Below are 57,215 nucleotides of genomic sequence, written 5' to 3'. Positions count from 1 at the left end.
TAAAATAAACTTACATATTCAAAAAACATACAAAATAATATTGACACGTTACATTTAATGATTTGCAAACTTTTAAAAACACGCTAAATTAGTTATATCTAATCAGTTTTTAGATTAGTCCTCACTTTTACTTTGTTAACGGATTAACAAGGAGGTTTATATGTTGACACATCTTTTAAGACGTTTGAAGCATGATGCCAAAGAGGAATTATATGCTCCACTTTCGCATTCAATTGAGGAACACACGGATCAAGCAACCCGTAATACGATGTGGTTTTACTTACGAGAAGCACTTCGTGGCGATCAAGAAGCTCAATATCAAATAGGTCGAAGCTATTTAAATGGTGAACTTGGACTAGACCGTAGTTTTTCGCATGCGGAAAAATGGCTTGATCAAGCTGCTCATCAAGGACACATTGCTGCAAAACATGAGCTAGAGAAAGCCTACAATAGTCTAGTATTTTCATAACCCCATCCTATTCTAAACATATTGAATTTATTTATTTTAAAACCTGTCTATAGACAGGTTTTATTTGATTGACAGCTTATTTTTTATTCGATATCTTGCTTTAAATGAATAAGTTAATACAAAAACAATATGACAAGTATCACACTTCTGAAAGGAATACAGAACTATGAACTTTTTCAGAACCATTATTCAAATGAAAATAAAGTTTCTTTCATCCTTTATTCATCAATATTCGTCTGAACACTCTTCTCAGTCTGATGCTTACCTAGACTATTTAAAAGCACGGCGCTTTGAGTTTAGAGCCATGTATCAAGCCCGAGATACTATAGATCCTTTTTATAATTTGAATGAACGCAATGCAATGTGGTATTTCTTACATTCAGCATCCGAGGGCTATAGCTCTGCGCAGTTTAAACTTGGGCAATGCTATTTAACAGGGCAGTTAGGACTTCAAAGCAATCCACAAAAAGCGCAACAATGGCTTGTACTTGCAGCTGATCAAGGGCATTTAGAAGCTAAAAACACTTTATTACGCATCGCTATTACCTCTTAACCAGAGAATTAATGACTAAAGTTATATTTTTCAATCAGCTATAAAAAAACCAGCCCGAAAGCTGGTTTTTTGTTTTTAAAATTAGGGATTAACCACCAATTTTACGATATTTTTGACGCTTAGCTACAAGATCATCACCATCGCGTTTACGACGGTATTCTTCGAACTCAGTATAGTTACCGTCGAAGAATTCTGGTGTTTGGCCTTCAAATGACAATATATGCGTTGCAATACGGTCTAGGAACCAACGGTCATGCGAGATCACCATTACAGTACCTGGGAATACTAAAATTGCATCCTCAAGTGCACGTAAAGTTTCGATGTCCAAGTCATTCGATGGTTCATCGAGTAAGATCACGTTTGCACCCAATTGTAGGATTTTCGCAAGTTGTAAACGGTTACGCTCACCACCTGACAATTGACCTACGCGTTTTTGCTGATCTTGACCTTTAAAGTTAAAGCGACCGATATATGCACGAGATGCAATTTCATATTCGCCAATCTTTAAGATGTCTAAACCTCCAGAAACTTCTTCCCAAACAGTTTTATCATTATCCAATGTGTCACGAATCTGACCCACATACGCAACTTTAACCGATTCACCAAGTACTACCGTACCTGTATCTGGTTGTAGCTCGCCTGTCATCATACGGAATAAGGTAGTTTTACCTGCACCGTTCTCACCTACAATACCGACAATCGCTGTTGGTGGTACTGTGAAGGTCAAATCTTTATACAACGTACGGCCATCAAATGATTTACTGATGCCTTGAACTTCTACAACCTTGTTGCCTAGACGTGGGCCAGGTGGAATGTAGATTTCAGAGGTTTCATTACGTTGTTGGAACTCACGTGAGTTAAGTTCTTCAAAACGCTCCATACGCGCTTTGTTTTTCTTTTGCTGACCTTTCGCATTTGAACGAACCCATTCAAGTTCTTTTTTCAATGCTTTAGCAAAAGATTCTTCTTGTTTGTTCTCTTGTTCTAAGCGGGCATTTTTCTGCTCTAACCAAGAAGAATAGTTCCCTTGATATGGAATACCCATGCCACGGTCAAGCTCAAGAATCCATTCAGCAACGTTGTCTAAGAAATAACGGTCATGCGTAATTGCAACGATTGTGCCTGCAAAATCTTTCAAGAAACGTTCTAACCAAGCAACAGATGAAGCATCTAAATGGTTCGTCGGTTCGTCAAGAAGTAACATGTCAGGTTTAGATAACAATAAACGACATAATGCTACACGGCGGCGTTCACCACCTGAAAGCAACGATACATCTGCATCCCAAGCTGGAAGGTTCAAGGCTGCAGCCGCTTGATCCATTTGGTTGCCAAGATTATGTGCATCCCAAGCATGGATAATTGCTTCTAACTTTTCTTGCTCTTTTGCAAGTTTGTCAAAGTCAGCATCTTCAGAAGCATATTCTGCGAAAACTTCATCCAAACGTGCCAAAGCATCTAATGGTTCGCGTAAACCATCTTCCACGTTACCACGAACGTCTTTAGTGTCGTCTAAAGGTGGTTCTTGCTCAAGGTAGCCAATTTTGATGCCCGGTTGAGCACGTGCTTCACCAGAGAAATCTTTGTCTACGCCAGCCATAATACGGAGTAAGGTAGATTTACCTGCACCGTTTAAACCAAGTACACCAATTTTCGCACCTGGAAAGAATGATAAAGAGATGTCTTTTAAGATTTCGCGCTTAGGCGGAACCATTTTCGACACACGGTTCATCGTGTAAATATACTGGGCCACGTAGGACTCCTCTATAAAAAAAGCAACATTCACCTAAACGTGAATATTCAGTGAACAATAATTTGGGGCATTATACGATGAAAGCATTAAAAAAATAAGGCATTGCTGAAATCTTCAATCAGTTGTTACAACTCTCTGTATGCTGCATTTTATTCCTCCACATCCCTTACGCTATTTAATTGGGAGTTCACTCAAAAATTTCAACCATATATTTAAATAAGATATTTATTTCCATAAATATGCACTTTTACATATATAAAAAACTGCTAGACTGTCGAAATAAACGACAATACTCGATGATGGAATCATGACATATAAAGATGAAACATTAGCCATTCATGCAGGCTATGAACCTGAAGCAACCACTAAAGCCGTTGCAGTACCTATTTACCAAACAACTTCTTATGCTTTTGATAATACACAACATGGTGCCGATCTTTTTGATTTAAAAGTTCAGGGGAATATTTACACTCGAATCATGAATCCAACCACAGCCGTACTTGAGCAACGTCTTAGCGCACTAGAAGGTGGTATTGGTGCTTTAGCTTTGGCTTCAGGTATGTCTGCGATCACCTATTCAATTCAGACCATTGCTGAAGCGGGTGACAATATTGCTTCTGTTTCAACATTATATGGTGGAACATATAACTTATTTGCCCACACACTACCTAAACAAGGTATTGAAGTTCGTTTCTTTGATTATCAACAGCCTGAAAGTTTACGTAGCTTAATTGATGAAAAAACCAAATTAGTTTTTGTTGAATCAATCGGTAATCCACTTGGTAATATTATTGACCTTGAAGCGATTGCAAAAATTGCGCATGAATATGGTATACCTGTGATTGTCGATAATACTGTTGCCACCCCTGCTTTACTCAAACCTTTTGAACATGGCGCAGACATTGTGGTGCATTCTTTAACTAAATATATTGGCGGTCATGGTAATTCAATTGGTGGCGCAATTGTCGATAGCGGTAAGTTCCCTTGGGGTAAGTATCCTGAGCGTTTCAAAGTCTTGAATACGCCTGATCCAAGTTATCATGGCGTGAACTATGTAGAAGCTTTAGGCGAAGCGGCTTACATCGCTCGTGCACGTGTTGTACCACTAAGAAATACAGGTGCTGCAATCAGCCCATTGAGTGTATTTTTAATTTTACAGGGTTTAGAAACTTTAAATTTACGTATGGAACGCCACACTGAAAATGCACAAAAAGTCGCTGAATATCTGAAAACCCACACAAAAGTCAAATGGGTAAACTATGCGGGTTTAAAAGATCATCCACAACATGCTTTGGCTCAAAAATATGTGAAAGGTAAACCTTCAGCAATTTTATCTTTCGGTGTACAAGATGGACTTGAAGGTGGGACACGTTTTATTGATGCACTGCAATTATTCACTCGTTTGGTCAATATTGGCGATGCAAAAAGCTTAGCATGTCACCCAGCAACGACGACACATCGTCAGCTCAATGAAGAGGAATTAAAAGCTGCAGGCGTGAGTATTGATATGGTTCGTCTTTCTATTGGTATCGAACATATTGATGATTTAATTGCAGATCTAGAACAAGCATTATCTAAGGTTTAATCAAAAAAAACATATAAAAGCCTATCTTTGTGTAGGCTTTTTTAATTTAAACTTGACCTGAGCTTAAATAACAGTAAAAATCACTTTATATCATTTAGCCAACATTATAAAATAGAGCAATTACTCTAAAATAATTTTAAAATTCATATACTTATATGCTAGTATTTTTTTTATTTTCCGTTATTATTGCCGCACTAAAATGCCTAACTTTTAGACAACTTGCATCTATCTCAATAACGATGCATGCTTATATTTATTCATTTCAATCGTCAGGGAAACGGTTATGAATCAAAAATTAGAACAACTTTTTCAACAAAAAGTTCAGGGTAAAATTGCGCTAATCACAGGCGCATCAAGTGGTATTGGTTTAACCGTTGCAAAACGTTTAGCAGCAGCGGGTGCTCATGTACTGCTCGTGTCACGCACAGAAGAAACACTAAAAGAAGTCCAAGCTGAAATTCAAGCAGATGGCGGTCAAGCCTCAGTTTTTCCATGTGATTTAAATGACATGAATTCAATTGATGATGTGTCTAAACAAATTTTAGCCTCAGTCGATCATATTGATATTCTCATTAATAATGCAGGACGCTCAATCCGCCGTGCCGTACATGAGTCAGTTGACCGTTTTCATGACTTTGAACGCACCATGCAGCTGAATTATTTCGGTGCAGTTCGCCTTGTATTAAATATTTTGCCACAAATGATGCATCGTAAAGATGGGCAAATCATCAATATCAGCTCGATTGGTGTCTTGGCAAATGCAACTCGCTTCTCTGCTTATGTTGCATCGAAAGCAGCGTTAGATGCGTTTAGTCGTTGTTTATCTGCTGAAGTTCATTCACATAAAATTTCGATTACTTCTGTGTATATGCCTTTAGTTCGTACACCCATGATTGCACCGACTAAAATGTATAAATATGTCCCTACACTTTCACCAGAGCAAGCAGCCGACTTAGTAGCTTATGCGATTGTGAAACGTCCGAAAAAAGTGGCGACGCATTTAGGTCGTTTGGCTTCAATTACTTATTCAATTGCCCCAGAGATTAATAATAAATTGATGTCGATTGGCTTTAACTTGTTCCCAAGCTCAAGTGCATCTGTAGGTAAACAAGATAAATTAAACTTGGTACAACGTGCTTACGCTCGATTGTTCCCTGGCGAACATTGGTAAGATTCTTCTCACCAGTTCGATCTAAATAAAAAACCGCCTTTCGGCGGTTTTTTATTTAGAGGTATTAAAAATTACTTTGAACCCTTAATCCCTGCTTGTAATAACAATGCACCTAAACCACCAATTTTAGCTTCTTGTGGTTTAGTAGACTGTGGTTTCTTCGCTTGTTGTGGACGATCCCCCTGCGGACGAGTCTGTTGAGGACGTTTCGCTTGTGGTTTACGTTCACCACGTTGTTCAGTATTGGCTTGAGCTTCACGACGTGGCTGACGTGGTGCTTTTACAGGTGCTTCCGAACCTTCAGGACGCATCGACAAATTCACACGATTACGTTCAACATCTACGGCCAATACACGTACTTGAACAATTTGACCTGGTTTTGCCACTTTATGTGGATCAGATACAAATTCATTGGCAAGTTCAGAAATATGCACTAAACCATCTTGATGCACACCCACATCTACAAATGCACCAAAATTGGTGACATTGGTAATCACGCCTTCTAATTGCATACCTTCAGTAAGCTGTGATACTTGTGTGATGTCATCACGGAATTTTGCTGTACGGAATTCAGGACGTGGATCACGACCCGGTTTTTCCAATTCAGACAAGACATCTTTAATCGTTGGTAAACCAAATACATCATCAACAAATACTTCCGCATCAACCTGATGAATAATTTCAGTATTACCAATAATGTCTTTTACCGTTGTTGCTTTGGCTTCAACAATTTTATTCACTAAGCCGTAAGACTCAGGATGTACTGCAGATGCATCAAGCGGCTCTGAACCATCCTGAATACGTAAAAAACCTGCTGCTTGTTCAAATGTACGTTCGCCTAAACGAGGGACATTTTTCAACGCTTGACGGTTGTCAAAACGACCATTTTCTTTACGGAAGTCAACAATTTGTTGCGCAATTGATTTATTCAGACCTGCGATATAACCCAAAATAGCCGCTGATGCTGTATTCACATCCACACCAACCGAGTTCACACAGTCTTCAACCACTGCTTCAAGCGTTTTTGCTAAACCTGTTTGATTGACATCATGTTGATATTGACCCACACCAATAGATTTAGGATCAATTTTCACAAGTTCCGCCAATGGATCTTGTAAACGACGAGCAATAGATACAGCACCACGAATAGATACATCTAAATCTGGGAGTTCATTTGAAGCCAATTCTGATGCTGAATACACCGATGCACCTGCTTCAGATACTGAAACACGCGTCATCGTCAAATCAGGATGTGCAGCCATCATTTCAGCCACAACCGCTTCAGTTTCACGACTTGCTGTGCCATTGCCAATCGCAATCAAATCAACATTGAATTCACGGCAAAGACGTGCTAACTCAGCAATTGAACCTGCTTTATCTTCTTTCGGTGCAAATGGATAAATCGTACTGTGTGCAAGTACATCACCCGAATTTGAAACGACTGCAAGTTTAACACCTGTACGAATACCAGGGTCTACACCGAGTGTTGTACGTGCGCCAGCAGGTGCAGAAAGTAATAAATGACGTAAGTTTTCTGCAAAAACATTCATCGCTTCCGTTTCTGCACTTAGACGTTTTTCAGTTAACAATGAATGTTCAATCGTTGGACGAACTTTGCCCAACCAGAACAATTTTGCTGTTTGTTTTAAGAAATCTTGACGTGCTTGTGGCTGAACAGTTTCTAAATCATATTCAGTTTCAATACGTGTCAGTGGTGCAGCATCCTCACCATCTACTTTTAATCCCAAGACATTTTCTTGGCGACCACGAAGCATCGCAAGTAAACGATGTGAAGGTACTTTGTTAAAATTTTCAGAGAAATCGAAGTAATCACGGAATTTTTTACCAACTTCTTTTTTCTCTTCACTTGCAACCAAACTTTTAAGCGTCGCTGTTTTTGCAAACATCGCTTTGAGTTCTGTCGTCAAGCCAATATTTTGAGCCCAATCATCAATAATAATATGTTGAATGGCATCAAGCTGGCTTTCAAGATCAGCATAATTTTCATGGCTAAAACTTGCCAATGCTTCAGCTGGATCAATTTGTTCTGCAATGATTTTTTCAGCGATTGGCCCTAAGCCCGCTTCTTTTGCTTTAAATGATTTACTGGTACGTTTTGGACGGTACGGTGCGTAAATTTCTTCTAATGCATTTTTAGTTTCTGCCCCGTTCACACGAGCAAGTAAATCATCTGATAATTTATTTTGTTCTTTCAGTGATTCAAGGACTTTCTCACGACGTTCAAATAAATCACGTAAATAAACAAGTCGTGTATCGAGTTGGCGTAATTGGATATCGTCTAGGCCTTGCGTTACTTCTTTGCGGTAACGTGCAATGAATGGAACACTAGAGCCTTCATCAATCAGTTTAATTGCAGCTTCTACTTGGTTGGGACGTACGGCAAGTTCACTTGCCAACTGCTGAACTAAGTCAGTCATCGTGTTTAATTCCACAAGGATAAGGACTAAAAGTTAGTGATTATAAAGACCAAGACTATAAAATCCACACTTGTTTTTCAAATTGCGAAAGAAAAAAACTATAAAAGGAGAATTTTCAATAATTTTACCTATGCAATCAGTCATTTCTATCATATTGCTAAACACTGATTTTACATAGAAAAGCATCAATTTTATTCCGTTCAAGATACTTTTAACTTATTCAATATAAAGCATAAAATCATATTCTTAAAAACAACGTTATTTTGTTGAATCATAGTGAATGACTTAAAATCTTCTGAGATGTTGTTTTTTGGTTTAAAAACACCCTTTAAATTGTAATTTTGAGCAAATTGATACATAGTCTTAACAAGAACTTAGGCATTATACTGAGACTAACGAATATCTATAATTTACAACATTTAGGAAGTGCATCATGAGTTTAGTTGTACCAGCTGAAAAGACAGATGTCGTACAAGGTGAAACGGATCGTGTCGAACGCATTTTAGTGGTCGATGATGATGTGCGCTTACGTACCCTGCTACAGCGTTTTTTAGAAGATAAAGGCTTTGTGGTCAAAACTGCCCACGATGCAACTCAAATGGATCGCTTGTTACAACGTGAATTATTTTCGCTCATTGTGCTCGACTTTATGCTTCCTGTTGAAGATGGCTTGAGTATTTGCCGACGTTTACGTTCTTCAAATATTGATACGCCTATTATCATGCTCACTGCGCGTGGTAGTGACTCTGACCGTATTGCAGGTTTAGAGGCAGGTGCAGATGATTACTTACCAAAACCATTCAACCCTAATGAGTTGTTAGCACGTATTCGTGCAGTACTGCGTCGCCAAGTGCGTGAAGTTCCAGGTGCACCAAGCCAAAATGTTGAAGTGGTTTCATTTGGTCCTTGGTCACTTGATTTATCTACACGGACACTAACACGTGAAGGTCAAGTTGTGACTTTAACCACAGGTGAATTTGCTGTTCTTAAAGCCTTAGTACAACATCCTCGTGAACCATTGACACGTGATAAGTTAATGAATCTTGCACGTGGTCGTGAATGGGGTGCAATGGAGCGCTCTATTGATGTACAAGTTTCACGCTTACGCCGTTTGATTGAAGAAAACCCTGCTCGTGCGCGTTATATTCAAACGGTTTGGGGTGTTGGTTATGTATTCGTTCCAGATGGTGCTGAATAATCAATTTATTAAAATAAGCCTATTTTTATAGGCTTATTTTATTTGCATTATCCAATGTTAATATCTGTATAAATACCAATAATCTATTTTATATCTCGGGATAACGCTGTGAAATTAGAGCCCATTGATCCTCAAAAATTTACTGAATTCGCTGCATATTCTGAAAAAAAACGCACAGCTTCAGAGCGTTTTCTCGACAAAATCAAGCCACGTTCAGCAGCAATGCGAACAACGGTATTGGTTTTATTTGTAGTATTTTTCAGTTTATTTATGTCTTTTTGGTTCTTTTGGAAAACTCTATATTTACCAGAGATTCAACAACATGCTCGCTTTTTAGCAGTTGAATTAGAAATGGTCAATAACCCTCGCCTACAGATTTATCATGATGAACAACAGCTTGATACAGATGAATGGCTCAAACAGCGTGTCGGTGTTGAATATGTTACTGATCCAGCAGAATTTCCCAACGTTAAAGATAAACTGATTGCCGACTTTTTTACGAGTCGCATTGAGCATCAGCTTGCAACAGAACTAAATATCAAAGATGTGACGGTCTATTTCCAATTTAAACCGAGTCCGCGCATTTGGGTACAAACCCCTGAAATGAATGGTAATTGGGTGCGTGAACCGCTCAAAACTTATGCGAACTATAGCCCTGAACTTATTTTAGCTTGGTTATTGGGAATTCCTCTGATCTCTGCTGCCATTATTTTAACTTTAGTCCGCCAATTGAATCGCCCATTGCACCGATTACAAAATGCAGCCAATAGCTATAGTAAAACAGGCAAAGCGCCCTATCTTGAAACCAATCATGGACCTCAAGAAATTCGAGAGGTAAATCATGCCTTTAATCAAATGATTTATACGCTAGAACAAACTGAGCGTGACCGCCAAATTATGCTCGCAGGCATTTCTCACGATTTACGTACTCCATTGACCCGCGTTCGCCTGAGTGCTGAAATGATGCCTGATGATGACTTTTTAAAAGAAGGTCTGATTTATGATGTCGATGATATGGATGCAATTTTGAATCAATTTATCTCTTATATGCGAGATGGTTCGGATGAAGAAATTCAAGACACCGATATCAACAACATGCTGCAAGAGCTTGTTATTCAGTTTAAGCCCCTTGATGTACGTTATACACCGCAATCTCTACCCATCATCCAAGCTCGCTCGTTGTCGCTTAAACGCATGATTGGTAACTTAATTAACAATGCCAAACGCTATGGTGCTGAGCCCATTAACCTAAGTGCTTTAGTTGAAAATGATCATATTAAAATTAGTGTTTCAGATCATGGCGAAGGTATTCCGGAAGACCAAATTAGTGATTTAATGCAACCCTTTGTTCGTGGTAATGCCGCTAGAACAGTACAAGGAAGCGGTTTAGGTCTTGCCATTGTGAAGCGAATTGTCGATTTACACCAAGGTGAATTATATATTCACAATCGACCTGAAGGTGGACTTGAAGCAATTATTTCATTACCGCTTCGACAAGAAACTGAGCAGGAAGATGTGCCACAGAATGCAATTCAAAAAATTAAACAAACACTTAGCGATCATTTTTGATGGTCGTTCAATAAAGCAACACCCAGTATCGTTTAATTATCAAACAGGCACTATTATTTCATTTAAAAATAGCAACTTAAAACACATCACCAATATTTATACCTACATTTATTGAAAAAATTAGACCTTAGCATTAGAGGCATGCACAATTCAGTTTGATGGCGGTACAATCCGTCTAGTTTTGAACAAGAATTGAGCGTAAACCATGTCTTTAGATCGTATTCGTTTAGCATCACTCCACAATAAAGTGATGAGCGCAGAGCAAGCAGCTACCTTTATCCAAGATGGCATGACTGTTGGTATGAGTGGTTTTACTCGTGCAGGTGAAGCAAAAGCAGTGCCTTTGGCACTTGTTGCTCAAGCACAAGAGAATCCTTTAAAAATCACATTAATTACAGGCGCAAGTCTAGGTAATGATCTAGATAAAAAACTGACTGAAGCAGGTGTTTTAGCACGCCGTTTACCGTTCCAAGTAGACAATACTTTACGTAAAGCCATCAACAAAGGCGAAGTGATGTTCATCGATCAGCATTTGTCTGAAACTGTTGAACAAATGCGTAACCTTCAGTTGAAAAAACCTGATGTTGCAATCATTGAAGCTGTTGCAATCACTGAAGATGGTGGCATCATTCCAACGACTTCTGTAGGTAACTCAGCAAGTTTTGCAATTTTCGCTGAAAAAGTGATTATTGAAATCAACACCAACCTAAGCCCTGCATTCGAAGGCTTACACGATATTTACATCCCAACGTATCGTCCAACACGTCAACCAATTCCGTTGACTCAAGTGGATGAGCGTATTGGTACACCTGCAATCAACATTGACCCATCTAAAATCGTGGGTATCGTGATTAATAGTGAACTCCATGACTCTCCATCTACTGTGACTGAACCTGATGATGAGACTCAAGGCATTGCAAACCACCTGATCGCTTTTCTTGAAAAAGAAGTGGCTGAAGACCGCTTACCGCCAAACCTAGGCCCATTACAAGCAGGTATTGGTTCGATTGCGAATGCAGTACTCACAGGTCTTAAAGATTCTAAATTTGAAGACTTAGTGATGTATTCTGAAGTTCTTCAAGACTGTACTTTTGAATTGATCGATGCGGGTAAAATGAAATTCGCTTCGGGTTCTTCTATTACGCTTTCTGCTAAATATGGCGAAAAAGTATTTAATAACCTTGAGCAATACAAAGACAAACTTGTATTACGCCCACAAGAAATTTCAAACCATCCTGAATTGGTTCGTCGTTTAGGTATTATTGGTATCAACACTGCGCTTGAGTTCGATATTTACGGCAACGTAAACTCTACTCACGTGTGTGGTACGAAAATGATGAACGGTATTGGTGGTTCAGGTGACTTTGCACGTAATGCACACCTTGCAATTTTTGTGACTAAATCAATTGCAAAAGGTGGCGACATTTCTTCTGTTGTGCCATTTGCATCTCACATTGACCATGCTGAACATGATGTTGATATTCTTGTAACTGAACAAGGTCTTGCTGATTTACGTGGTCTTGCACCGCGTGAACGTGCTCGTGCTGTCATCGACAACTGTGCTCATCCAATGTACCGTGATGCATTAAATGATTACTTCGATCGTGCATGTGAAAAAGGTGGTCAAACGCCTCACATTCTTCGTGAAGCACTTTCTTGGCACTCTAACTTCGAAGAAACAGGTCATATGTTGACTGCTCAAACTCAAGAGAAAAAATCTGCATAAGATTTTGGTATTGATTGAGAAATAAAGAACGCCCGAAAGGGCGTTTTTTACGTCCTTTCGAAGCGTGCTCATCAGCTTTTCCAAAGGAGTGAGATCTAACCATTCACATTCTCTATCGCTTAAACCACCTCAACAACTTTTTCTTTTTTCTCGACAAATGCAACACTCGCTTGATCTTGACGAATCATATCCACCGCTTTCTCTGCAATCATAATTGCGGGCGCATTGGTATTACCATTCACCACAAAAGGCATAATCGAAGCATCGACTACACGTAAATTTTGCACCCCATAGACACGCAGTCGCGCATCTACAACTGCCATGTCATCAACACCCATCTTACAACTGCCTACAGGGTGATAGACCGTATCTGAGCGATCACGTAACACCTGACGAATATCTTCATCTGTCTGTACGTTAGAGGTAAATAAATCTTCCTTAATCATACTTTTAAATGCATTAGACTCCATCAATTGCTTGGTTATCTTATAGCCTTTGACCATTTCTTCTAAATCTGACTCATCACCATAAAAATCAGGATCAATGAGCAAAGGGTCATCAATACTCGGCCCACTCATTTTAATCGTGCCCCGACTTTTTGGATTTAATAAGCATACATGACAAGAAATACCGTGCCCTGTATGCATGGTACGAGCATGGTTATCGACAAGTGCGACCACAAAATGCAGTTGTAAATTTGGAAGCTTCTGTTCTATTGAACTTTTAATAAATCCACCACATTCCGCAAAATTGGTCGTGATCAAACCACGGCGTTCTTTTCGATAACGCCCAATTTGCTTGACCAAATCAATTGATCCCGGAATGGATAAACCAAAAGTGCCTTCAATTTGACTGACTTTATAGCCAAAAATAAAATCGGGATGATCATGGAAATTCTTTCCCACCCCAGGTAGATGCTTCTTCACAGCAATACCATGCTGAGTTAATTCATTTTGATCTCCCACACCTGAAAGCATCAAAATTTGTGGTGACTGCATAGCACCGGCACTGAGTAAAACTTCTCGGCGTGCACGAATCTGCTTTAATTGCCCATCTTTTTTATATTCAACACCAACAGCCACGTCATTTTCAATCAAAATTCGATGTGTTTGCGCATAAATTTCAACTGTTAAATTTGGACGCTCTAGATGTGGAAATAAATAAGCACGTGCGGAGCTACAACGCTCACCATTGATATGTGTGACTTGGTAAACACCTAAACCTTCTTGTTCTTCGCCATTAAAATCATCTAGGATTTTATAACCTTGCTCTTGAGCAGCTTGAATATATTTTTCTTGTAGCGGATTTTCGCTATGTAAATCAATAACAGATAAAGGACCGTCATTGCCATGATATTGGTTTTTTATACGTCCATTATTTTCAGATTTAATAAAATATGGCAAAACGTCATCATAAGACCAACCTTCGTTACCCAATGTCGCCCAACCATCATAATCTTGACGATGCCCTCGAATATAAATCATGGCATTAATCGCAGAAGAACCACCTAAACATTTTCCACGCGGTTGATAACCCTTACGACCATTCAAACCTTTTTGCGGTACGGTTTCAAAAGCCCAATTGTTGATTTTAGTGGGAATACTGATCACGGCTGCACAGGGCACTTCAACTTTCCACCCATCGCCACCACCGCCGGCTTCTAACAAACATACAGATACATTCGGATCTTCTGACAAACGTCCTGCCAAAACACAGCCTGAACTCCCACCACCAATGACAATATAATCAAATTCCTGTTGATTCATTTCATAGTCCTTTTCTTTCTATTTTAATAATTTTACTTTTTAAACCATCATTCACTGCAACCAAATACTGAAACATCTATTTATTTTAAACGCAACTCAGCTTATTATTTATACACAACTTTCAACTCGGACGCAGTATTTTTTATATCTGGCTTGAACCCATAAAGATGTAAATCAAAAACATCGTTAAATCTTATTTTTTTCTTTTCATAAAACTTTTTCTGCTACTTTTTTACTCGGCCCAAGCGTAAAAAGACAGGAAATGTGATTTCAAATTTTTGCTCTAAATCTTGTAAATATTCAGCTAAATCTAACAATGCATGTTCAGCATACTGATCTTGATAATTTTTTATTGCCGACCATGTACTCAAATACTTGAGTAATTGCGCTGCTGTCCACTGATAAGTCATTGAAAATTTAGGAACAGTAATCTCATCAAAATCAAATGGAATCGTTTGATACGCTTCATCAATATACCGACGCTCTGCATCCCAACAGCCAGCAAGTTTTTCATAATACAGTGCCTGAATCATCGTATTGACCTGCTGATCTTGAATCTCAAGTAAGCCATAACCCACTACAGCAAGCAAACCATTTACCTTTAATGTGCGCCTAACTTCTGCATAAAATTTTTCAAAATCGAACCAATGAATCGCTTGAGCAACGGTAATAAGATCAAAACTTTGATTGGTGAATATTGTCTGTTCAGCAATTTGAATTTGATAACTGACATTTTCAAAATAAGGGGCAGATTGTAATTGGCTCTCACTCAAATCAGTTGCCACAATCTGTTCAAAATATGGTACCAAAAGCTGAGTAAACTGCCCTGAACCTGCACCACAGTCCCATGCAAAACTATGTTCAGGCGTATGTTTTAAAATTTCATGAATCACACTATGCGGATAATCTGGGCGAGCTTGTTTGTAAAGTTGGCTATTCTGAGAAAATAAATCTTTCATATGCTTCATTCTTATTTTTCTATTTAAGAATAACTTTACACTGTTTTTCTCACAAGAGAATGCATCTTGTTCGACAATTTTTCAAACTCTTGTAATGCCAAGTCAATAGATAAGAAAAACTTAATTTTGTACTGAGCGTATACTAAAAATTGTTTGCGCGATAAACTCTAAATCATTAGTCATCGGATAATAACGAAAAAAATCCTGAACAAGTTTATTGTTCAGGATTTTTAAAAATATGGTGGCGAGACCCAGGATCGAACTGGGGACACACGGATTTTCAATCCGTTGCTCTACCTACTGAGCTATCACGCCGATGGGTCGTATTAAACAATCTAAGCCCGTACACGTCAAGTATTCAAATGCATTAATTTAATCAATAGTTTGTTTTTACATCAACTTTGCTCAAATAATGTATTATTCGGTGATATTTCACTCAACAAATTAGTGCTAGAACTACTTTTATAATACATGTATACGTCCTATGACCTTTGAGTACATATAAAAAAACAGCCTTTCGGCTGTTTTTTTCATGCATTTGATGAGAACAAGATTCTTAAAATTAAACTTTGCCCAAATGTGCCAAGCAACGGTGAATAGCACCACAGCCTGGTTCAAAAACTTTCACACCTTTTTCATCTTCTATACGACAGACTTCTTCAACCAAACGCTCTGCTACACCACGCCCTCGATTGGCAGGATGCACCACAATATTTTCAAGGACTTTACTTTCACCCTGACCAGTACACCAAAGTGCACCAATAATCTTTGTATTAAATTCTGCAGTATAAAGTAAGGTATACTGAGCTAAGTTTTGCTCAAGTTGTTCTACTGCATCTTTACCATCACCGAATTCAGGACTTGTGTCGTACAATCGCTCAAGCTGATTGCGAACTTCCTCATTTTCAAGCGAAGTTTTAGCATGTACGGTAATAGGCATTGATTAACCCTCCAGAGCAATCTAATATGCGGTGATTTTCGTCACCACGAAAAAACATTTTTACATCAAGGTTTTATTTTTGACGTCTTTTGAGGAACGTGTCCATGGCGCAACGTATCAGTGAAGTTGTAAGAAACACCAACGAGACTAAAATCCGAGTTCGTTTGAATTTGGATGGTACGGGTCAAGGCACCCTCAATACAGGTATTCCATTTTTAGACCATATGATTGATCAAATCAAGCGTCATGGCTTATTTGACATTGATATTGAGTGCGATGGCGATCTTGAAATTGATGATCACCATACTGTTGAAGACTGTGGAATTACCTTAGGTCAAGCATTTGCTCAAGCTTTGGGTGATAAAAAAGGCTTAAAACGCTACGGTCATTTTTATGCACCGCTCGATGAATCTTTAAGCCGTGTAGTGGTCGATTTATCGGGTCGTCCAGGTTTATTTATGGATATTCCATTCACTCGTGCCATGATTGGTCGTTTTGATGTCGATTTATTCTCAGAATTTTTCCAAGGTTTCGTCAATCACTCACTCATGACTGTACATATTGACAATTTGAAAGGTAAAAACAGCCATCACCAAATTGAAAGTGTATTTAAAGCCTTTGCTCGTGCACTTCGTATGGCATGTGAAATTGATCCACGTGCTGAAAATACTGTGGCATCAACAAAAGGATCTTTGTAATGACCCGTATTGCCCTTCTTGATTATGGCATGGGAAACCTACATTCTGCTGCCAAAGCACTTGAACATGTTGGCGCAACGGTTGATGTAACCAATGATCCAAAACTCATTGCCCAAGCTGATAAGATCGTATTTCCGGGTGTTGGTGCGATGCGTGACTGTATTCAAGGCATGCATGAAGCTGGTATTGATGAAGTTGTGCGCCATGCTGCATTCAATAAGCCTGTTTTAGCAATTTGCGTCGGTATGCAGGCATTGCTTGAAACTTCCGAAGAAAATGGCGGTACAAATGCGCTAGGCATCTTCAAAGGTGCTGTAAAGCATTTCCCTGATGTTGAAGGCTTAAAAGTGCCCCATATGGGTTGGAATCAGGTGCATCAAGCCGATCCATCACATCCAATGTGGAAAGACATTGAGCAAGATGCTCGCTTTTATTTTGTACATAGCTACTATGTTCAACCACAAGATCAAAGCCTAGTTGCAGCGACCTGTAATTATGCCTTAGATTTTTGTACTGCAATTCATAAAGAAAATTTATTTGCAACACAGTTCCACCCTGAGAAAAGTCATACGGCAGGATTACAGTTATTGAAAAACTTTGTGGAATGGAAAATATAATTTAGATTTCCTTCATATCTGAAAATCTATAATACAGAGATCAAGTAACTTCGGTTACTTGATCTTTTTTTATAGTTAGATAACATTATTTTGAAATAATCGTATTTTTATTTTCAAGATTAATTCCACATATCATTTAAAATAATAAAGAGTATTTATGAAAAATAGAAATAAAACAAATCAACCTTCTGCTTATGTTGCTGATGGTCGTTGTGGTCGTGCGACCTATATTGCTTGGAACTTCCTCATTACCTTAATCATGTTTGTCTGTTTTGCCATTGTGATTACAATCTATTGGAGCAGTATTAGCGTACTCATCACTATGAATGAAGCCACACCTGAAACAGCAGATCAAATTATAAATGCCATTGCTCCGATCAATGCTTTTGGATCGCTGATTAATTTTATTTTTATGTATTTTATGTTTGTTTTTTCCATTAAGCGTTTACATGATTTCAATAAATCAGGTTGGTTTTCCTTATTTAACCTCATCCCCATTGTAAATCTACTTTTTATCGCATGGCTCTCTATGAACATTGGTGATGAAGGCAAAAATGATTTCGGCTATCCACGCCCAACAAAAAAATGGGAATATATTCTTGCTTGGATCTCAATTATTTTCACTAGTCTAATTGGACTCAGTCTAATTGTCGCTTTAGTTCAAGTTTTTAAATTTTTATAAAAACTCATAAATCTAGCTATTTCGAATACAACTCCAAGATGGCCAAATCAATCTGAAATGTGATTACAACATCACTTTTCAGATTCATCACGCATGACAAAACCGCCTTCTATCGGTTGAACGCTAATTTTAATGTCGGCTTTTAAATTCAATGCCGCATAACGGTCTTTAATTTCACCCATAAGTTGCTCCATCGTTACATGACTCAAATCAAGCTCAGACTCAGCATAAGCTTTGGCAACCAGATCAGCTCGGCTATCTTGCTTTGTATCACTGCTTCTACGTTCTGTCATGCCTACAAGTTTGACCAACTCAACTAAACTTTGTGCACTCGAGGGTGTTGAGTTCTGTAGCCATTTACTCATGGTACCTTTTGAGGATTCCAAAACACTCACGAGATCAGATGCTTTAATATTTTTTTCTTGAATGAGTTGTTTTAGACGCTTAGCACCTTCAACAAATAAATCATCATCCTTATCTGACATAAAACAATCTCCATTTTTCAATGTGTTAAAACTATCATTTTTTCAGCAAAATTTGTTATAAACATTCTAATTCTTCATCGTGAATATTGCCTGTGTTAGCACTTAAAAATGAACTTCCCAATACAATACAGTGTATAGAAAAAATAATTTAATTGTATGCATATAAATTTCTATTAGCAAAGTAAGCATTAATGATTTCTTTTTGGGTGCATCATTAAGCATGGTGTAACCATTTTCTGCATTTATAAACATTCTAGTATCCATATTCCTACGATTCTGAACTCCTCTAGACCATATTTTAAACATACCTAATCAGTTAGTTTTATCTTAGAACAAATTTTTGATTTTTCTTTATTAGATAAATCAAAAATATATTTATCAACATAAAAATCAATATCTTTAGATAAATATGTGTTTATAAGAACCTTACAATTTTCAATTGCTCCATATGGCGATTCATTTATTCGACTACTGCTACTTATTCTTTGCAGAAATGGTTTGTTTTTCTTCAATAGAATTAATGTAGAAATATCAATATTTCCTCTATCTGAAAAATTTGTTGAAACTTCAACACTTTCTTCATTTATTTTTTTTAATTTAGCGTTGTCATAATATGAAATTTTATAATAATCAGTATTTCCTATTTTTAAACGATAAGCATTTTCTCCATACTTATCTGTATACTCAAACAGACATATTTTATTTTTTCCAACAGTAGAACAACTGTAATCTTTAGCTTTTGCCTCACAAGAAATTGAAATAAATAAGCCTATAAATATTAAAAAAAACTTATTTTTTATTTTTACATTGATCATACTTCATAACCTTTTTAAACTTGTCCAATTCTGGACTTTGGTAGGAAACAAAAAGAATAAACAATTAGGTATTCATTACACCCAAATCGCAAGTGATCATTGGTACAGTTTCATCACTGGTTTTAAAAACTGTAAACAAAGTATTGCTAAGTTTTTTACCGTAGGTATTGAAGGTAATAATTGTAAAATAAGGCATCGAATTAGGCGGGGTTTAGAAGAAGTTGTAATTTCTCAAAAAATGCCGGGGATTTTCTCAGGGGTACTAGCATCCAAAGCTTCGTTAATCTGACGCATGTGTTTTCATGTTAGACCTTTTACCTGATGGAGGGTTGTAGTCCCTTTCCTCTGTTAAATACCAATGAAAGTAAAGCACCTTGACAATATGGATGTAAATTAAGCAATTCGGGATAAATATCAACTACCCATTGTGTAACTATCAATTCATTGCGCTCTATGCCAGTACATTTGTTACCTTGGTCATCATTTTATTTTTGGCAATATTTCTATTTGTACCTAGTTTGGACGAGATTCAACAACGTAGATGGAACGTAAATAACCTCAAACAATACAGCCTTGATATATCAAAGTATGACAGACAAACCTGCGTCAAAGTTTTGACTAAAAAATGGGTATTGGGAAAATATGGATCACTATATGATTAACCCTAAATAATTTGAGGCGGTACTTTGAATAATAGCTAAAGCCAATTTTCAAAGCATCGGGCTTTAATCTATGCTGATTTTTTGCTTTTTTATATTATAAATAAATGTAGTTGTAAATTTATTTAAATTAAATCCAATGCCTATTACATCATTGTTTTTTTATAAAAAACCCTGAGTTATTTTTAATATTCAGTACACTTAAATCATTAGTTTCTAATAAACTTTGCACAGTCATATCAGAGCAGTATTCAAAATTTAATTTTTTAGTAGACTGACATGGCTTAATAAAGTTATTTAAAGCATTGTTCAACGCTTTTTCAGGGCTATTTTTTAATTTTAAATAATCAGAAAGAGTAATTTCTTTTTTATTTTGTAAATTTACTGTGTAATATTTTGAAAAATACCTTACTGTAGCATTACTTGTATTGTAATCAACCGAGAAACTTATAAAGTTGTTTAATTTATAAAGTTGTTCAAAGCTAATTTCTGTTGGGTAGGCATTATCCTTTGTATCAAAATTAACTTGAATAAAACTTTTAATAGAATTATTAAAATTAGTAAATTCTTTCAAGGGTATGGTTGGATAGTCACCAGTTAATTGATGATTATAAATAGGCTTTATTTCATTACTTTTTAATGGGGTTTCCAAATCTTTGGAAAAAGCCACAGAGGTGATTAAACTTAATAATATCGTCTTAATTATCATGATGCTTTCCAAAAAATCGTGTGTCCTGCTACTACTTTACCAACTATTTCCTCTTGCTTTTTACTACCTGTACAGATAACCCTCTGACTTTCCAAACATCAGAAGATGCTTTCAGTAAACCGCCCTGTTTTGTTTTAACCCCATTCGTAGCTAAATAATAAGTTGTATGAGGTTTATTATCGTAATAAAGCTGTTCAGCATTAAGAGTTTGTTCAATAGGTAATTCATTAAAAAAGATAGGACTAGTCATTTTTATATTCTTAAAATTATTGTGACAAAGTTAACATAAAAAGTAATTACGATAAAGTCGTACACAAACCATTTCCAATGAGAACCGAGCAAGTGCCTACGAGCAATTATCTGCTATAAAAGTTTTGCACCTCTCCGCCCTTTTCTATGATTATAAATTTTCTGTTGCGACTAAATGAAATTAACTGAGCAAGAACTCCGTAGAATATCCCCTAAAATGGGCAGTGGAAGATTTAGATGACTAATCCAAATGATAATTTAGATGTGCAACTTTATATTTTATAGGCGCATTAAAAATGCTGTATTCAGGAGTTAGAGAAAGCAATAAGCCGATTGAACTATCAATTCATTGCGCTCTATGTCAGTGCCTTTGTTACCTTGGTCATCATTTTATTTTTGGCAATATTTCTATTTGTACCTAGTTTGGACGAGATTCAACAACCTAGATCAGACGTTGCATGGCTAGAACAGAAAAACAGCTTAGACATCAAAAATTGTGATGGAAAAGCATGTGTAAGGATTATGAAAAATAACTGTCATGGAATAGACAAAGATTACTGTGTGATTGACACTAAATAATTTCAGGCGGTACTTTGCTCTGCTCTTGGTCACGACCAAATAAATACAGCAGTCACAAAGTTGCCCGACTTTGAAAAATGGCTTTAGCAATATTTCAAAGCATCGAGCTTCTATTCAAATTACTTATATTTTTTTAAGAATTTAATCCTTTCTTGTATCATTTCTGTAGAACATTCTAAGCTCTCTAAACGACCATTTGAGCCACTTTCTTCTTCAGAATAAATATTACAATTAGCTTCTTTTTTAGAAACCCAAGCCCTTTGCAAAGATTTTAATTCGCTTGCTTTAACTTTAGTAAGTTGCTTTATTTTGTGTTGATAAACAATATTTAAATTACTGTCGTACTTATCATATCTTTGTGCAGCACATTCAATCATTTCAATTTGATTTGGTTCTTTTAGGGAGCAAACTGAACTAATAGAATCAGCATAACAAGATGTTGTTAAAAGCAATAATATTCCAAATAATGGTTTTTTATTCATAACAATCACATTTCATTCCTTTTTCAAACCAATCCGCCTCACCACGTCTACGTGGAGGTAATCCAGGAGCTGAACCACCTTCCCAGAGATGAGCCATATCTCGTAAAGTATCAGGAATTGTTTCAATTTTACCACTTTTAAGGGCTTCACTAATCTGTCGCATATGTTTACGCGTTAGACCTTTTTTACCTGGTGGAGGGTCTTGTAATCCCTTTCCTCTGTTAAATACCAATGAAAGTAAAGCACCTTGACAATGTGGGTGTAAATTAAGCAATTCGGGATAAATATCAACAGCCCATTGCGAATATCGTTTTTTGACAAATAATGCCATTTGAATAGATGTATCCTTCGATATTTTAATATCTTGAATACCTGCTGTTGCATTCTGAGCTACAGTTCCTTTTAGACCCTGAACTTTAACTAATCTTTCAATTTGAGCTGGTGTATAGAATTGAGCTAAATCTTTTCTAATCTGCTCTTTAGTTTGTTGTCCTAGATCGTATCCGATTCCTAGTGTTACTCCACTATCTTTCATTGTTCCTTTACCCTTTCCAGGAACATAAGGAACAGGAATATTTCCTTCCCAAGCAACAATGGCATCCATAAGTTCTTGAGAAAGCTTAATTGTTCCTTTCGTTGTTTCAATTAAAATAATACCCTTTACAACACACTCAGGTGGACAAGGATCTTTCTTTTTATCATCTATCAAACGATTAACTAAATTTTGCTGTGAATTGACAGGTTGTAAATTTGAAGGAGCAGAGCTTCCCGAACTTCCGCCCCCTGCATCACCAACAACATGCGATTGTTGATATAATATTTTCGCTCCACAGGTCAAAGAATCCCCTACAAAAGCCACTGCCTTACCATCAAAAATGACATGATCATTGCTTTTAACAACGGTTGACCAACATTTACATTTAGGACAGAAATGCCCATCTCCTGCTGTGACAAAAGTATTGCCTTCTTGAGAACTTCTTAACTGTGTAGAAGGAATAATTCCACCGTGATCAGTCGGTGCATTGTGAATCGCAAAACCTTTCATAATCTCAGTCCTTAAAATTTAGTCATGACTAAGAAAATTCTTAGGTGTTGGTTGATCTTTAAAAATACGGATCGTGATTCCTGTAGCAGAACTATCCACAATTTCATCGCCATTTTCTAAACGACGACTAACAGATAACCCTCTAACTTTCCAAACATCCGAAGATGCTTTCACCAAACCACCCTGTTTTGTTTTAGCCCCATTCGTAGCTAAATGATAAATCGTATGAGGTTTATTATCGTAATAAAGCTGTTCAGCTTTAAGAGTTTGTTTAATAGGTAATTCATTAAAAAAGATAGGACTAGTCATTTTTATATTCTTGAAATTATTGTGACAAAGTTAACATAAAAATCAATTAAGAAAAAGTGATACACAAATCATTTCCAATAAGAACCGAGCAAATGCCTACGAGCAATTATCTGCTATAAAAGTTTTGCCCCTCTCCGCCTTTTTCTATGATTATAAATTTTCTGTTGCGACTAAATGAAATTAACTGAGCAAGAACTCCGTAGAACATCCCCTAAAATGGGTAGTAGAAGATTTAGATGACCAATCCAAATGATAATTTAGACGAGCAACTTTATATTTTATAGGCGCATGAAAAATGCTGTATTTAGGAGTTAGACAAAATAATTTACAAGCTCCGATTGAACTATCAATTCGTTACGCTCTATGCCAGTACCTTTGTTACCTTGGTCATCATTTTATTTTTGGCAATATTTCTATCTGTACCTAGTTTGGACGAGATTCAACAACCTAGATCAGACGTTGCATGGCTAGAACAGAAAAACAGCTTAGACATCAAAAATTGTGATGGAAAAGCATGTGTAAGGATTATGAAAAATAACTGTCATGGAATAGACAAAGATTACTGTGTGATTGACCCTAAATAATTTCAGGCGGTACTTTGCCCTGCTCTTGGTCACGACCAAATAAATATAACAGTCGCAAAGTTGCCCGACTTTGAAAAATGGCTTTAGCCATTTTTCAAAGCATCGAGCTATTTATTATTTTTTACATTCAGATAAATATTTTTCAATCATGAAATTAACAATATCCGTTTCTCCTCGAGCTTCTCTTGTTTTTTCCTTGTTATAAGTGCTCCATACTTCATCCCAATGATCTTTAATATAAGTAACCATACATTCTTTATACGGTTCTGGAGTGCTTTCATGAATGTGTATCAAGAATTTTTCTTGATGTTTAGCTTTTGAATTAGTACAACCGAATAATGAGATCATAAGGATTAGTCCTATGCTTAATTTTTTCATTTTTTATTGATATATCCTTCATCAATAGACATAGGTTCTCATTATTGAAATATAGATTTCAAAGTATCTATTTTATAGTTAAATTTAATAATTGCATTCAACTTCTTTACTCAGCATGAAGATAGATATTTTTTTTTCAACCAGTTCTTCTGTTGGAGAGGTTTCTCTAAAATCTAAATTTAATCTTATATTTGTTTTAAATAAAAAACCCCCCAATAAAGTCAATAATACCATTGTGGAAACAAATATAATCTTATTATTTATTTTTGATTTATAAAAAATTGTTAAATAAATAACAAACAATAATAGTAAATTTTTTAAAAACCCGTAACTAAAGAAATAATATTCTTTAAAACCATTTAACTGCATTAGCCAAACATCAAATATTCCAAAAGTTTTAAAAGGACAATATACATTAACAATAGAGAATGAAAATATTGTAATTAAGGATATAATTAAAACCAAATAAATTTTTCTAAACATTAGCTTTCTGCTCTAATCCCTATACCTATTGTTTGCGACTCATCCTTATCATTTCCTGCTGTAAATTTAAATTTACCGTCATACCATAAGAAAACTGAATCGCTTCCATCAGTAGACCCAGCATTAACACAACCATTTTTCACAAATATATCTCGAAAATCATCATAAGTAGTGGCTCCTCCAGTGCCATTTTCCTGAGCAACAATAATAACTTCTCCTGTTGCAGATACTCCTAACCCAGCTCTTCCACTTCTATTATCACCTGCATGAAGTGCAGCATATTTTGAATTACTTCTTTGTGTTAAATATTTTTATGTTGTGGTAAAGGTTCACCTTTTAGCACAGCACCAGTCAAAGTCTTATTATATGTATTACTTATTCCATATTTTAATCCATTAACAATTAAGGGACAAAGCCCACCTATTCCAGTATAAAATCCTTGCTTATTATTTAGATCTCCTTGCCCCATATACCAACTATAGTCTTGCTTTTGAGCAATGTAGAACATTAAAGGTGAACTACCACCATATAATTTACCAGTACCTAATAATACAAAACCTTGATTAATTGAATCTTTAGCTGGTACTGGATCATGACCAGCAACAACATCAATATATCCATCTCTTGTTAAGCTATACCAACATGCATTAATGCAGACTGTTAGTTTTGCTTTAGATTGTGCTCGAATTACAGTATCACTAAAAAACTCTTCTTCTTCACGAACTATAGGTACTAATCTAGACTTTCCTTTAATTTTTATAACATGGAACCCATTATCTATTCTATATTCAATATTAGACATTTTAAATCCTTTAATTTTTTGTTTTTAAATTCGTAATAATTTTTATTAAATATTCCTGACTTTTCAAATCCCAGTTTAAGTTTTCAATGTAATTTAATATATAATGATATCTAGATAAGCCTTGCATTATTACAATATCTGATCTTTTATTAGAAAATTGCTTTTTATGTTGTTCTGTTGCTTCATTTAATATGTTGAACTGCTCTGAAATTGAATCAACACCCTCTTCATTTGTATGAAATTGCCTTAAATTTTTTTCTAAATTTAAAGGTTCTCCGTTAATTTCAATATTTTTCACTTCTGGAATATTCTTAGGAGGAATAAAGTAGGCAACTCCATTTTCAGCAATCCAAACTTCTTTTAGTGGAGAACCATTAATCAATAACTTATCTGTTAAATTTATTTTTTTCCCATCTAAACGTTCTATTCGAGCAAGAATTCCCATTACAGGAAAATGAACATCAGGAGTTATTTTAGCTTTAGGAATTACATCACATGGAGGCAGTAAATGCTGTAGATGTGTAGCCTTTAGGCTAGCAACTGATGCTTCATTGAAAATATGTTGCCCTGCAAAAACTTTAAACTCCCCAGGTGTTTTTATAATTATACCATCAGAGGAAATAATAATTTGTGAACCACCAGCCATGACTATGCCATTTGTAATTATATAGATAGAATTTCTTTAGTATAACTTAATAATTTTATAAATATGACTTTTATTGTTACCATTCAACTTCAAGATAGTATTGTTATAGCAATCGACAACAAGGATCTTCTTTTAAAAGATAAAAAATTAGATGAATATCAAGAATATGAAGATTCAAAACTATATGCATGGCATAGTGGAATTATCACTGGTACAGGTGAACACTATGTCATTGATAAAGCCATTCGCCTCTTTATCAATAATGCTGAATCTGACCTTGAAAAGCTCCCTGCATGCTTGAATATTTCAAGACAAATTAGAGAGATGGAAGTTGGACAGCATGAACAAATTCAATTATCTAAAATTTTGTACTCCAGTTATAGTGAAAATGGAGCAAAACTTTTTGCAGTAGAATTAAATGAAGAGTCTGGTTTGTATCAAACCAGTGAATTTAAAGAAAATGACTTAATCATTTGGCTATTCAATCAAAATATTCAAAGCATTACAGAACATTTAAAAACTTTATATGCCAATCCTCGCCCCCGATCTTCATTCACTCGAGTCGAAGACTGGATTGATTATTATATTTCAGCCATTGCAAAAATATATGAAAAACAAAGTCATATTGATTCTTAGATGAGCAGTAGCTTTGATATATTTTTTCAAACTAAAGATCACTATTTTTATCAATACATTGAAAATAATAGAAACTTTATTTGAAATAAACGATTAATTATTTTAAATACTTTTAGAACCCTTGAAAGTATTGCTATCAGATGGTTTCATTTAAGATTAGCATATAAATGCTCTTATATAACCCAACAACAAATAGAATATGCAGATGCCTATGCTGCGCTTTTATTCTATCAAGAATTACACGCTAGAGGCTTAATTTAGCCACTACGATAGAAAAATTGGCTTCATGATTAGGAAAATTGGGCTTTCTTGGCAATAAAATCCATGACTAGCACTTAGAAATTGATCAATACTTTGCTAAGATTAGCGCCAATAAATTCCTTATGAAATTAGGCAAGGAGCGAAAGCATGCTGATCATCCCTGCAATTGACCTGAAAGATGGCAAATGTGTTCGTTTAAAACAAGGTCGTATGGAAGACGATACTGTATTTTCTGATGATCCTGTAGCCACTGCACAGCATTGGGTCAATGAAGGTGCACGCCGTCTACATCTTGTTGATTTAAATGGTGCTTTTGCAGGTACGCCTATTCATAAGCCTGTGGTTGAAGCGATCTGTAAAGCACAGCCTGAACTACCTATTCAAATTGGTGGCGGTATTCGTTCATTCGAAACTATTGAACACTACTTAGATGCAGGTGTGTCTTTTGTCATCATTGGTACAAAAGCAGTTCAAGACCCTGAATTTGTAGAAGAAGCATGTAAGAAATTTGCAGGTCATATCATTGTCGGTATTGATGCTATTAATGGCATGGTTGCAACCGATGGTTGGGCGAATGTTACAGATGTTAAAGCGACTGATCTTGCGAAACGTTTTGCAGATGCAGGCGTATCAAGCATTGTGTATACCGATATTGCCCGTGATGGCATGATGCAAGGTGTAAACGTTGAACAAACCGTTCATCTTGCTCAATATTCTGGTTTACCTGTGATTGCTTCAGGTGGCGTAACTAACCTAGATGACGTTCGCAACTTAAAAGGTCAACCCGGTATTTTAGGTGCGATTACTGGTCGTGCCATTTACGAAAACACTTTGAACTTACGTGAAGCACAATTACTTTTAGATACGCAGTCGCTTTAAGTCATTCCGTATTTAAACCCAAAAAGAGGTCGATATGACCTCTTTTTTCTTTGTGATAATGTTCTATTTTCATTGTTATCTAGCCTTATCATTTTACCGAAAGATTCATTTTAGCTCCCATGTCTATATTTTTAAGCCCTTGGATGCAATCCAAAGCACCTCAATTGGTTCTAATTTTTATTACCATTATTTGGGGTGGTAGTTTCCTAACGGTGCAATATGGTCTGAACTTTAGCAGCCCTATTTTATTTGTCGCTTTACGTTTTGCAGCGGCTGCCATTGCCGTGAGTATCATTTCATGGCGAAATTTAAAAGGCTTCAATTTAAAAGAAATTGTTGCAGGTGCGTGTATTGGTGCTGTCATTGCAATTGGCTATGGTACGCAAACCGTTGGGCTACAAACCATCAGTAGTAGTGAGTCTGCATTTCTAACTGCGCTTTATGTACCACTAGTACCTATTTTTGTTTGGATCATTTTTAAAACTAAAACCCATCTAATGACATGGCTCGGCGCAGGTTTGGCTTTTCTTGGCTTAGTATTTTTAACAGGAAATGGTTTTGGCTCTATTCAACTGAATGATGGGCAAATTTTGACACTACTTGGCTCAATTGCCATTGCCTTTGAGATTATATTGATCGGTCATTTTGCTGGTTCAGTGAATGTCCGCCGTGTAACCGTTCTGCAACTCATTTTTGCATCATTATTTTGTTTTTTACTTGCACCTTTCATTGGTGAAACACAATTACCCATGTTTGATTGGCGATTATTAATGGTTCTCATTGGGCTTGGCTGTGCGAGTGCAGGCATTCAACTGGCAATGAATTGGGCACAACGCGTAGTCGATCCGTCACAAGCTGCCATCATTTATGCAGGCGAACCTGTGTGGGCAGCAATCTTTGGGCGAATCGCAGGTGAGCGTTTACCGATAATTGCTTTATTTGGTGGTTTACTCGTGGTACTTGGTGTGATGGTCAGTGAGTGGAAGCCAAAATTTTTACAAAAAATGGAAAAAGAGATAAAGCCATAATGTTTTCAAAATGGCTTATGATCTCACTTGAAAATTTACGACAGATGTCTTTATGAGCACTTTATAAAAAATCACATGGCTTAAAATATTCAACATTCGGCATTGGATCATAAAAATGATGAAGCAATGCCTTCCATTCTAAATATGCCTCAGACTTTCTAAAGCCTTCTGTATGATGCTCAAGCGTATCCCAATGCACCTGTAAAATATAATGCTCTACATTCGTATGATGTTGCATGAGCTGTAACTGTTGGAAACCTGCGGCTTGCTGAATAATTTCTTTGGCAATATTAAATGCCTGTTCAAACGCAGCAGATTGCCCCACACTTACGTGTAAATGTACATGCTCAATAATCATGAAATATGAATCTCGTTAAGGAACAGGTTTATCTTCATTTAACACAATTAATCCACGTACAGCTCGGTAAACAATCCAAATCCAAGAAATAAAAATGACCGCTACACAAAAAGTAGTGCCAGCAAATGCAACACCCGCAAATGCATTTGGATTATCTAATGTCATGAACAAAAAGAAAAAAGGTACAAAGGCTAAGATATTCCAAATCAAATACCACCAAAAGGTACGAATTTGCCATTTAAAATGACTTTCATAAATCGTACCTCGGACTGAATCCAATTTAACGTAGTTAATAATCAATGCGATGACAGCCAAAATCCCTGCCGAAAAAATTGCAATCATATATAAAATATAAAGAATAAAAGTTAATGACTTACTGTTATTTGAATCCATATCTTTATCTCCAATCGCATTTCCAAAAGATTAAATTTTGAAGGTGTTTAAAGGTGAAACCAACCATACTATTAATAATAGATTTAGAAAAATTGTACAAAAGTAAATATTGCGAAACGGTTGTTTTTGCGTTTTATGTCGTAAACGTTGTTGTGCTAACCACGCAGATGGCCAACCACCCAAAAAGGATAAGATATGTAATGTATTTTCAGGTACACGGCGCTCACCTTGCTGAGCCGCTTCTTTATCTTGAGCATAAAACCAATACGTCATCGCATTGATAATAAAAACAAAGAGTAAAACTAGACTTGGCAATAAACCAGCAAAACTCAATCCTGCCAAAGCAATGATATAAATTACTGCCGCAATTTGCATAGGTTGTAATTTTTGTTTCTGTGCCGCAGCATAATTACTTTTAGACTGTGCAGATTTTTTCTTTGTTTGCGAAGCTTTTAAATACGTCACTTGCTTGGCTTGATAGCGTCCATGACCATCAAGCTGAACCACATATTCCAAAGCACAACCCTCGATTGGACGAGGACCGCGCTGTGCAAAGTCTTTAATATGTAAAAATACACGATCTTTGCTTGCATCATTGGGTTGAATAAAGCCGTAACCTTTATCATCAAACCATTCTACTAAACGTCCTTGATCGCGCATTTAAACCTCTTTATTCATAGACCTAAAACTAGGTGAAAAACCGTTAAGCTGTGACGAATTTTAATCGTTCAATCAGCATATTACGCATTTCTTTCGGATTTTTCTGCAAAATATCATCGCCAGTACGACCTTCGGCTTGATTAATTTGAGCCACTTGCAAACGCATCATCCAAAAACGCCCTGCAGCCATTGCCAAATACAACTCTAAACACGATTTTTCATCTGAAGTTAAAGGACGAATCATTTCATAAGCTTCAAGAAATGCTTGTGCTTTATCTTCATTCAACGTTACATCAGGATATTCAGTACAGAAATCATTGAGCGTAATCGCAATATCAAACAACAATTCATCTTGATTCATTTCATAAAAATCTAAAATACCTGTCAGTTCCTCCCCCTCAAACAAAGTATTGTCACGGAATAAATCTGAATGGATTAAACCTTTCGGTCGATCAGGATACATCACTGTCAAAACTTCATATAAACCCAATAAATTATTCAAAATAGTCTTATCGGAATCATCTAGTGTAGGCTTAATCTGACGTGCAACATTGTACCAATACGCATGATCACGCGCCTCAGCACGAACCAAAGGAAAGTTTTGTAATGCTACATGCATTTTAGCTTGAGCAATTGCAATCGCTTGTGTTTGCTCAAGTGATGCAGGCATCGGATGATCACCCAACATCCGAGGTGCAATTTGTGCAGGTTTTTGCTTTAATTCATGAATCGCTTTACCACTATGACTTAATGGTACAGGGACAGCCAAACCTTGCTGCCCAAGATGTTCAAGTACAGGAACCAACTCACCTGCGCCCTGTTCATCAAGGTTTTCAAATAAGGTCAAAACATACTGTTTTGCATCTGCACACACAATAAAATAGTTGGTGTTTTGAATACCGCCCTGAATCGGAATCAGATCATTCACCTCCAGTCCATAAGGTGCTGCGAAGTCCTGAACTTCCTTTAAACTCAAAGTGGTATAAACCGACATATAAAACCTGCGAAAAAACTTACATAAGTTTGATAGAATACCCTCTTGAGTTACCAAGGTGTAGCACCTATGTAGCTTAGTTTCATAATCGACTGTTATTTTTGGAAAAAATTATGCTCGCTAAACGTATTATTCCTTGCCTAGACGTAGATAACGGTCGTGTGGTGAAAGGCGTTCAATTTCTTGATATTCGTGATGCAGGCGATCCTGTTGAAGTTGCACGTCGCTACAATGAACAAGGCGCAGATGAAATTACCTTTTTAGACATTACCGCTACCTCAAATGGTCGTGATACGACGTATCGCACTGTAGAGCGTATGGCTGAAAGTGTTTTTGTTCCACTCACTGTCGGTGGTGGTGTACGTAAAGTTGAAGATATCCGTTTATTACTCAATGCAGGTGCAGACAAAGTCAGCATCAACTCCGCAGCAATTTATAATCCTGAATTTGTACAAGAAGCATCACAACGCTTTGGCGCACAATGTATTGTCGTTGCGATTGATGCGAAAAAAACTGGTGACAACAAATGGGAAATATTCACCCATGGCGGTCGTAAAGAAACAGGGATTGATGCAATTGAATGGGCTGTGAAAATGGCTGAATATGGAGCAGGCGAATTACTCGTAACCTCAATGGATGCCGATGGGACTAAAGCTGGCTACGATCTTGCGCTAATGCGTCAAATCAATGATCGAGTGACTATTCCAACAATTGCATCAGGTGGTGTAGGTAATTTACAACATTTAGCCGATGGTATTTTACATGGTGGTGCAGATGCCGTTTTAGCCGCGTCTATTTTCCACTTCGGTCAATATACCATTCCTGAAGCGAAACAATATCTTGCTGATCAAGGGATTGAGATGCGTCTATAATTTAAAAAATGCAGACCAAAGAGTGTAAAAATTACACTCTTTTTTACACTCAAAACAGCTAAAATAAAGATAAAAAAAAGGAGCCCTAAGACTCCCTATTAACTGAGAAAAGATAAGAAATACGCTTTCAAACCTTTAAAAAAAATAAACATTCACTTTTACTCGCAAATCCAATATATATCAGCCATATACCTAGATATTGACCAATTACGCCTATTTTTATGACAATACACGACAGTTTGTGATGTTTAAACTTTAAGATAAGGCATCGACACGATTATCCGCTTGAACTTCAGTTTCAAGCATTTTGATGTTTTCAGCCGCCAACATTTTTACAGGAAAATACTGTTCCACTGTTTTTGACAACCATTTTGCTACAGGTTTTGGTAAGGTTATTCCCAATGGATTTTGCTCTTTTAAATCTATTGAAGACACCACACGTGTTCCCATAATATAATCAAACCAAGGCTTGGTCACACACCAGTTGGCATCTTGATTTGAGTTCATATGATGATCATAGTGCCATGGAATCGTCTTTTTCGCCCAATCAGGTTCTAAATGTGAACGACGATGAATATAATAATAATTGCAGGCACAATAGACGGTTGAAAGTGCCATACCTTTTGAAACAGGTAAAAATGCTGTACCAAATGCTGCAACCACAACAGCTAAAGATATCACTTCATTTTTTGTACGCCAATTTGATAAACCTTCGACATAACCATCATCAAAAAAACTTTGCTTTCTCACTTCACGATGATGTTCCCAATGTGACTTCATACTATGTGGTACAGGGCTAAAACGTGGCTTTCCTGTACGATGCGTACCATGCAAAATATATTTATGTGCAAACCACTCAAAGCCATTGGCAATTACAATGCCGGCAATAAAACCTTTAATCATTATCAGCTCTCCTCTTTATATCACTCAATATACCCCTGCTAATTTGATGAATCTTGACCCTAAAAAACCGTTTCGTTGACAAATTGCGACAAATTGATTCAAATATTCTAAAAGATAATCTCAAACTCATTTAAAATGAGGGTTAGAACCCTACAACATCTGCTGAAAGGCTTGGAAATCATGTTTAAATTCTCTATAGTCAAGCGATATTGACTTAATACGACAACTTATTCTCACTACAACAAGAAAGGCCATAAAGATGCAACGGATAAAGGATTATGCCGGCTCAGTCTATGGTGGTTTGGGGCACTTGCTTTATGCATTTTGTCAGACCCGAAAACTAGACATTTCCGAACAATTACAACAGGTTCAAAATTTAGAGCGTTTTGATTTTGCACTTTGGCGGGACATACTCAAGCAAATGAGTCATGACATTAAAAGTCCTGCTCTCGGATTAGAAATTGCGGAACATGTTCAACCTAAACACTTGGGTATTATTGCTTATATTGCACAATCGAGTGAAACCCTCGGTGAGGCTTTGGCACGTTATCATGACTTTCATCGCTTGATTTATGATGGCAGTCCACTACAACTCAATAGATGTAATGAATATATTTCAATCCGTTGGGGAAAATTGCCTGAACATCTGACTACACAAGTTACCGATGAAATTGCGATGGCATTGATGGTGCAATTTTTACGACATTTTTTGTCACTAGACGACATTTTTTTACATGAAGTACACTTTTGTCAAACTGCGCCAAAAGATATTAGCTTTTATAAAAAATACTTCCGTTGTAAGGTCAAATTCTCACAACCTTATGCAGAATTGCTTTTTGATCCATATATTTTAAATACTGAAATTAAACATGCCGATCAAACTTTACAAAAACTTTTGATGCAACAAGCGACATCTTTATTAGAAAAACTACCAAATAGCACACAGTTAGATGAGCGTTTACAGCAATTTATTCTCAGAGGTTTACAGAAAAATAATTATCAAATTGAAGATGTTGCAAAACAACTTAATATGTCTATTCGCCAGTTACAACGCCATTTACAACAACAAAACACCACTTATCAACAGCGAGTACAAGATATTCGCAAGCTACTCGCCACACAATATTTAAGCGATCCACATCTAAGCCTACAAGAGATTGCACTACTCCTGAGCTATTCCGAGCAAAGTGCATTTCAACGTGCATTTAAATTATGGACAGGGGTTACGCCTTTACAATGGAGGCAACAAGATCAAATCAATGCATAATTGTCATAGATTTTTAAACAAAATTGATTAAAATACCTTCAAAGTGCTTCAAAAAGCCTGATTAAAATAAATATCAAATATCTAAAAATAGGAAACAATATGAATAAATATCTTGCTGAATTCATTGGAACATTTTGGCTTGTCTTTGGTGGTTGTGGTAGTGCTGTGCTTGCCGCCGCGTTCCCTGAGCTTGGAATTGGCTTTGCAGGTGTTGCACTTGCTTTCGGTCTGACTGTTTTAACAGGCGCTTATGCTCTAGGACACATTTCAGGTGGTCACTTCAATCCTGCTGTGAGTATCGGCTTAATGGTTGGCGGTCGTTTTGATGTAAAAGATCTTTTGCCTTACATCATTTCACAAGTCATTGGCGGTACTTTAGCTGCATTCATTCTCTATCTGATTGTACAAGGTCAAGCTGACTTCACAGGTACAGGTGGCTTTGCAACAAACGGTTTTGGCGACTTATCTCCGGGTAAATACTCAATGATGTCAGCATTAATAATTGAAATTGTACTGACTGCCGTATTCCTCATCATCATCATGGGTTCTACAGACAAACGTGCACCTGCGGGCTTTGCACCAATTGCCATTGGTCTAGGTTTAACCTTAATTCACTTAATCAGTATTCCTGTAACAAACACTTCTGTTAACCCTGCTCGTAGTACTGCTGTCGCTTTCTTCGCTGAAACAGCAGCGCTTAGCCAATTGTGGTTATTCTGGGTTGCACCAATTATCGGTGCGATCATTGGTGCAGTGATTTATAAAGTTTTGGCAAATGGTCAAGATAAATAAAATGCTACGTTACATCTCATAGCGTTAACGATAAAAAGTCCGCATCTAATGCGGACTTTTTATGTTCGAATATATAGGATCATGCATTATAAAAATGGATTTTCAACTTCACCTAGATCAGGTCGATCAATTGTTTCTGGCAAATTTATTTGAGCTTCTAAAACACTGACAATAGTATTTATATAGTCTTGCAATACCTTTGCAGCCTCTAACCCTTGCTGATCTTTCGTGATCTGTAAATTACCTGAAAGATTAACCACATCTACATCATTTTCTAAAGTGAGATCATGAATGCTATGTGATTCTGTACCATTTTCAAAAGGTTTAAACATTTAAATTATTCTCAGCTATTTTCATCATTATGCTTTGAGTATATGTCAGTTTTTTTAGAATATTCAAACTTATTCAGCTTGCTATCCCAAGAAATTACATATGGTCAGACGTCATTTTATTTAATCTAACCATATGCTTACTGTTTATTTAAAAGCTGTAAAATAAACTGCAATAAAGCATCTTTTAACTGTTGAACCAAAGCATCTTGCGTTTGCTGATCTACTTTTGGAAATTCTGTTGGTGTAGTCGTTGAACTCGATGTATTCGACTGTCCTGACTTAAATTGCTTCTTAAGCGCAGTTAGCTGCTCTGCGGAAACATTTTCAGCACACTGACTATTTGCATCCCAATGGGAATAAGCAATTTTCTGTCCCGCTTTCACCTGTGTTGCTTTAAATGGCAGATTATACGTATTGCGCTTCTGCTCTTCCGTCAATTGTGGAAAGAGGTTCATGCCTAACTGTTCTTCAAGTTGGCAAATACTGACTATTTTAACTTGTAGTGAATTATCATTCGGTGCGTAATATGCCCCAATCACACCATCTTTCGGAATATAAACTGCCTTAAAAACTGCGGTTGGAACAATGACCCCATTGCCAATGGTTTTGAGTTTCTTTGCAGCAAATACAGGTCCCGTAATCACATATACATCTTGCTTTTGCTTGGTGACAATAGCACGTGTTGCTTCTTCTAATTCACGCCACACTTGCTGATTATTTTTTGGCGCTTGCGGCACCATATTTGCCAACGAAAAGCTATCATACTGTGAGGCTTTATCAGGCATATCTGCATTTGGCGACATGTGCCCCCGGTCATAACCTGAAGCTCGATAATCGGATAATAATGCACGATGTTTTTCACTCACACGTGTTTCTTCGTGAAAGCTATCTTCACGTTTAATTTTTTGACTTAAGCGCTGTGGTGATAAATGCTCAGCAGTCCACAATGGTGTTTTTGACATGCCTGAATACATGACATTAAAGCCATTAAAACACAGTGGATAGGTATTTTTTTGTAAACTTTCTTTGGCTAAAAATGGCGGTTCTTCACGATAAAATTGTTTCAAACATTCTGAACTGCCAGATGCTGTAAAAGGAATATATTGTGCAATTTTTTCTTGTCCAAATGCAAAGGCAAAACTTCCTGTTGCAATCACACCCAATACCATTTTAACCAATGAATTATTCAACCAATTCCTTCCTGAAATTACTGATGTTTTGCGACTTTTCTTACGCGCCATTCTAACAACTAATCCTGAATTAAAAATCGTAAAAGGAAAGTGATTTATAGAAAATTTTCACCTGAATATTCAAATGAATAAATATTATTCATTTTCTACTTATTCCCCGAGTTATAGGATGTTTCAATACAAATAAAGATTTATAAATTATGGCATAGTTCATTTTTTTATTAGACTTCCAGACGACATTAATTGTCGTTTTAATGCATTATTTCATGTGAAAAACCACTATATACTTCAACTTTAAATATTTATCCTATTTTTGTAGACACAAAAAAGCCAAGCGAACTTGGCTTTATCATCTATATGTTTAAATCATATTTTTAAATTTCGATTTGACTTCCCATTTCCACCACTCGGTTTGGTGGAATTTGATAGAAATCACTGACAGGGCTTGTATTTCGTTGCATTGAAATAAATAACTTTTCACGCCAAGGCGCCATACCATCACCTACCGTATGAATCAGGCGATCACGAGAAATAAAGAAGCTGATTCGCATCATATCAAATCGAATGTTTAACTGTTGATATGCCAATTCTAAAGCATCTGGAATATTCGGCTGATCTTTAAATCCATAATAAACGTAGATGCGTTGGAATCGATCATCTAAAACTTCTACACGAATTCGTTCCTGATTAGTCACATAAGGGACATCTCGGGTAATGACCGTGACCATCATATTGCGTTCATGCAAAACTTTATTGTGCTTAATATTATGCAACATCGCATGTGGCACAATATTTGGGTTGCCTGTAAGAAAAATTGCATCACCTGGTACAAAGATCGTTTCAGAACTTAAACTGACGCTTTTAATAAATAGTTCAAGTGATAAGGAATCTTTGGATAAGCGGTTAAATACAATCTCACGGCCATCTTTCCATGTCATTAAAATACAGAATGCAATTACACCAATCAGAATTGGCACCCATCCACCAGATATGATTTTTAATGATGTTGATGCAATAAAAACCAAATCAATCAACAAAAATGGAATTGCAAATAGTGCCACTTTCCATTTTGGCCAACGCCAAAAACCATAGGCTAGAATAGCAATCAAAATGGTGTCACAGAGCATGGTCATAGTAACCGCAACACCATAGGCACTCGCCAAATTTGCACTATTTTGAAAGATTAATATCAGCAATAAAATTGAGATATATAACACCCAATTGATAAAGGGCAGATAAATCTGTCCTTGTTCAACATCAGATGTATGTTGCACAGTTAAACGAGGCAAATAGCGCAATTGAATCGCCTGATTTGCCATGGAAAATACACCCGTAATTACCGCTTGTGATGCAATAACAGCAGCGGCTGTCGCCAAGCCAATCATTGGGTATAAAGCCCATTCAGGAATCAAAAGATAAAATGGGTTTTCAATGGCTGCGGGATCACGTAAGAGCAATGCACCCTGTCCTGCATAGTTCAGTAATAATGCAGGTAGAACGACAGTGAACCATGCCAACTTAATCGGTATACGTCCAAAATGGCCCATATCGGCATAGAGTGCTTCGCCACCTGTCATGGTCAAAATCACTGCACCCATCGCAATAAATGCAACAAAAGGTTGATGATAAATAAAGCTAATTGCCCAATGCGGACTAATCATTGCCAAAACATAAGGCGTCTGAAAAATACTATTTAGCCCAATCACGCCAATTGCAACAAACCATGCAAGTGTCACTGGACCAAAAAATTTTCCCATCGTTCCTGTACCATGTCGTTGTACAAGAAACAGTCCTGTCAAAATACCAATTGCAATTGGCATCAGCCATTGATTAAAAATTGGTGTGGCAATACTCAGCCCTTCAATAGCAGACATAACAGAAATCGCAGGGGTAATAATACCATCACCAAAAAATAGTGAAGCGCCTATAAAACCAAGTGCGATCAGAAAGATTTTTTTATTATCCGCAATTCGCGTGGAGCGAAGATTCAATGCCAATAAAGACATAATCCCGCCCTCGCCATTGTTATCGGCTTTCATAATGACAGTGATGTATTTGAAGCTAATGGTGAGCATCATGCACCAAAAAATTAACGATAAAATACCGAGTACGGTACTCTCATTAATCGCAATATGGGCAGAAATAAAGCATTGTCGCAGGGCGTACAATGGACTAGTTCCGATATCTCCAAACACCACACCAAGCGCAGCGAGTGTAATGGCAGGCAATGCAGCTTTTTTAGCAGTACTTTGCATAGATAATTCTTCGTTGAATAAACGCTGTTTTGGCGAATAATATCACTGAGTAAAATAATTTGCTTAAATCAATTGTTTCAACTTGGCATAACTGAGTTTTTTCGTTATTATCCGTCGCCTTGGTGAGGTGTCCGAGTGGCTGAAGGAGCACGCCTGGAAAGTGTGTAAACGTTTATAGCGTTTCGAGGGTTCGAATCCCTCTCTCACCGCCAAATTGCAAGAAACTGCACTCCAAAGCAGTAACAAAAGGCTTGAATCTAAAGGGTTCAGGCCTTTTTGTTATCTAGGCAATTACATGTAGTCTATTACAATCTTGCTATATCTGAGAGTATAAATTTCTCTCTTATAATACTGATTCCCATATAACGTCGATTAATCTAAGACAGACAAGAGATTAAAACTTGAATTTCAACATAAAGAATACTTTTTAATCACGATTGGATTTTTTTAAATTTTACTTCACTTTATTTAATAATATGTACTTATAGTAAAGTGAAAATAAGCTAAATATAAACATAACGTATGATGTAAAATAAATACTTAAATTATCATTAATTAAAATAAAAAATATTTAAATAAACTTAATAATATTTAAAAATAATTTAATACTAAAAAACATACTCTTAACTCAACAATTAAAATAAATTAAATAAAAAGCAAAATTTATATTTACAACAAAATCGATCTTTGTTAATAATAATGCAAACAAAATCACATTAAGAAGAAAAAGATGAAAAATTTACAATTGCTTATTTTTGGTGCTTTAGTTATTGCAAATGCAAGCGTGTTCTCAAACTCAAGCTTTGCTCAAGAACCAATAAAGAATCCAATACAAACTGAGCAGAGTACTTGTCATTCATTTGCATGGAACCTTGCAGCAGCACAAAAAGGCGATGCTCAAGCACAATATAATCTTGGCATGATGTATTTAAATGGCGATGATGTAAAAGCTGACAGTAAGCAAGCAATTACTTGGTTAAAAGCTTCAGCACAACAAAACAACGTACACGCCTCTTATCATTTGGCAGTAATGTCAGAACGTGGTATTTCAGTGACTCCGAATGATAAAGAAGCATTCCAATGGTATTTAAAAGCTGCTGAACTCGGTCATGCGAAAGCACAATACAAAGTTGCGAGTGCTTACCGTACAGGTACTGGTATACAACAAGATCAAGTGCTTGCAGCACAATGGTTCAGGAAATCAGCGAACCAAGGTAATCTTATGGCACAAGCTAATTTGAATTAATAAGATTAATAAAACATCAATATAGCCTTTAATTTTAACTTTTTTATCCGCAGTGGAATGTTTGTATATTTTTTGGCTTGCATTCTCATTTTTTTTCTGTAGAATTCACGACACAACGCCGACATAGCTCAGTTGGTAGAGCAACTGACTTGTAATCAGTAGGTCCACAGTTCGAATCCGTGTGTCGGCACCACATCTTAGCCTCGCTTTTAAAGTGAGGCTTTGTTGTTTCTAGGCATTCGCTTTTGATAAAGTATTCATTTTTTAAAATTATATGATTCACAATACTTTAAAAATTTAGAGCTCTTTCCTCCCTATTTTTCTGCTGTAATTTGTACATAGCGAACAAACCCATCATCAAACAGTTTCTGACATAGCTTTGCTGTCATTTTTATTTTAAATGCATCTAAATTGTGTGTTTTAAGTTTTCGCTGATCAATATAATGTGCAAAACCTGCCAAAACAGACTGAGATAAGTCTTCAATTTGAATATTTTTAAATTTCTGATCTTTGAGTGCTTGCTTAATTCCTTGCCTGAATAATAAATCTTGTACATTCACATCGGCAGATTTCAACATTGTTTGATAAGGTAGACGTTGAAAATTTGTGAGTTGTTGCCATTTTTCGGTCAGCATCAGTGTATGGAACCCGACACGACCATTTTCAGCCAGTACCTTCGATATCGAAAGAAGTAATTGATCTAAATTACAATGATATGCGGCATCTATAGAGATGATCACGCTAAATGGCTTGATTGGATACAATTGTGCTAAATCTAAAAAAGAATAACGATGGATGTGAATATCTGGAAGATGTAGTTGAATCAATTCAACGCATGCAGATTGGAGTTCAACCGCTTCTATTCGTGTAGGATGATAATGTTCTATCCAATGTTTGAGGCTTGCACCTTGTCCACAGCCTAAATCGAGTAGATGATCGTGTGGACTTAAGTGTAGCGCATGAGCAAGATGATCCGCCAAAGCTTGTGCAGCTTGTATATAGCTCGCTTGAGTGTCTGACCAATAGCCAAGATTACTCCAAGCAAGTATTGCATCATCCCCCAACATTTGGGCATTGATGGCGTACTTATGCTGAGGGAAGACTTTCCAAAGGAATTTACGCATAGATCACTCAAATGCCTATTTTGACTTCATTTTCTCAGCACAGTCTATCATTAACACCCATTTTTAAATCATACATGCCATATAGAAAATGGCGATTATGCATAGCCAAGTTCAGGGGCAACTTCCACTTTTGGCTTTAAACCTTTAAAAGGGATTGGGGCATCAAAAATTTCCGCTATATGCATCGCAGAAGTCACTGCTGATTCTAAAATTGGTAAACCATCGCATGACCACGAACCACAGTAGAATACTTTACGGTCTGTTGCCTGATGGCGTTGTTGTAATTGATGATTGAGTTCAACTGTCACAGAGTCAACTACAGCACGTGTTAATGTCACTGAAGAAATGATCTTTTTCGGATCAATTGCCGTAACTGGACGCCATGTTTGGAATACTGGAGATTTTCCAACCAAAGTCGGTTCAATTGCATTTAACCATACTGTAAATTGCTGACGGGTAAAGTTACGATCCATCATATAACTCAATACAGCCCACTCTTTACGTTTTGGCGGCATCACGGTTGCATCGGTATGCATGACCAATTCACCTTGCTCAAACTTAAACTTTTTCAACAAAGCAATATCATCAGCAAACTGTTCATTATTAAGGAAACTTTCAATCTTATTGGTTGGTGTTGCTACCACCACACGATCAAACTCAAACTGCTCACCTTGTGCATTTTCAACATGCACATGCTCACCACGTTGCTCTACTAACGTGATTCGAGAATCGCTATGAATATCAATACCTTCAATCAACTTATCGACAAATGCAGCAGTTCCGCCATGTAAACGAAGCAATGCATCACCATCAGTCAACTGTCGAAGAAAAACCAAGAGTGGCTTTGCTGGCCATTCACCAATAGTTTTGGGATCACAAGTACAAATGGTATAGAGCACAGGCATCACCGCACCATGCCAAAAGACTTCTTCAATTTGATTATGATTGATGAACTCAGCGAGCGTAATATCTTGATTTTTAGATTTAAAAAATTGATGAATAGCTGTTTTGAGTTGTAACATCCCCTTCACCAAACGCCAACCGTACTGCTTAATTCCTTTTTTATTGTTAATAATGGGAAAGTTACCAATACGCGTTCGGCTCGTGGTCAGCCACGTTTCAATTTTGTCATCAAATAGCCAACTGCATGTCATAAATGTACGAACAGGGAAGGATTTAATACCTAAATGCGTTGCAAAGCTCAGTGTATTTTGCCAAAGATGCGGATTCATGACACGCAAAGGCGCATCAATGATTCCACCTTCAAAAGCAAGGCTATGACTGTCCATGCCTCTACCTGACAATGCTTCAAAAATTGTTATATTATGCCCAGCATCTTGCAAAATTCTTGCGGTCGCAAGCCCTGCCATGCCACTACCGATGACTGCAATCTTCAACGTTATTATCCAGAATTAACCATTTTTTTTATTATGACTGATGCTTATCCAATAAGAGCTATTAAAAAGTTCCAGTTTTTCAGATTTTTGATTGTTCAATCCTTGCATACCACTATTTGATTTACTCAAGATTCACATTGTGACTCCAATGACATCAGGAAATGAGTGATTTTAACTAATAAATCAAATTATGTTAATTAAAACATATAAATCAATATATTAAATTTACTTTTTGTTTAAAAATACTATTTACAAATATTATTAACTTCATTATTATGCGAGCCAATAAAGAGAAACATATCACGTATTACAAAATAAATAACAATACGATGATGTAATTTAAAAATTAAAATACGACCAGAATAATAAATAAAAGAGAAACTACAGCGCAAAAAGGATCTCTAGTCCAAACACTAGAGATCCTTTTTTATTATGTAAAATTTTTACTTTTTCAAAAATTCAACGCATATCTATGTACATCTATGAAAATTTGACCGATTATTAAAATTAATGTCTATTTTTTATACAAAATTACAAAAAAAGAAAAAGCTTTTCAAAAAACATATATAAATCAATGCACAAATAATTATCTTTTGCTTTACAACGCTGAAGAAACACACTAATATGCACGCAACAAAATGATAACCAAGTCACACTAATTAAGGTAAACACTACTATATGTGCAAATAATAACAATAAACAATAATAATAGTTGCAAATAATAAAATAGAAACTACAGCGCAAAAAGGATCTCTAGTGTGTGGACTAGAGATCCTTTTTATTATAAGCCTTTAGATAATTTTTTTCGCATAGCTACGCATAATTTTCAGCATACTTTATCAATAAAAAGCGGATCTGTGGATCCGCTTTTTATTGATAATATTGTATAGAACAATTTATGTATCAATCGCTTAAGACTGAACTGGAATCGTACCAAATTTACCATTGTTAAAATCGTTAAAAGCTTCAACAATTTCTTCTTTGGTATTCATGACAAATGGCCCATAACCTTGAATAGGTTCATTAAGTGGCTCACCTGTTAGAACAAGGAATTTCGTATCTTGTATTGCTTCCAATAATATCGCTGGATCATCATTTTGTTCAAACAATACAATTGAACTATCTTGAACTTTTTGCGTACCATTAATTAGCATTTCACCTTCAAGTATAACAACAAGTACTGTGTGGCTCATAGGCACATGAATATGCTCAGATTTCTCTGCTTTCAACTGACCATCCCATACATTGATTGGGCTAAATGTTGACGCTGGCCCTTTCACATCATGGAATGTTCCCGCAATCACACGAATCTGACCCGCATCATCAGCAAAATTTACAACTGGAATATCAGAATTATCAATAGCTTGATAACGCGCTGGTGTCATTTTATCTTTTGCAGGCAGATTTACCCACAATTGAACCATTTCAAATAAACCACCTTTTTTAGCAAATTCTTTTGAATGAAATTCTTCATGTACAACGCCTGCACCTGCTGTCATCCACTGTACATCGCCAGTTTTAATGATACCACCACCACCACTCGAATCTTTATGCTCAACTTCACCTTTATAAGCAATCGTCACAGTTTCAAAACCACGGTGTGGATGTGAACCTACTCCATGTTGTGCAGTTGTTGGCTGAAATTGATATGGTGCAGCATAATCAAGTAATAAAAATGGACTCACAGCTTGACCTAAACGATCATAGCTGAATAGATTTTTTACTGGAAAGCCATCGCCAACCCAATGCATATTTTGATTACGATACACACCAATTACTTTTCTCATTTTTTTGGCTCCAATTTGATCAATTATTTAACTTGGTTATATGTTATTGCGTTTATCATCATCACAACATAGTGCTACCAATATTCTTCATCTCAAATATAGGAATATTATGAAGCTAGATTAAATAAATAAACTCTTTCTTATAAAAATCATTATATTACCCATAATGTCTTATATTTAGGATTATCTTTCTCACAATACACACTTAACGAACTAAAAATCCACCAGTAAAGTGTTGTAAATTCGAAATTGATTTCGGATTTTAAATTTTTTGATAATCCTGACGCATATTTAAGGAAAATAAAAATGGGCAAGCCATACGTACGTTTAGACAAAGATAATGCAGTGGTTCTTTTAGTAGATCATCAAACTGGTTTACTTTCACTGGTTCGTGATATTGATCCTGATAAATTCAAAAACAACGTTTTAGCACTTGCTGCTGCGGCGAAATATTTTAACCTTCCAACAATTTTAACAACAAGTTTTGAAGATGGTCCAAATGGTCCTTTAGTTCCTGAACTTAAAGCAATATTCCCAGATGCACCTTATATCCCTCGTCCTGGTCAAATCAATGCTTGGGATAACGAAGACTTCGTAAAAGCAGTTAAAGCAACGGGGAAAAAACAGTTGATCATTGCTGGTGTTGTAACTGAAGTTTGTGTTGCTTTCCCAGCTCTTTCTGCACTTGCTGAAGATTTTGATGTGTTTGTTGTAACGGATGCTTCTGGTACGTTCAACCAATTAACTCGTGATTCTGCATTAGACCGTATGTCACAAGCTGGTGCTCAGTTGATGACTTGGTTCGGTGCTTCTTGTGAATTGCACCGTGACTGGCGTAATGACATCGAAGGTTTAGGTGCATTATTTGGTGCGCATATCCCTGACTATAGTAACTTAATCCAAAGCTACGTAAAAAATACAACAAAATAATCAGTAAAGTATTCAGTTCTACTGAATAATAAAAAAGCGATTTTTGTATCGCTTTTTTGTTTTTATTTCAAACAATTTTATTTTTAAATATCTAAATTCTACTGATTTTCACATCAATGATATAATTTTTACTCTGACTGAACGTTTCGGGTGAATCAATGCATTCTTTTGATGACTATTATTATTTTTACCTTGTCGTCAAACATGGCGGTTTCAGTGCTGCGAGTGAAGCAAGTAATATTACAAAATCCAAATTAAGTCGTCGCATTTTAGATTTAGAAGCAAAATTTAATATTACATTGATTCAACGCTCTACAAGACATTTTAAAGTGACAACACTTGGACAAGAATTTTATGAAGAGTGTAATAAAATTATTGAACAAGTTGAAGTTGCACAAAGCGTATTGCTAAAACAAAAAATTGATCCGCAAGGTTTAATCAAAATTAGCTGTCCTGCAGTAATGATGGAGTATCAAGTTCGTCCCTTACTCAATGACTTTTTAAAAAATCATCCAAAAATAAATGTCGAGCTTGAACTAACGAGCCGCCGTATCGATATTTTACGCGATGATATTGATCTTGCGATTCGTACCAATTTTTCATCCAATGAAGATTCTAGTATTATTGTTCGTGATGTCATTAAAACTACCCATTGTTTAGTGGCAAGCCCTGAGTTATTACAAGGTAAAACGCTAAAACATATTACTGAACTCAGTGCATTTCCAAGTATTGTTTTAGGTACGCACAAACAACAGTATCACTGGCATTTACATAATCTAACACATACAGATGAAATTGATATTCCGCTACAACCGCGAATTAAAAGTAATGATTTAGCAGGTACCTACTATGCTGTACTTGATGGTTTAGGCATTGCCGATTTGCCTTATTTGACGGTAAAAAATGATATTCTCGCAGGTCGACTGATTCATTTATTCCCCGATTGGTGTTCAAATATAGGCACTGTTCAATTGGTTTACGCTTCTCGTAAAGGTCAACGCCCTGTTATGGAAAAACTAATTGAACATTTAATTGAAGGTTTACGAGCTTACGCACCTGAAAATGATGGCTACTTGATGTAAATGTAATTTTAAATTATTAAATGTATTTAAATTAAAGTAAAAAACCGAGCATATTCTGCTCGGTTTTTTTAAAAATATATATTTAATCAAAAATTTATATTTTTCCAACTAAATCAATTGACGGTGCAAGTGTTGAATCACCTTCTTTCCATTTTGCAGGACAAACTTCACCTGGATGTGCATAGACATATTGTGCTGCTTTCACTTTACGCAATAACTCTGATGCATCACGACCAATACCACCTGCATTGATTTCTACAATTTGAATTTTACCTTCAGGATCAATTACAAACGTACCACGATCCGCCATACCATCGGCTTCAATTAAAACATCAAAGTTTTTAGCTAAAGTCCACGTTGGATCACCTACCATCGTATATTGAATTTTCTTAATTTCATCAGAAGAATCGTGCCAAGCTTTATGCGTAAAGTGTGTGTCTGTAGATACTGAATAAATTTCTACACCCATACTTTGAAATTCTGCATAGTTGTCTGCTAAATCACCCAATTCTGTTGGACATACAAAGGTAAAATCAGCTGGATAGAAAAATACAACTGACCATTTACCAAACATATCTTTTTCAGATACTTCAATAAATTCACCATTTTTATATGCTGTTGCGTTAAATGCCTTAACTTCAGTATTCATTAAACTCATTTGGTATTCCTTCAATTCATTTCAGAAAATGCTTATTTGGTGAAATCAGAATACGTAAAAACACAAAATAGGTAAAACAGTAGTTTTTTATAAAAATAATCGTTTTTTTAGATTTAGACTTTCATAGACATCATTAAAAATACCTCAACAAAATAAACCATATATGCTCTTTTAACTTAACATTTTTTATAGTTAAAAAAATAGCTTCTCTTATTTACAAAACAAAAGAAGCTATTTTTCATCTTAAATATTTGAGTTTTATATATTAATAACTAAATTAACTTATAACAACTTAACAAATTACTTAGATATATGATCTAGAACGGAAGATCATCATCTAAATCTGTAGGTGCTTGCGCAGGCGCAGATGGAGCAGCAGGTTTAGGTGATTGAAAACCTTGGTTTACAGAATTTCCGCCATTACCATAACCACCTTGATTGCTCTGATTGTTATAACCACCTTGGTTAGCCCCCTGATTACCATAACCACCGCCTTGGTTGTTATTGCTGTTATTGTTGTTATAACCACCTTGCTGATTATTATTGAAACGAGGTTGATTATAACCACCATTATCAGCGTTTTGACCTTGATCACCTTGCTGACGGCTGTCTAGCATTTGCATTTGGTCACCACGAATTTCTGTCGTATAGCGCTCTTGACCATTCTGATCTGTCCACTGACGTGTACGAAGTGAACCCTCAATATAAACCTTTGAACCTTTACGTAAATATTGCTGTGCAATTTCACCTAAACGATTATTCAAGACAATACGGTGCCATTCTGTTTGTTCTTTTCTTTCGCCCGAACTTTTGTCTGTCCACGATTCGCTTGTTGCAATCGAAAACTGTGTCAATGAACCACCATTTGGAAACGATTTTGTTTCAGGATCTTTACCCAAAGTACCTACTAAAATAACTTTATTTACGCCGCGCATCTGCTCTAATCTTCCTATTCGAATCTATGTTTTACTTTATAAGAGTTATGATTAAATGGCTACCTCTTTACCCAACAAGTGCGTTAAATGTTGTCGCGCAGCATCGTCAATTTGCTGTTTATCGACCTTTAAATACGCCACTTGATGTTCTGACATCACCACAACTTCTTCAATACCACGAATTGCCAATAATTGAGAAGTCCAATCATCGGTTTGTTTATCTTCAGGTAAACGAAGTACAACAGAGCTTAAATAACGGGGTTGTTCCAAGCCAAAACTAATAAATAACCAAATGATGGCAATCGCAGAAAGAATGCTCCAGCCCATGGTTGTATTGTGCAAAAGTAACAATTGCCCGCCTAATGTTCCGCCAAAAAATGCACCGAGGAATTGTGCACTCGCATTAACCCCCATTGCAGTTGCTTTGGACTCAATAGGTGCTACTTTTGAAATCCATGAAGGTAAAAGTGCTTCCATCACATTGAATGCAATAAAAAATAAACCTAAACCTGTAAGCAGAATATATTTCGACTCGTAACCAAAAATTAGAATCAGTAAACCTGTGATAATTCCTGTAATTGCAACAAGAAAAATTCCACGCATTTTGCGATATTTTTCAGCCAAAATAATACTTGGAAATGCGAAAAACAAGCTGACGAGTAACAGCGGTAAATACACAATACCATGCTTTGACAATGGAATTCCTGCATAACCGATTAACTGCGATGGAACATAAATAAACATTGCTGTGAGCAATAAATGTAGAGAAAAAACTGAAACATGTAGTCGATTTAAATCACCCATTTTCAGCACTTGTTTAAGCTGTTTTACATAACCATGTTTAAAATTTTGATGATGGCGTGTGGTTTTAGGCACCATAAATAACATAAGCATGGCAAGCAAACCCATGATTGTAGTCACCCAGAATAATCCTGAGATTCCGACCAAAGTCGTCAGCCACGGACCAAGACTAAATGCCACCACAAAAGACACACCTATACTCATGCCCATGGTTGCCATTGCTTTAGTACGGTTTTCTTCACGTGTGACATCAGCAAGTAGTGCCATTACAACTGCTGAAACAGCTCCTGCACCTGCAATTGCCCGCCCAATGATTACGCCATAAATCGTTTCAGACATTGCCGCAACTGCACCACCAAGTGCAAACAGCAGTAAGCCAAAAATAATCAGTGGCTTACGGCTAAAACGATCTGCCAGTAAACTAAAAGGTATTTGTAACAATGCCTGACTTAAACCATAGACACCAACTGCCAATCCAAGCAATGCTGGTGTTGCATACTGATATGACTGCCCCGCCACTGCAAATACTGGGATAATCATGAACAGACCTAACATTCGTAAAGCAAAAATACTGCTCAGCGCAAAGGTCGAACGACGTTCTAAGGCATTCATCATAGCTATAAACTTTTCAATTTAATCAAACAACTCTCTAAATACATCATCGCATATTGGCGTGACTTTGTCGCAATTTCACCCGTAAAAAAGAGGATGCAATAATGCATCCTCCTAATCATAGTTTTTCTACAAAGGTCATTAACCCTGTTGTACTGTCCGTTTGTTATATTGAATAGATGCAAAAATTGCCCAAACAATAAATGCGACACCAATCAGACCTGTCACAACTTCTGGTACATGCACACCCGTACCACTTGCAAGCATAATGAACGCCAATGCACCAATCGCGTAATGTGCACCATGCTCTAGGTAAATGTATGCATCCAAAGTGCCTTTCTCGACTAAATAGATAGTCATAGAACGCACGAACATTGCACCAATTGCAAGACCAAGCATGATGATCACAACATCAGAAGTAATCGCAAATGCACCAATTACACCATCAAAACTAAATGATGCATCAAGCACTTCTAGGTAAATAAAGCCACCAATACCCGCTTTAATTACACCTGTAGGCGCACCATTGGCATCATGTCCAACGGCATTCCCCTCTTCATCGACTTCAGGTTCACCACCAAGCATATGACTGAGGACTTGAACACCTACATAAACCACGATGCCCCAAATACCCGCCATTGTCACGGCTAAACGTGTTGCATCATCAACATTGGCAGCCATTATCAGCAAACCAATCAGTGCAATGAAGACTGACATTGCAGGTACATTTGCTAAACTTGCTAAACGATGTTCTAACCATTTAAACCAATGAGTATCTTTACCTTCGTCAAGGAAGAAATTCAAAAATACCAGTAATAAAAATGAACCACCAAATGCTGCAATTTCAGCATGATGTGCCATTAATTTTGCAGAGTATTCGATTGGATTATTCAATGCCATGCGCACAACTTCCATCATGCCCATGTCTGCGGTAACTGCAACAATGACCACAGGAAAAACCAAACGCATACCAAAAACAGCAATCAAAATACCGACTGTTAAAAAGATCATTTTCCAAAAATGATCCCAATTACGTAGTACAGATGCATTTACAACAGCATTGTCAAAAGACAAAGAGACTTCCATCACTGCCAAAATTGCAGTAATGGTCAGCGCAGTCAGCATGGCTTGTACGCCTGCATTTGGACCGTGATTCAGTCCCCAATATGCAGATATACCTAAACATACGACCGTAAAAATGATTGAGAAACCAAAGTGTTTCCACATGATAGATCGACCTTCAAAGAATATTTGAACTAGCGTAAAACTTAAAATTGATTAAGTATAATTGCGCGTAATTATGACGACTTTTTCACATTTAAGCCAAAATTCTTCGTATGATTTTTTGTAGCACCGCATTAGCGTACCTATACATCTCATTATGGCTCAGTATCTTCTGCCCAAAACTCTTGCTATAGTCCCGAGATTCGCAAAATTTAACCCCTTATTTTACGGAAATTGAATATGAGTTTTTCTCAAGACGTATGGCAACGTAATCTCGCATTATATGAAAAAACATTGGCACTCCCTTTTAATCAAGAGTTGGCTCAAGGCACACTGAGCAAAGAGGTGTTTTGTCATTATGTCATTCAAGATGCACATTATTTAGTAGCATACGGTCGTGCTTTAGCAGTATGCGGTGCGAAAGCCTTTGATGCAGATGATATTATTCAGTTTACCCAAGGAGCAAAAGAAGCCATTGTCGTCGAACGTAGTTTACATAACGGCTTTATGCAAGATTTTGGTATTAACAAAGCAGACTTTGAAAATACGCCTTTAACGCTCGCTTGCCATCATTACACGTCATTTTTAACAGCAACCGCTTGGTCTGAAAGCTACCCTGTAGTACTTGCATCACTCTTGCCTTGTTTTTGGATTTATGCAGAAGTTGGCAAAGACATTGTCAGTCAATCAGTTACAAATAATCCGTATCAAGCTTGGGTCGACACATATTCAGGTGAAGAATTTAACGAAGCTGTGAAAAATGTTCTCACAACTATTGATCGTATTGCTGAACATTGCGATCCAGATACGATTGAAAAAATGCACAAAGCATATACCAAAGGTGCTGAACTTGAATGGTTATTTTGGGATGGCGCTTATCAGCAAAGACAATGGCTAGGTTTAGATGAGTAATCCCTTCACAACCATTAATCACCAAGCATCAATACAATCATTTTAAATCGGGATTACTCGTTTAAATCCCTTTTAAAAGCTCAAAACCAGATGCGGTCAGTCCGACATTTAGTTGGGTGATGTCATAACTTGCCACTGCCTGAAACGGATCATTTTGTAAAATTTGTTCAATTTCAGGCAAAGGCATGTCTTTCACTAAAAATACACCACCCGTTATAGGGTTTTTTCGACCTGTGGCAATAAACGTACCATTGGTAATGTATGGTTTAAGCCAATCGATATGCGCTTTTAAAAGAAGGTCTACTTCATCTAGACTTTTTTGATAATTCAAATTAACGATATACATATTTATTACTCAGAAGTTCAACTTTTTATAATCAATCATTTTTATATATACAATGATCACAAACACTGTTTATGAAAAGTAATGATTCCATCCCAAAATTAAAACGATTGCTGCAATAATCCAACATGCTGTAGCAACACCTAAACATGACCACATGGGTAATTTTGTCGCAAGTAAATATACCATCAATAAATAGATAAAATATGGAATGAGCGACCACATACCGAAAAGTGCGGTTTGTTTTAATGCATCTGCACCTTTTTCCTGTGCCACAATCACATGTGCAATCAGCGCAAAAGTTGGAAACAGTGGAACTAAACCTGCAATATAAAATGCCTTACTTTTTGAAAGAATTGAAATGAGCAGAACGACTGCCGCACCTATGACACATTTCAAAAATAACGACAGCATGTCTAATCCAAGGATTGAATCTAAATAAGTTATGAGAGTTTACGCTGATTGTTTAGTTTTAAAAGATGTCATTTAAAACGATTGAAACATCTTTATCTTATAAAGGTTAGACAAGGACATAAAAAACATGTCAAAATAAATGAGAATAATTATCATTTATAATTATTTAAAAACGGAAATCTTAATACTACGGGGGCAATATGCATCAGGATAATTTAGGTACAGAGGCTATTCGTGCATTTTTTACATTACAATGTTGTTGGCTCAATAGTGAAGAAATTTATTTAGAAAAGGGCTGTACACACTGTGGTTCTGCTGCAACATATTTAATTTACTTTACCAACTCTCCCATTCAAAAACTGATGTTGCAATTCATTGGCAAATATCAATGTCATTTTGCGAGAAAAATGGATTTACTCGATTTTCCTGATTTTGAAGAAAAATATAATGATTTTCTGCAAATACTTGAAAATGAGATCAATACCTATGCTCGAACACACCATGAAATACCGAAAAATCATAGCTTTGAAGATATAGATTCTATTTTTGAAAGATCCTATGCAATCGCATCTTAGTCACAAGCATTTCACAGTATAACGAGGAGATTGTTCTCCTCGTACTTACACAGTCAGCTCTACAAAACGTAGAATTAAGCTAGAAAGTTTACAGCCAATAAAGCAATCAATGCAGGTAATGCCTGAATATATAAAATCTTTTTACTCGCAGTCATTGCACCATAAACACCAGCGACAAATACACAGCCCAAAAAGAAATTGGCAAGTTGCGTGGCAAACGGTGCGGTAGCGCATAAAGACCAAATTAGACCTGCTGCAAGAAAACCGTTATATAAGCCTTGATTCTGAGCTAAAACCTTAGTCAGTTTTGCCTTTTCAGCATTGTTACCAAAGGCTTTCATACCGATTGGCTTATCCCACAAAAACATTTCCAAAATAAGGAAATAAATATGCAGAATAGCAATAAAAGCGATCAAAAATTTTGCAATAATCATGTACGATCCTTTGTTTTTATAACGTTAATGTGATGACATTGAAGACTCTATTTTAAAGCCAGTTTGACTTAAAAATACATTATTACCTATAAAAAACTGACTTGCTGGTCTATTACACGCATCATTCTGGTGGGTTTTTTTTAAAGCATTATCACCCCGACACAAAATGTCGTTAAAAAACGATTTAATACAGCTTGAACAAAATTAAATCGCTATCATATACAAGTTTTCAATTTGCATAATTTCGAGAAAGTTTTATGAGCCAAAGTCATATCCGTATTCGAGGCGCACGTACCCATAACCTAAAAAATGTGTCCCTTGATATTCCACGCGACAAGTTTGTGGTGATTACGGGACTTTCAGGTTCAGGTAAATCATCACTGGCATTTGATACTTTATATGCAGAAGGTCAGCGACGCTATGTAGAATCACTTTCAGCATATGCACGTCAATTTCTATCACAAATGGAAAAACCTGAAGTCGATTCAATTGAAGGTTTAAGCCCTGCCATTGCTATTGAGCAAAAATCGACAAGTCATAATCCACGTTCAACGGTAGGAACAATTACCGAAATTTATGACTATTTACGACTTCTCTATGCACGTGTCGGTACACCGTACTGCCCTGAACATGATTTACCGATGGTGGCACAAACGGTTTCGGAAATGGTCGATGCAGTAAAAGCCTTAGAGGAAGGCACAGCATTGATGCTTCTTGCACCTGTCGTGCGTGAGCGTAAAGGTGAATACACCAACCTGTTTGAACAATTACAAAGCCAAGGTTTTGTTCGTGCCCGTGTCGATGGTGAAGTCATTGATATTGATACACCGCCAGAACTCGATAAAAAGAAAAAACACACCATTGAAGTAGTAGTAGACCGCTTTAAAGTCCGTGATGATTTGGGTAACCGTATTGCAGAAAGTTTTGAAACTGCACTTCGTTTAGGCGGTGATATTGCAACATTGTCGTGGATGAATGGCGAACACTCTGATCGTGTTTTTTCAGCAAAACATTCCTGTCCAAAATGTGACCGAGCTGTTGCTGAATTAGAACCTCGCCTATTTTCATTTAATAATCCATTTGGTGCATGTCCTGTTTGTGATGGTTTGGGTACACGTAGCCATTTTAGTGCCGACAAACTCATTCCAAGCCCTGAATTTAGCCTAAATCAAGGTGCAATTCGAGGTTGGGACAGACAGCGTCCGTACTATTACAGCATGATTGAAAAAGTCGCTGCGCACTTTGAGTTATCTTTAGATACGCCATGGAATGAACTTGATGCCGATACCAAAAAGAAATTCCTTTATGGTACAGGCAAAGAAAAAGTGGACTTAAGTTATGTCGATGAACGTGGTCGTAAACATAGCCGCGTGCAAGCTTTTGAAGGGATTTTGCCACACCTAGAACGCCGCTACCGTGAAACTGAAAGCAACTATGTTCGTGATGATTTAGCACAATATTTGTCGAATGCAGCATGCGATGCCTGCGATGGTTCGCGTCTGAATGAAATCTCTCGTAATGTAAAAATTTTGGATAAAACCATTGCCCAAGTAACAAAAATGTCAATTGGTGATGCGGAAAATTATTATCAAGATTTAAATCTTGAAGGTGCAAAAGGCGAAATCGCCGATAAAATTTTTAAAGAAATCCGTGAGCGTTTGCACTTCCTTGTATCAGTGGGTTTGAATTATTTAAGTTTGTCACGTTCTGCTGAAACCCTTTCAGGTGGTGAAGCACAGCGTATTCGTTTGGCATCGCAAATTGGTGCAGGCTTAATGGGAGTCATGTATGTCCTTGATGAACCTTCAATCGGTTTGCATCAACGAGATAATGATCGTCTATTAGAAACTTTAGTTCGTTTACGTGATCTTGGAAATACCGTTTTAGTCGTTGAACATGATGAAGATGCCATCCGTGCAGCCGATCATATTATTGATATTGGTCCAGGTGCAGGTATTCACGGCGGGCATGTCATTGCCGAAGGAACATATGATGAAATTTTGGCAAATGAAAATTCTCTTACAGGACAATATTTATCAGGTAAATTAAAAATTGCCGTACCAAAAGTCCGCACTCAGCCACCAAAACCAGAAGAACAAATTAAGCTGATGGGTGCATCAGGTCATAACCTACAAAATGTCGATTTAACTATTCCTTTGGGTGTGATGACATGTGTAACTGGTGTTTCGGGTTCAGGAAAATCAACTTTAATTAACCGTACATTATTACCTCTTGCTGCAACGCAGTTGAATGGTGCAACGACGCTTACCGCTGAAAAATTCGATTCAATTGATGGTCTACAATTTTTAGATAAAGTCGTCGATATTGACCAAAGCCCAATTGGACGTACCCCTCGTTCTAATCCAGCGACCTATACAGGTTTATTTACCCCAATTCGTGAATTGTTTGCTCAAACGCCTGAAGCCAAAGCACGTGGTTATGCTGCGGGTCGTTTTTCGTTTAACGTAAAAGGTGGTCGTTGTGAAGCCTGCGAGGGTGACGGCATGATTAAAGTGGCTATGCACTTCTTACCTGATATGTATGTGCCATGTGACTCGTGTCATGGTGATCGTTATAACCGTGAAACTTTAGAAGTTGGCTATAAAGGCAAAAACATTTCTGATGTTTTAGGTATGACTGTTGAAGATGCAATGCATTTCTTTGATGCGATTCCTGTCATTCACCGTCGTTTAGAAACCTTGAATCAAGTCGGTTTGGGTTATATCCGTTTAGGGCAATCTGCAACGACACTTTCAGGTGGTGAAGCTCAACGTGTAAAACTCGCTCGTGAACTTGCGAAGCGTGATACAGGTAAAACCTTGTATGTGCTTGATGAGCCAACGACTGGTTTGCATTTCCACGATATTGCGAAACTTTTGGATATTCTTCATGAGCTTCGTAATAAGGGCAATACCATTGTGGTGATTGAGCATAATTTGGATGTGATCAAAACTGCTGATTGGGTAATTGATTTGGGTCCTGAAGGTGGTGCAGGAGGCGGTATGATTATTGCCGAAGGTACACCTGAGGAAGTGGTGAAATCTAAAGTTTCACATACGGCTAAGTTTTTAAAGCCGTTGTTGAAGTGATTAATCCTCCCCAGCCCTCCTTTTCAAAGGAGGGAGCACTCCACTATTAATTCAATGGAGTTCCCCTCTTTTTAAAAGATGAGCAACAAAGTTGCGCAAGGGGGAGATTAAAAAAGTAAAAATAGGACAATAAATTTATTGGGGAAAAAATGCGCTTTTCAGAAAGATATGGATATAAACCTGTTCGTGAAATTATTCAGAAAGAAAGCATGGATGATGATTTAAAAAATAAATTATGGTCTATTTTATTTATACAAATTTTTGAAAAATACTCATTATATGACCGTTATAACGAGTTATTTTCACCACTAATCATTAACATTTGGATTGATTTATTAAAGCTCCCTTTAGATGAAAAACCTTCCTCATATAAATTTACAATATTTATGAAAGAATATTTATACAGAAGTGATGTGTGCTGAAAAAACAGGAGGTTTTAACTTGGTAAACTAAACACACTCATCAGGAGTTTACCATGAGCAAGAA

The 57,215-nt window shown here is 36.6% G+C and carries 57 protein-coding genes, 3 tRNA genes and 5 pseudogenes; 28 read left to right on the top strand and 37 right to left on the bottom strand.

Going from position 1 to position 57,215, the window contains the following annotated elements; all coding sequences use genetic code 11:
- Positions 1-160 precede the first annotated feature (160 nt).
- The gene (locus ACK1JC_RS00325; protein ID WP_409509864.1) at positions 161-469 is read left to right on the top strand and encodes a hypothetical protein; all 309 of its coding nucleotides are present in this window, start codon (positions 161-163) and stop codon (positions 467-469) included.
- 166 nt (positions 470-635) lie between these two features.
- Complete coding sequence (locus ACK1JC_RS00320) at positions 636-1,022, top strand: tetratricopeptide repeat protein (protein WP_409509863.1); 387 nt, start codon at positions 636-638, stop codon at positions 1,020-1,022.
- 88 nt (positions 1,023-1,110) lie between these two features.
- On the opposite strand, the gene ettA is transcribed toward ACK1JC_RS00320, so the two are convergent.
- Positions 1,111-2,772, bottom strand: coding sequence for an energy-dependent translational throttle protein EttA (gene ettA / locus ACK1JC_RS00315; RefSeq protein ID WP_409509862.1), 1,662 nt, complete (start codon positions 2,770-2,772; stop codon positions 1,111-1,113).
- A gap of 307 nt (positions 2,773-3,079) precedes the next feature.
- Between ettA and ACK1JC_RS00310 the strand changes: the two genes are divergently transcribed.
- Positions 3,080-4,357 (top strand): O-acetylhomoserine aminocarboxypropyltransferase/cysteine synthase family protein, encoded by a 1,278-nt coding sequence (locus ACK1JC_RS00310; protein WP_409509861.1) that lies wholly within the window; start codon positions 3,080-3,082, stop codon positions 4,355-4,357.
- A 283-nt stretch (positions 4,358-4,640) separates the two neighbouring features.
- Complete coding sequence (locus ACK1JC_RS00305; protein ID WP_409509860.1) at positions 4,641-5,528, top strand: SDR family NAD(P)-dependent oxidoreductase; 888 nt, start codon at positions 4,641-4,643, stop codon at positions 5,526-5,528.
- A gap of 71 nt (positions 5,529-5,599) precedes the next feature.
- Here the strand turns inward: ACK1JC_RS00305 and ACK1JC_RS00300 are convergent, their stop codons facing one another.
- Entirely contained in the window at positions 5,600-7,966 is a 2,367-nt protein-coding gene (locus ACK1JC_RS00300) for a Tex family protein (protein ID WP_409509859.1), read from the bottom strand.
- A gap of 433 nt (positions 7,967-8,399) precedes the next feature.
- Between ACK1JC_RS00300 and ompR the strand changes: the two genes are divergently transcribed.
- The 3 genes from ompR to ACK1JC_RS00285 all read left to right on the top strand — a co-directional run bounded on the left by ompR (position 8,400) and on the right by ACK1JC_RS00285 (position 12,459).
- Complete coding sequence (gene ompR / locus ACK1JC_RS00295) at positions 8,400-9,164, top strand: two-component system response regulator OmpR (RefSeq protein ID WP_409509858.1); 765 nt, start codon at positions 8,400-8,402, stop codon at positions 9,162-9,164.
- Positions 9,165-9,272: 108 nt separating this feature from the next.
- The gene (locus ACK1JC_RS00290; protein ID WP_409509857.1) at positions 9,273-10,733 is read left to right on the top strand and encodes an ATP-binding protein; all 1,461 of its coding nucleotides are present in this window, start codon (positions 9,273-9,275) and stop codon (positions 10,731-10,733) included.
- Positions 10,734-10,938: 205 nt separating this feature from the next.
- The gene (locus ACK1JC_RS00285; RefSeq protein WP_409509856.1) at positions 10,939-12,459 is read left to right on the top strand and encodes an acetyl-CoA hydrolase/transferase family protein; all 1,521 of its coding nucleotides are present in this window, start codon (positions 10,939-10,941) and stop codon (positions 12,457-12,459) included.
- A gap of 119 nt (positions 12,460-12,578) precedes the next feature.
- Here ACK1JC_RS00285 and ACK1JC_RS00280 read toward each other — a convergent pair whose 3' ends face one another.
- The 4 genes from ACK1JC_RS00280 to ACK1JC_RS00265 form a co-directional block, all read right to left on the bottom strand.
- Positions 12,579-14,225, bottom strand: coding sequence for a GMC family oxidoreductase (locus ACK1JC_RS00280; protein ID WP_409509855.1), 1,647 nt, complete (start codon positions 14,223-14,225; stop codon positions 12,579-12,581).
- Between the two features lie 224 nt (positions 14,226-14,449).
- Positions 14,450-15,184: a class I SAM-dependent methyltransferase gene (locus tag ACK1JC_RS00275; protein WP_409509854.1), complete on the bottom strand. Its 735-nt coding sequence runs from the start codon at positions 15,182-15,184 to the stop codon at positions 14,450-14,452.
- Between the two features lie 239 nt (positions 15,185-15,423).
- Positions 15,424-15,499, bottom strand: a tRNA-Phe gene (locus ACK1JC_RS00270).
- 247 nt (positions 15,500-15,746) lie between these two features.
- A complete protein-coding gene (locus ACK1JC_RS00265; RefSeq protein WP_409509853.1) occupies positions 15,747-16,124 on the bottom strand; it encodes a GNAT family N-acetyltransferase in 378 nt (125 codons plus the stop codon).
- A 104-nt stretch (positions 16,125-16,228) separates the two neighbouring features.
- Between ACK1JC_RS00265 and hisB the strand changes: the two genes are divergently transcribed.
- The 3 genes from hisB (at position 16,229) to ACK1JC_RS00250 (ending at position 18,121) form a co-directional block, all read left to right on the top strand.
- Entirely contained in the window at positions 16,229-16,822 is a 594-nt protein-coding gene (gene hisB, locus ACK1JC_RS00260) for an imidazoleglycerol-phosphate dehydratase HisB (protein WP_409509852.1), read from the top strand.
- The gene (gene hisH / locus ACK1JC_RS00255) at positions 16,822-17,439 is read left to right on the top strand and encodes an imidazole glycerol phosphate synthase subunit HisH (RefSeq protein ID WP_409509851.1); all 618 of its coding nucleotides are present in this window, start codon (positions 16,822-16,824) and stop codon (positions 17,437-17,439) included. Before hisB ends, hisH begins: the two co-directional genes overlap by 1 nt.
- Before the next feature lie 157 nt (positions 17,440-17,596).
- Positions 17,597-18,121, top strand: a complete 525-nt coding sequence (locus ACK1JC_RS00250; RefSeq protein ID WP_409509850.1) for a DUF805 domain-containing protein — start codon at positions 17,597-17,599, stop codon at positions 18,119-18,121.
- Between the two features lie 71 nt (positions 18,122-18,192).
- On the opposite strand, the gene ACK1JC_RS00245 is transcribed toward ACK1JC_RS00250, so the two are convergent.
- Positions 18,193-18,606: a transcriptional regulator gene (locus ACK1JC_RS00245; RefSeq protein ID WP_409509849.1), complete on the bottom strand. Its 414-nt coding sequence runs from the start codon at positions 18,604-18,606 to the stop codon at positions 18,193-18,195.
- 308 nt (positions 18,607-18,914) lie between these two features.
- Positions 18,915-19,421, bottom strand: a complete 507-nt coding sequence (locus ACK1JC_RS00240) for a hypothetical protein (RefSeq protein ID WP_409509848.1) — start codon at positions 19,419-19,421, stop codon at positions 18,915-18,917.
- 25 nt (positions 19,422-19,446) lie between these two features.
- Between ACK1JC_RS00240 and ACK1JC_RS00235 the strand changes: the two are divergent.
- Positions 19,447-19,730, top strand: a pseudogene (locus ACK1JC_RS00235) (IS1 family transposase); the annotation flags it as partial.
- Positions 19,731-20,231: 501 nt separating this feature from the next.
- On the opposite strand, the gene ACK1JC_RS00230 reads toward ACK1JC_RS00235, so the two are convergent.
- Both ACK1JC_RS00230 and ACK1JC_RS00225 read right to left on the bottom strand, forming a co-directional pair.
- Positions 20,232-20,789: a hypothetical protein gene (locus tag ACK1JC_RS00230; RefSeq protein WP_409509847.1), complete on the bottom strand. Its 558-nt coding sequence runs from the start codon at positions 20,787-20,789 to the stop codon at positions 20,232-20,234.
- Between the two features lie 43 nt (positions 20,790-20,832).
- Entirely contained in the window at positions 20,833-21,039 is a 207-nt protein-coding gene (locus ACK1JC_RS00225; protein ID WP_409509846.1) for a hypothetical protein, read from the bottom strand.
- A gap of 293 nt (positions 21,040-21,332) precedes the next feature.
- Between ACK1JC_RS00225 and ACK1JC_RS00220 the strand changes: the two are divergent.
- Positions 21,333-21,617: pseudogene (locus tag ACK1JC_RS00220) on the top strand (hypothetical protein); the annotation flags it as partial.
- A 119-nt stretch (positions 21,618-21,736) separates the two neighbouring features.
- On the opposite strand, the gene ACK1JC_RS00215 reads toward ACK1JC_RS00220, so the two are convergent.
- The 4 genes and pseudogenes from ACK1JC_RS00215 to ACK1JC_RS00200 all read right to left on the bottom strand — a co-directional run bounded on the left by ACK1JC_RS00215 (position 21,737) and on the right by ACK1JC_RS00200 (position 23,453).
- Entirely contained in the window at positions 21,737-22,099 is a 363-nt protein-coding gene (locus ACK1JC_RS00215) for a lysozyme inhibitor LprI family protein (RefSeq protein WP_409509845.1), read from the bottom strand.
- A pseudogene (locus ACK1JC_RS00210) lies at positions 22,092-22,679 on the bottom strand (pesticin C-terminus-like muramidase); the annotation flags it as partial. The pseudogene ACK1JC_RS00210 and the gene ACK1JC_RS00215, both read right to left, overlap by 8 nt.
- 132 nt (positions 22,680-22,811) lie before the next feature.
- Positions 22,812-23,147, bottom strand: a pseudogene (locus ACK1JC_RS00205) (PAAR domain-containing protein); the annotation flags it as partial.
- 15 nt (positions 23,148-23,162) lie between these two features.
- The gene (locus tag ACK1JC_RS00200) at positions 23,163-23,453 is read right to left on the bottom strand and encodes a hypothetical protein (RefSeq protein ID WP_409509844.1); all 291 of its coding nucleotides are present in this window, start codon (positions 23,451-23,453) and stop codon (positions 23,163-23,165) included.
- A 308-nt stretch (positions 23,454-23,761) separates the two neighbouring features.
- Between ACK1JC_RS00200 and ACK1JC_RS00195 the strand changes: the two are divergent.
- Positions 23,762-24,037: pseudogene (locus ACK1JC_RS00195) on the top strand (hypothetical protein); the annotation flags it as partial.
- A 114-nt stretch (positions 24,038-24,151) separates the two neighbouring features.
- Here ACK1JC_RS00195 and ACK1JC_RS00190 read toward each other — a convergent pair.
- The 5 genes from ACK1JC_RS00190 to ACK1JC_RS00170 form a co-directional block, all read right to left on the bottom strand.
- Positions 24,152-24,415, bottom strand: coding sequence for a hypothetical protein (locus ACK1JC_RS00190; protein ID WP_409509843.1), 264 nt, complete (start codon positions 24,413-24,415; stop codon positions 24,152-24,154).
- Positions 24,416-24,499: 84 nt separating this feature from the next.
- Positions 24,500-24,898, bottom strand: coding sequence for a hypothetical protein (locus tag ACK1JC_RS00185; RefSeq protein WP_409509842.1), 399 nt, complete (start codon positions 24,896-24,898; stop codon positions 24,500-24,502).
- Positions 24,898-25,104 (bottom strand): hypothetical protein, encoded by a 207-nt coding sequence (locus tag ACK1JC_RS00180; RefSeq protein WP_409510008.1) that lies wholly within the window; start codon positions 25,102-25,104, stop codon positions 24,898-24,900. Before ACK1JC_RS00180 ends, ACK1JC_RS00185 begins: the two co-directional genes overlap by 1 nt.
- Before the next feature lie 95 nt (positions 25,105-25,199).
- Positions 25,200-25,700 (bottom strand): hypothetical protein, encoded by a 501-nt coding sequence (locus ACK1JC_RS00175; RefSeq protein WP_409509841.1) that lies wholly within the window; start codon positions 25,698-25,700, stop codon positions 25,200-25,202.
- A gap of 10 nt (positions 25,701-25,710) precedes the next feature.
- Positions 25,711-26,346, bottom strand: coding sequence for a hypothetical protein (locus ACK1JC_RS00170; RefSeq protein WP_409509840.1), 636 nt, complete (start codon positions 26,344-26,346; stop codon positions 25,711-25,713).
- 63 nt (positions 26,347-26,409) lie between these two features.
- On the opposite strand from ACK1JC_RS00170, the gene ACK1JC_RS00165 reads away from it, so the two are divergent.
- The 3 genes from ACK1JC_RS00165 (at position 26,410) to ACK1JC_RS00155 (ending at position 29,150) form a co-directional block, all read left to right on the top strand.
- A complete protein-coding gene (locus ACK1JC_RS00165) occupies positions 26,410-26,982 on the top strand; it encodes a hypothetical protein (protein ID WP_409509839.1) in 573 nt (190 codons plus the stop codon).
- 408 nt (positions 26,983-27,390) lie between these two features.
- Positions 27,391-28,122 (top strand): 1-(5-phosphoribosyl)-5-[(5-phosphoribosylamino)methylideneamino]imidazole-4-carboxamide isomerase, encoded by a 732-nt coding sequence (gene hisA, locus ACK1JC_RS00160; protein ID WP_409509838.1) that lies wholly within the window; start codon positions 27,391-27,393, stop codon positions 28,120-28,122.
- A 119-nt stretch (positions 28,123-28,241) separates the two neighbouring features.
- Complete coding sequence (locus tag ACK1JC_RS00155; RefSeq protein ID WP_409509837.1) at positions 28,242-29,150, top strand: DMT family transporter; 909 nt, start codon at positions 28,242-28,244, stop codon at positions 29,148-29,150.
- A 61-nt stretch (positions 29,151-29,211) separates the two neighbouring features.
- On the opposite strand, the gene ACK1JC_RS00150 is transcribed toward ACK1JC_RS00155, so the two are convergent.
- Genes ACK1JC_RS00150 through ACK1JC_RS00135 form a run of 4 tightly spaced genes read right to left on the bottom strand, consistent with a single transcriptional unit; the run spans position 29,212 to position 31,555 of the window.
- Positions 29,212-29,508 carry an antibiotic biosynthesis monooxygenase family protein gene (locus ACK1JC_RS00150; protein WP_409509836.1) on the bottom strand — a complete coding sequence of 99 codons (297 nt, stop codon included), beginning with the start codon at positions 29,506-29,508 and terminating at the stop codon, positions 29,212-29,214.
- A gap of 15 nt (positions 29,509-29,523) precedes the next feature.
- On the bottom strand, positions 29,524-29,901 hold the full coding sequence (locus tag ACK1JC_RS00145) for a DUF4870 family protein (protein WP_409509835.1): 378 nt from the start codon (positions 29,899-29,901) through the stop codon (positions 29,524-29,526).
- A 30-nt stretch (positions 29,902-29,931) separates the two neighbouring features.
- Entirely contained in the window at positions 29,932-30,561 is a 630-nt protein-coding gene (locus tag ACK1JC_RS00140) for a DUF1294 domain-containing protein (protein WP_409509834.1), read from the bottom strand.
- A 43-nt stretch (positions 30,562-30,604) separates the two neighbouring features.
- Positions 30,605-31,555 (bottom strand): homoserine kinase, encoded by a 951-nt coding sequence (locus ACK1JC_RS00135; protein ID WP_409509833.1) that lies wholly within the window; start codon positions 31,553-31,555, stop codon positions 30,605-30,607.
- A 110-nt stretch (positions 31,556-31,665) separates the two neighbouring features.
- On the opposite strand from ACK1JC_RS00135, the gene hisF reads away from it, so the two are divergent.
- Positions 31,666-32,427 (top strand): imidazole glycerol phosphate synthase subunit HisF, encoded by a 762-nt coding sequence (gene hisF, locus ACK1JC_RS00130; RefSeq protein ID WP_409510007.1) that lies wholly within the window; start codon positions 31,666-31,668, stop codon positions 32,425-32,427.
- 255 nt (positions 32,428-32,682) lie between these two features.
- Here hisF and ACK1JC_RS00125 read toward each other — a convergent pair whose 3' ends face one another.
- The gene (locus ACK1JC_RS00125) at positions 32,683-33,330 is read right to left on the bottom strand and encodes a sterol desaturase family protein (RefSeq protein WP_409509832.1); all 648 of its coding nucleotides are present in this window, start codon (positions 33,328-33,330) and stop codon (positions 32,683-32,685) included.
- Positions 33,331-33,589: 259 nt separating this feature from the next.
- On the opposite strand from ACK1JC_RS00125, the gene ACK1JC_RS00120 reads away from it, so the two are divergent.
- Together ACK1JC_RS00120 and aqpZ are read left to right on the top strand one after the other, a co-directional pair.
- Positions 33,590-34,597, top strand: a complete 1,008-nt coding sequence (locus ACK1JC_RS00120; RefSeq protein ID WP_409509831.1) for an AraC family transcriptional regulator ligand-binding domain-containing protein — start codon at positions 33,590-33,592, stop codon at positions 34,595-34,597.
- A 99-nt stretch (positions 34,598-34,696) separates the two neighbouring features.
- Positions 34,697-35,389 carry an aquaporin Z gene (gene aqpZ, locus ACK1JC_RS00115; RefSeq protein WP_409509830.1) on the top strand — a complete coding sequence of 231 codons (693 nt, stop codon included), beginning with the start codon at positions 34,697-34,699 and terminating at the stop codon, positions 35,387-35,389.
- 86 nt (positions 35,390-35,475) lie between these two features.
- On the opposite strand, the gene ACK1JC_RS00110 is transcribed toward aqpZ, so the two are convergent.
- The 3 genes from ACK1JC_RS00110 to ACK1JC_RS00100 all read right to left on the bottom strand — a co-directional run bounded on the left by ACK1JC_RS00110 (position 35,476) and on the right by ACK1JC_RS00100 (position 39,166).
- Positions 35,476-35,721 carry a hypothetical protein gene (locus ACK1JC_RS00110; protein ID WP_409509829.1) on the bottom strand — a complete coding sequence of 82 codons (246 nt, stop codon included), beginning with the start codon at positions 35,719-35,721 and terminating at the stop codon, positions 35,476-35,478.
- 137 nt (positions 35,722-35,858) lie between these two features.
- Positions 35,859-36,962, bottom strand: a complete 1,104-nt coding sequence (locus ACK1JC_RS00105; protein ID WP_409509828.1) for a DNA/RNA non-specific endonuclease — start codon at positions 36,960-36,962, stop codon at positions 35,859-35,861.
- Between the two features lie 323 nt (positions 36,963-37,285).
- Positions 37,286-39,166 carry a potassium transporter Kup gene (locus ACK1JC_RS00100; protein WP_409509827.1) on the bottom strand — a complete coding sequence of 627 codons (1,881 nt, stop codon included), beginning with the start codon at positions 39,164-39,166 and terminating at the stop codon, positions 37,286-37,288.
- A 121-nt stretch (positions 39,167-39,287) separates the two neighbouring features.
- On the opposite strand from ACK1JC_RS00100, the gene ACK1JC_RS00095 reads away from it, so the two are divergent.
- The 3 genes from ACK1JC_RS00095 to ACK1JC_RS00085 all read left to right on the top strand — a co-directional run bounded on the left by ACK1JC_RS00095 (position 39,288) and on the right by ACK1JC_RS00085 (position 40,605).
- Positions 39,288-39,378: transfer RNA gene (locus tag ACK1JC_RS00095), tRNA-Ser, on the top strand.
- A gap of 518 nt (positions 39,379-39,896) precedes the next feature.
- A complete protein-coding gene (locus tag ACK1JC_RS00090; protein WP_409509826.1) occupies positions 39,897-40,412 on the top strand; it encodes a tetratricopeptide repeat protein in 516 nt (171 codons plus the stop codon).
- A gap of 117 nt (positions 40,413-40,529) precedes the next feature.
- Positions 40,530-40,605 (top strand) — tRNA-Thr (locus ACK1JC_RS00085).
- A gap of 121 nt (positions 40,606-40,726) precedes the next feature.
- Here the strand turns inward: ACK1JC_RS00085 and ACK1JC_RS00080 are convergent.
- The 3 genes from ACK1JC_RS00080 to ACK1JC_RS00070 form a co-directional block, all read right to left on the bottom strand.
- The gene (locus ACK1JC_RS00080; protein ID WP_409509825.1) at positions 40,727-41,536 is read right to left on the bottom strand and encodes an SAM-dependent methyltransferase; all 810 of its coding nucleotides are present in this window, start codon (positions 41,534-41,536) and stop codon (positions 40,727-40,729) included.
- A 95-nt stretch (positions 41,537-41,631) separates the two neighbouring features.
- Entirely contained in the window at positions 41,632-42,933 is a 1,302-nt protein-coding gene (locus ACK1JC_RS00075; RefSeq protein WP_409509824.1) for an FAD-dependent oxidoreductase, read from the bottom strand.
- A gap of 911 nt (positions 42,934-43,844) precedes the next feature.
- Entirely contained in the window at positions 43,845-44,720 is an 876-nt protein-coding gene (locus ACK1JC_RS00070) for a pirin family protein (RefSeq protein WP_409509823.1), read from the bottom strand.
- A gap of 306 nt (positions 44,721-45,026) precedes the next feature.
- Here ACK1JC_RS00070 and ycaC point away from each other — a divergent pair, with 306 nt between their 5' ends.
- Together ycaC and ACK1JC_RS00060 are read left to right on the top strand one after the other, a co-directional pair.
- On the top strand, positions 45,027-45,650 hold the full coding sequence (ycaC, locus tag ACK1JC_RS00065; protein ID WP_409509822.1) for an isochorismate family cysteine hydrolase YcaC: 624 nt from the start codon (positions 45,027-45,029) through the stop codon (positions 45,648-45,650).
- Positions 45,651-45,808: 158 nt separating this feature from the next.
- Positions 45,809-46,732, top strand: coding sequence for a LysR substrate-binding domain-containing protein (locus ACK1JC_RS00060; protein ID WP_409509821.1), 924 nt, complete (start codon positions 45,809-45,811; stop codon positions 46,730-46,732).
- A 94-nt stretch (positions 46,733-46,826) separates the two neighbouring features.
- Here the strand turns inward: ACK1JC_RS00060 and ahpC are convergent, their stop codons facing one another.
- The 4 genes from ahpC to ACK1JC_RS00040 all read right to left on the bottom strand — a co-directional run bounded on the left by ahpC (position 46,827) and on the right by ACK1JC_RS00040 (position 50,965).
- Positions 46,827-47,390, bottom strand: coding sequence for an alkyl hydroperoxide reductase subunit C (ahpC, locus tag ACK1JC_RS00055; protein WP_409509820.1), 564 nt, complete (start codon positions 47,388-47,390; stop codon positions 46,827-46,829).
- 317 nt (positions 47,391-47,707) lie between these two features.
- Positions 47,708-48,325: a single-stranded DNA-binding protein gene (gene ssb / locus ACK1JC_RS00050; RefSeq protein ID WP_409509819.1), complete on the bottom strand. Its 618-nt coding sequence runs from the start codon at positions 48,323-48,325 to the stop codon at positions 47,708-47,710.
- Positions 48,326-48,376: 51 nt separating this feature from the next.
- Positions 48,377-49,741, bottom strand: coding sequence for an MFS transporter (locus ACK1JC_RS00045; RefSeq protein ID WP_409509818.1), 1,365 nt, complete (start codon positions 49,739-49,741; stop codon positions 48,377-48,379).
- Positions 49,742-49,879: 138 nt separating this feature from the next.
- Positions 49,880-50,965 carry a DUF475 domain-containing protein gene (locus ACK1JC_RS00040; RefSeq protein ID WP_409509817.1) on the bottom strand — a complete coding sequence of 362 codons (1,086 nt, stop codon included), beginning with the start codon at positions 50,963-50,965 and terminating at the stop codon, positions 49,880-49,882.
- Between the two features lie 237 nt (positions 50,966-51,202).
- Between ACK1JC_RS00040 and tenA the strand changes: the two genes are divergently transcribed.
- A complete protein-coding gene (gene tenA, locus ACK1JC_RS00035; RefSeq protein WP_409509816.1) occupies positions 51,203-51,874 on the top strand; it encodes a thiaminase II in 672 nt (223 codons plus the stop codon).
- Positions 51,875-51,935: 61 nt separating this feature from the next.
- On the opposite strand, the gene ACK1JC_RS00030 is transcribed toward tenA, so the two are convergent.
- On the bottom strand, positions 51,936-52,220 hold the full coding sequence (locus ACK1JC_RS00030) for a YciI family protein (protein WP_409509815.1): 285 nt from the start codon (positions 52,218-52,220) through the stop codon (positions 51,936-51,938).
- Positions 52,221-52,289: 69 nt separating this feature from the next.
- Positions 52,290-52,631, bottom strand: a complete 342-nt coding sequence (locus tag ACK1JC_RS00025) for a GlpM family protein (RefSeq protein WP_409509814.1) — start codon at positions 52,629-52,631, stop codon at positions 52,290-52,292.
- 200 nt (positions 52,632-52,831) lie between these two features.
- On the opposite strand from ACK1JC_RS00025, the gene ACK1JC_RS00020 reads away from it, so the two are divergent.
- A complete protein-coding gene (locus ACK1JC_RS00020) occupies positions 52,832-53,206 on the top strand; it encodes a hypothetical protein (protein WP_409509813.1) in 375 nt (124 codons plus the stop codon).
- A 74-nt stretch (positions 53,207-53,280) separates the two neighbouring features.
- On the opposite strand, the gene ACK1JC_RS00015 is transcribed toward ACK1JC_RS00020, so the two are convergent.
- A complete protein-coding gene (locus tag ACK1JC_RS00015) occupies positions 53,281-53,637 on the bottom strand; it encodes a DUF1304 domain-containing protein (RefSeq protein WP_409510006.1) in 357 nt (118 codons plus the stop codon).
- A gap of 260 nt (positions 53,638-53,897) precedes the next feature.
- Here ACK1JC_RS00015 and uvrA point away from each other — a divergent pair, with 260 nt between their 5' ends.
- Together uvrA and ACK1JC_RS00005 are read left to right on the top strand one after the other, a co-directional pair.
- Positions 53,898-56,729, top strand: coding sequence for an excinuclease ABC subunit UvrA (gene uvrA, locus ACK1JC_RS00010; RefSeq protein WP_409509812.1), 2,832 nt, complete (start codon positions 53,898-53,900; stop codon positions 56,727-56,729).
- Positions 56,730-56,878: 149 nt separating this feature from the next.
- The gene (locus tag ACK1JC_RS00005) at positions 56,879-57,151 is read left to right on the top strand and encodes an AbiJ-NTD4 domain-containing protein (protein ID WP_409509811.1); all 273 of its coding nucleotides are present in this window, start codon (positions 56,879-56,881) and stop codon (positions 57,149-57,151) included.
- Positions 57,152-57,215: the final 64 nt, after the last annotated feature.

Source organism: Acinetobacter sp. TY2 (genome assembly GCF_046269225.1).
Lineage (GTDB): Bacteria > Pseudomonadota > Gammaproteobacteria > Pseudomonadales > Moraxellaceae > Acinetobacter.
This window is presented reverse-complemented; position numbering and strand designations above follow the sequence as displayed.

Excerpts from the sequence above, each read along its gene's own strand:
- ACK1JC_RS00325 (WP_409509864.1), top strand. The coding sequence starts at position 161 with ATGTTGACACATCTTTTAAGACGTTTGAAGCATGATGCCAAAGAGGAA.
- ACK1JC_RS00320 (WP_409509863.1), top strand. The coding sequence starts at position 636 with ATGAACTTTTTCAGAACCATTATTCAAATGAAAATAAAGTTTCTTTCA.
- ACK1JC_RS00310 (WP_409509861.1), top strand. The coding sequence starts at position 3,080 with ATGACATATAAAGATGAAACATTAGCCATTCATGCAGGCTATGAACCT.
- ACK1JC_RS00305 (WP_409509860.1), top strand. The coding sequence starts at position 4,641 with ATGAATCAAAAATTAGAACAACTTTTTCAACAAAAAGTTCAGGGTAAA.
- ACK1JC_RS00300 (WP_409509859.1), bottom strand. The coding sequence starts at position 7,966 with ATGACTGACTTAGTTCAGCAGTTGGCAAGTGAACTTGCCGTACGTCCC.
- ompR (WP_409509858.1), top strand. The coding sequence starts at position 8,400 with ATGAGTTTAGTTGTACCAGCTGAAAAGACAGATGTCGTACAAGGTGAA.
- ACK1JC_RS00285 (WP_409509856.1), top strand. The coding sequence starts at position 10,939 with ATGTCTTTAGATCGTATTCGTTTAGCATCACTCCACAATAAAGTGATG.
- ACK1JC_RS00280 (WP_409509855.1), bottom strand. The coding sequence starts at position 14,225 with ATGAATCAACAGGAATTTGATTATATTGTCATTGGTGGTGGGAGTTCA.
- ACK1JC_RS00275 (WP_409509854.1), bottom strand. The coding sequence starts at position 15,184 with ATGAAAGATTTATTTTCTCAGAATAGCCAACTTTACAAACAAGCTCGC.
- ACK1JC_RS00265 (WP_409509853.1), bottom strand. The coding sequence starts at position 16,124 with ATGCCTATTACCGTACATGCTAAAACTTCGCTTGAAAATGAGGAAGTT.
- hisB (WP_409509852.1), top strand. The coding sequence starts at position 16,229 with ATGGCGCAACGTATCAGTGAAGTTGTAAGAAACACCAACGAGACTAAA.
- hisH (WP_409509851.1), top strand. The coding sequence starts at position 16,822 with ATGACCCGTATTGCCCTTCTTGATTATGGCATGGGAAACCTACATTCT.
- ACK1JC_RS00250 (WP_409509850.1), top strand. The coding sequence starts at position 17,597 with ATGAAAAATAGAAATAAAACAAATCAACCTTCTGCTTATGTTGCTGAT.
- ACK1JC_RS00245 (WP_409509849.1), bottom strand. The coding sequence starts at position 18,606 with ATGTCAGATAAGGATGATGATTTATTTGTTGAAGGTGCTAAGCGTCTA.
- ACK1JC_RS00240 (WP_409509848.1), bottom strand. The coding sequence starts at position 19,421 with ATGATCAATGTAAAAATAAAAAATAAGTTTTTTTTAATATTTATAGGC.
- ACK1JC_RS00230 (WP_409509847.1), bottom strand. The coding sequence starts at position 20,789 with ATGATAATTAAGACGATATTATTAAGTTTAATCACCTCTGTGGCTTTT.
- ACK1JC_RS00225 (WP_409509846.1), bottom strand. The coding sequence starts at position 21,039 with ATGACTAGTCCTATCTTTTTTAATGAATTACCTATTGAACAAACTCTT.
- ACK1JC_RS00215 (WP_409509845.1), bottom strand. The coding sequence starts at position 22,099 with ATGAATAAAAAACCATTATTTGGAATATTATTGCTTTTAACAACATCT.
- ACK1JC_RS00200 (WP_409509844.1), bottom strand. The coding sequence starts at position 23,453 with ATGACTAGTCCTATCTTTTTTAATGAATTACCTATTAAACAAACTCTT.
- ACK1JC_RS00190 (WP_409509843.1), bottom strand. The coding sequence starts at position 24,415 with ATGAAAAAATTAAGCATAGGACTAATCCTTATGATCTCATTATTCGGT.
- ACK1JC_RS00185 (WP_409509842.1), bottom strand. The coding sequence starts at position 24,898 with ATGTTTAGAAAAATTTATTTGGTTTTAATTATATCCTTAATTACAATA.
- ACK1JC_RS00175 (WP_409509841.1), bottom strand. The coding sequence starts at position 25,700 with ATGTCTAATATTGAATATAGAATAGATAATGGGTTCCATGTTATAAAA.
- ACK1JC_RS00170 (WP_409509840.1), bottom strand. The coding sequence starts at position 26,346 with ATGGCTGGTGGTTCACAAATTATTATTTCCTCTGATGGTATAATTATA.
- ACK1JC_RS00165 (WP_409509839.1), top strand. The coding sequence starts at position 26,410 with ATGACTTTTATTGTTACCATTCAACTTCAAGATAGTATTGTTATAGCA.
- hisA (WP_409509838.1), top strand. The coding sequence starts at position 27,391 with ATGCTGATCATCCCTGCAATTGACCTGAAAGATGGCAAATGTGTTCGT.
- ACK1JC_RS00155 (WP_409509837.1), top strand. The coding sequence starts at position 28,242 with ATGTCTATATTTTTAAGCCCTTGGATGCAATCCAAAGCACCTCAATTG.
- ACK1JC_RS00150 (WP_409509836.1), bottom strand. The coding sequence starts at position 29,508 with ATGATTATTGAGCATGTACATTTACACGTAAGTGTGGGGCAATCTGCT.
- ACK1JC_RS00145 (WP_409509835.1), bottom strand. The coding sequence starts at position 29,901 with ATGGATTCAAATAACAGTAAGTCATTAACTTTTATTCTTTATATTTTA.
- ACK1JC_RS00140 (WP_409509834.1), bottom strand. The coding sequence starts at position 30,561 with ATGCGCGATCAAGGACGTTTAGTAGAATGGTTTGATGATAAAGGTTAC.
- ACK1JC_RS00135 (WP_409509833.1), bottom strand. The coding sequence starts at position 31,555 with ATGTCGGTTTATACCACTTTGAGTTTAAAGGAAGTTCAGGACTTCGCA.
- ACK1JC_RS00125 (WP_409509832.1), bottom strand. The coding sequence starts at position 33,330 with ATGATTAAAGGTTTTATTGCCGGCATTGTAATTGCCAATGGCTTTGAG.
- ACK1JC_RS00120 (WP_409509831.1), top strand. The coding sequence starts at position 33,590 with ATGCAACGGATAAAGGATTATGCCGGCTCAGTCTATGGTGGTTTGGGG.
- aqpZ (WP_409509830.1), top strand. The coding sequence starts at position 34,697 with ATGAATAAATATCTTGCTGAATTCATTGGAACATTTTGGCTTGTCTTT.
- ACK1JC_RS00110 (WP_409509829.1), bottom strand. The coding sequence starts at position 35,721 with ATGTTTAAACCTTTTGAAAATGGTACAGAATCACATAGCATTCATGAT.
- ACK1JC_RS00105 (WP_409509828.1), bottom strand. The coding sequence starts at position 36,962 with ATGGCGCGTAAGAAAAGTCGCAAAACATCAGTAATTTCAGGAAGGAAT.
- ACK1JC_RS00100 (WP_409509827.1), bottom strand. The coding sequence starts at position 39,166 with ATGCAAAGTACTGCTAAAAAAGCTGCATTGCCTGCCATTACACTCGCT.
- ACK1JC_RS00090 (WP_409509826.1), top strand. The coding sequence starts at position 39,897 with ATGAAAAATTTACAATTGCTTATTTTTGGTGCTTTAGTTATTGCAAAT.
- ACK1JC_RS00080 (WP_409509825.1), bottom strand. The coding sequence starts at position 41,536 with ATGCGTAAATTCCTTTGGAAAGTCTTCCCTCAGCATAAGTACGCCATC.
- ACK1JC_RS00070 (WP_409509823.1), bottom strand. The coding sequence starts at position 44,720 with ATGAGAAAAGTAATTGGTGTGTATCGTAATCAAAATATGCATTGGGTT.
- ycaC (WP_409509822.1), top strand. The coding sequence starts at position 45,027 with ATGGGCAAGCCATACGTACGTTTAGACAAAGATAATGCAGTGGTTCTT.
- ACK1JC_RS00060 (WP_409509821.1), top strand. The coding sequence starts at position 45,809 with ATGCATTCTTTTGATGACTATTATTATTTTTACCTTGTCGTCAAACAT.
- ahpC (WP_409509820.1), bottom strand. The coding sequence starts at position 47,390 with ATGAGTTTAATGAATACTGAAGTTAAGGCATTTAACGCAACAGCATAT.
- ssb (WP_409509819.1), bottom strand. The coding sequence starts at position 48,325 with ATGCGCGGCGTAAATAAAGTTATTTTAGTAGGTACTTTGGGTAAAGAT.
- ACK1JC_RS00045 (WP_409509818.1), bottom strand. The coding sequence starts at position 49,741 with ATGATGAATGCCTTAGAACGTCGTTCGACCTTTGCGCTGAGCAGTATT.
- ACK1JC_RS00040 (WP_409509817.1), bottom strand. The coding sequence starts at position 50,965 with ATGTGGAAACACTTTGGTTTCTCAATCATTTTTACGGTCGTATGTTTA.
- tenA (WP_409509816.1), top strand. The coding sequence starts at position 51,203 with ATGAGTTTTTCTCAAGACGTATGGCAACGTAATCTCGCATTATATGAA.
- ACK1JC_RS00030 (WP_409509815.1), bottom strand. The coding sequence starts at position 52,220 with ATGTATATCGTTAATTTGAATTATCAAAAAAGTCTAGATGAAGTAGAC.
- ACK1JC_RS00025 (WP_409509814.1), bottom strand. The coding sequence starts at position 52,631 with ATGCTGTCGTTATTTTTGAAATGTGTCATAGGTGCGGCAGTCGTTCTG.
- ACK1JC_RS00020 (WP_409509813.1), top strand. The coding sequence starts at position 52,832 with ATGCATCAGGATAATTTAGGTACAGAGGCTATTCGTGCATTTTTTACA.
- uvrA (WP_409509812.1), top strand. The coding sequence starts at position 53,898 with ATGAGCCAAAGTCATATCCGTATTCGAGGCGCACGTACCCATAACCTA.
- ACK1JC_RS00005 (WP_409509811.1), top strand. The coding sequence starts at position 56,879 with ATGCGCTTTTCAGAAAGATATGGATATAAACCTGTTCGTGAAATTATT.